The organism is Kouleothrix sp. 19917, assembly GCF_057073505.1.
In genome coordinates, this window is sequence record NZ_CP097099.1 from 5,362,207 (window position 1) to 5,419,877 (window position 57,671).

Genomic DNA, 57,671 nt, shown 5'->3' on the forward strand with positions numbered 1-57,671 from the left:
CCGGCCCAGGCCACGCGCCCGCCCGGCAGCGCCAGACGCAGCCGCCAGGCCCAGATCTCGGAGACGGTTTGCTGCTGTGGGTCGAGATCGACCAGCTTGGCGTCGACGCGGTTGCCGGCATTCAGCAGCCGCGCGCCGATGATCGGGTCGTCAGCGGCGTTGGTGGCATCGGTGCCGTCGCTATAGCAGGCGCGCCGCACGGTGCAATCGACAATGCGCCAGATCGCGGTGCCACGCGGGTTCCAGCCGCCCAGGCCGTCGCCATGTTCTTGCTGCTTCGGGGTGAAGTTGGCAGTGTCGAAGTTTTTGGGCGTGTTGTTCACGGTAGAAACCGTGGTTTGGAAGCGGCCAGCAAAATGCAGGCGCGGCCGATCAAGGTAGCTCATTGTCGCAGCACCTTTCTAGCTCTTGCGAACAGGGCAGCGCAGCCGTGCCACACCTAACGGCGGGCGGCCAGAGAAGCGATAAAGGCTTGACAATGCGAGTGTGGCTAGTATACCATACCAGTGAGCAATTCCCTCGCATCACCCCAAATGCTCGCTGCCTGTTCAGCTTTGCCAGCGCGCGCGCGATACGCTTGCGTCGCGCTGCGTGCGCCTGTTCGCGTCGCCGGATTTGTGGAGATGTTGAAAGGAGATCGGAATGACACAGCAGCCCGACATCGCCGCTCTGGAGCAGCGCATCCAGCAGCTCGAGGCGCAGCTGGCCGAACTGCGCGCGGCCCAGCAGCCGCCCACCATCAGCGCCGAAGATTTCCAAACCTACCTGCGGGTGCATCAGGCGCTAAACGCGCAGCAGCCCGGGCCAGTCTGGCCGTGCTCGACCAGCCAGGTCTGGCCGTGCGCGCAAGCCTTTGCCGCGCCACACCCGCCCGCACAGCCCGGCCCGGTGTGGCCGTGTGGCAATATGCTGTGGCGCTTCGCAATGCCCGCGCCAGTCTGGCCTTGCGCCCAGGTCTGGCCGTGTGGGGCAGCGCCGCAAGCGTCCCCGCATGTAGAAGCACAGCAGGCCGCCCCTGCGCCGGGGCCGGTCTGGCCCTGCACGGCAGTCTGGCCATGCGCGCCAGTCTGGCCCTGCGCCCAGGTCTGGCCGTGTGGTGCCGCGCCGCAAGCGTCCCCGCATGTAGAAGCACAGCAGGCCGCCCCTGCGCCGGGGCCGGTCTGGCCCTGCACGGCAGTCTGGCCATGTGCACAGGTGTGGCCCTGCGCCCAGGTCTGGCCGTGCAACGCGCCGCCTGCCACGCCAGAAGATGAGGCTGGCGAGCGTTTCGGCAAGCTCGGCTCGTAGGGCGTAGCGAAACAGGCCGATGCCACAGCTCCCACTCGATGCAGTTGCACAGCTGCGCGCCCGCCGCGTGCTGTTTCTGGGCCTGGAAGGGCCGGGCGCGCATGCCGCCGCCGAACTGGCGCGCTGCGGCGTGGGCACGCTTCATTTGGCCGATCCGTTTGCCTGCCAGCCGGGCGACCTGCCGCTGCTGCCGTTCGGCGGGCCGCACGCCGTGGGGCATCCGCGCCAGACCGTGGCACAAGCTGCGCTTGACCCGAGCGGCGTGGCGCTTGAGCCTGGGCCGGCCGAGCTGAACCGCACCGCCGTCGATGCGCTGCTGGCTGGCTGCGACCTCGCGATCTGCACCTTCGAGCGCGGCTTTGCGGCGGCGCAGCACTGGGCAAATCGCGCCAGCCACGCGCAGGGCGTCCCCGTGCTCTATGCCGAGTGCGGGGAAATGGGCGCGCTGCTTGGCCCGCTGGTGCTGCCGGGCGCGACCGCCTGCTTCATGTGCTACCGCATGCGCGCCGTGGCAAACGCGCCCGACGCCAGCGCGGCCCTGGCGCACGAAGAAGCGCTCGACCGCCAGCACTTTCCGGCGCTGCACCGCCGCGCAATCGCCCCGGCGCTGGTTGCCCAGGCCGGGCAGCTGCTTGCGCTCCAGGCGCTGAATTTCCTGCTCGGTCGCGAGAAGCCAGGGCTGGCCGGCGCGCTGCTGGCGATTGATGCCAATGGGCAGAGCAGCCGCCACGCCGTGCTCCGTATGCCCGCCTGCCCGGTCTGCGGCAGCACGCCCACGCGGCACCTGCCCACGCTGGCCGAACTGGGCGCACCCGCCGGGCCAGCGCCCGATCTGCTCAACCTAGCGCCGCAGCTGGTCAGCCCACTGACCGGCGTGATCCACAGCCTCCAGCTCACTTCGCCCGCGCAGCCCGCGCTCGCCAGCGCCGAGCTTGCGAACCACCGCTTCGCGAGCTTTGTGCCGCCCGGCCAGCACCTGTGCGGCGGCAAAGGGTTCGCGCCCGAAGAAGCCCTGCGCAGCGCCCTGGGCGAAGCCGCCGAGCGCTACTCGGCCAGCAGCTGGGATGCGCGCCAGATTCGCTACGCCCGCGCCGCCGACCTGCCCGGCCCCGCACTCGATCCACGCGCGCTGGTGCTGTTCGCGCCCGAGCAGTACGCCCACCTGCCTTTCGCGCCCTACACTGGCGCAAACGTGCTGGGCTGGGCGCGCTGGCGCGCATTGGCCGGTGGCGGCGAGCTGTTCGTGCCGGCGCTGGCAACCTTTCTGCCCTACCAGCCACGCGCGCCCGAGGAAAACCTGTTCCCAAACACCTCGAACGGGCTGGCAGCTGGCCCAACGCTGGCGGCAGCGGTGCTTGGCGCGGCCTGCGAGGTGCTGGAGCGCGACGCCTTCATGGCGATGTGGCTGCACCGGCTGCCCTGCCAGCGAACCGACCCGCAGAGCCACCCCGACGCGCAAGTGGCGGCCTTCTGTGCCGCAGAAAAGCGGCGCGGCGTCAATACATTCTTGTTCCGCCTGCCAACTGACCATCCCTGCCACGTTTTTCTTGCGCTTGGCCTGAGCGAAAGCCCCAACGAGCCAGCCGCCGCCGTGGGGCTGGGCGCAAGCCTGCACGCGGCCGAGGCGGCGCGCAAAGCCGTGCTGGAAGCAGCGCAGGTGCGGGTTTCGCTGCAGCAGGTTTTGCGAATGCCAGGGATGCAGGCGCGTGCCGCCGCGCTGGCCCGCACGCCGCAGCTTGTCGCAACGCTGGAAGATCATGCGCTGCTGTATGCGCGGCGCGAGGCGCTGGGCGCGCTCGATTTCCTGCTGGCGCGGCCACTCACGCCATATGCCTGGCCGCCCGCGCCCGCCGACGAGCTGGCGGCGCTGGTGGCGCACCTGCGCGCCAGCGGCGACGAGCTGCTGTTCCACAACCTGTCCCCGCCCGACCTGGCGGCGCTTGGCATCTACACGGCGCGCGCGATTATTCCCGGCTTCCAGCCGATCGATTTTGGCTGGGGCGGCACGCGCCTGGGTGGCACGCGCCTGTTCGAGCTGCCAAAACGGCTGGGACTAACCAGCGCGGGCCTTAACCTGTTTCCCCACCCGTTTGCGTAGGCAGGAAGCATGGCTACCCAAAAGGAAAGAGCCGACCCTCGGGTCGGCTCTTTCAGAGCGTGCCCGAAACGAGCTACGCTACCGTAAACGTATAATTCCCCGCGCCAACTTCATACACTGCCGCGCCATTTTCGTGCCGCAGGAAGCGCACGCCCTCGGCCTGATCGGCGGGGCCATCGCCCTCGCGTACTTCGACACCCGGGGCAGCGGGAACCGCAACCAGCGCGCTGGAGTTCGCCGGCACGGTGATGTTCCACTCGAAGCCGCCGTTCTGCTTCCACGCGCTGCGAATCGTGCCGTACGGCCCTTTCAGCTCCGCCGCGACATGCGAGAAATCGCCGCCCGGCTGCGGCCGCATGATGATGTGCTTGTAGCCTGGTTGCTCGTTGTCCACGTCGATGCCCGCAACCACGGCGTACATCCACGCGCCAATTGCGCCATAGGCGTAGTGGTTGAACGAGTTCATCGAGGCGTCCTGAAAGCCACGGTCGTGCGTCCAGCCATCCCAGCGCTCCCAGATCGTGGTCGCGCCCTGCGTGACCGAGTAGAGCCACGAAGGCCACGATTTCTGCTTCAGCAGCGCGTAGGCCACATCGGTTTTGCCGTTGTCGCTGAGCACGCGGCTGATGTAGGGTGTGGCGACAAAACCGGTGCTCAGGCGGTCGCCGCGCATTTTGATGTCGCGCACCAGCGCGTCGAGCGCGGCGGGGCGCGCTGCTTCGGGCAGCAGGTCGAAATACAGCCCCAGCACATAGCACGCCTGTGTGCCGCCAGCAACCAACCCGCCCGGTGTGACATACACGCGCTGGAAGGCGTCGCGCGCGGTGTCGGCGTAACCAGCGTAGCGGGCGGCATCTTCGTCGCGCCCCAGAATCGTCGCGATGCGGCTCAGCAGGCGCGAGCTGTAGCTGAAGAATGCTGTGCCGATTAGACCCTTGGGCGTAATGCCAAAGCGGTCGGTCGAGCCGTCGAGCGCCAGCCAGTCGCCAAAGCCCTGCCAGCCGTCGTAGCCGACGTAGTTGCGCTCGCCGTCGCGGCTGGTGGCGTTCAGGAAATCGACATAGCGGCACATCGAGGCGTAGCGGTCGATCAGAATCTGCTTGTCGCCATAGCACTGGTAGATCGTCCACGGGCAGATCACGCCCGCGTCGGCCCAGGCCGGCCCGCCATCCACGCCCGCCACGCCAGGATTGGGCGATACCATCGGGAATTCGCCCTTGTCCGTCTGCGAATCTTCGAGGTCGCGCGTCCACTTCGTGAAGAAGCCCGACACGTCGAAATTGTAGGCGGCGGTGCGCACAAACACCTGCGCGTCGCCCGTCCAGCCCAGGCGCTCGTCGCGCTGCGGGCAGTCGGTCGGCACATCCACGAAGTTGCCGCGCTGGCCCCATTCGATGTTGTGCTGAAGCTGGTTGATGAGCGGATCGGAGCACTCGAAGCTCATGGTCTGTGGCATGTCGGAATGCACCACAATGCCGGTGAGCGTTTCTTCGGTTGGCGTGCCTGCAAAGCCCGAAAGTTCGACGTAGCGAAAGCCGTGGAAGGTGAAGCGCGGCTCCCAGATTTCTTCGCCGTCGCCCTTGGCGGTGTAGTGGTCGGTCTGCTGGGCGCGGCGCAGGTTAGTGGTGTAAATTGTGCCGTCGGGGTTGAGCACTTCGGCGTGGCGCAGCGTGATGGTTGTGCCGGCGGGCGCGCTGATCTTCAGACGCAGCCAGCCGACCATGTTCTGGCCCATGTCAAAAATCCAGCGCGGGTGGTTGAACAGGCTGGCGTCTTGCGGCGAGGTGGTTGGCTTGAGTTCAACTGTGCGCCGCACCGTCGGGCCGACCATTGCCGAGAGGGTGATGGCGGGGTCGGGGAACAGCGCGACCGCGTGCCATTTGCCGTCGTCGAAGCCGGCCGTGTCCCAGCCGGGCATTTCGCGGCGGGCGTCGTAGTGCTCGCCCATCTGGATGTCCGACGCGGTGATCGGCCCGTAGGCGGTTTTCCAGCTGTCGCCAGTGGCAAACACGTCGGTGCTGCCGTCGTCGTAGGTGACGGCGAGGTGCGCCAGGAACTTGGGCGTGTCGCCGTAACGCTGGCGGGCCTGCCAGCCGACATAGCCAGCGTACCAGCCGTCGCCGAGGATCGCGCCGATGGCGTTCTCGCCCTGCCTGAGCATGCTAGCCACGTCGTAGACCTGGTACTGCACACGCTTGGCGTAGTCGGTCCATCCCGGCGTCAGCACGTCGTCGCCCACTTTTTCCCCATTGATGTGCGCTTCATACAAGCCCAGCGCAGTGGCATACAGCCGCGCCTGCGCCACTGGCTTTTCGAGTGTGAACTCGGCGCGGACGTAGGGCGCGGGGCTGGTTGTGAACGGCCCGCCCAGCTCAAGCGCGCCGATCCACTGACCCTGCCACTCGCCCCGGTCGAGCAGGCCCATTTCCCACCACGCGGGCGCGCTCGTTGCCTCGCCCCCTGCGTCGTCCCACACCGTGACCTGCCAGTACACGCGCTGCCCGCTCGCGAGCGCCGGGCCGGTGTAGGGCACCTGCACCGAATCGTCCGACTCGACTTTGCCGCTATCCCACAGTAAGCCAGCATCATCGCTCAGCGCGCCCTCGCTCGCGGCGGCGGCGATGCGGTAGGCGACCTGACGCGCGCCGCGCCGCTCGCTCACAAGCTGCCAGCTCAGGCGCGGCTGTGCCACGTCGATGCCCAGCGGGTTGTCGCGATATTCGCAGCGCGGCTGGGTGATTTCCAGACTGTCAGACATGATCCCTTCCTTATGCTAGATGCTTGTTTTTTCACCGGGTTGAAGGTTAGAAAGTTGAACGTTGGAACGTTATGTACCTGGTTCTATGGTTCTGCGGTTCTTTGAAGGTTTGAAGGTTTGAAGGTTGCAGGTTGTTGTCCCAATCCCAAAACCCCAGACCCAAAACCCTCATATAGTTCTCCGTTCTTTGGTCGTCGCCCTTCGATACGGCCTTCGGCCTACTCAGGACGAAGTCGTCAGTTGTCGTTCAGAAACGCCCGCACCACGTCCAGATACGCGCCAAGCTGGTCGCGGCGAATGCTGTGCCCCGCGTCGGCAATGTTCGCGAGCTGCGCCTGCGGCACATGCGCCTTGAATTGCTCCGCGCCCTCGGGCGTGACAATCGCGCCGCGTGAGTGGTCGGCGGTGATCAGGAGCGTGGGGCAGGAAATCTGCGCCAGCAAAGTCCAATCGAAGGGCTCGTCGTCGCTGCGATTGAGCACGTTGAAGCTCAGGCGCATCTTCGAATCGGCCCACGGCTCCAGCTCTTCGTCGCTCCAGCCGGGGTTGTTGAGCCGCTCGGCGGCGATCATTTCTTCGGGCGAGCGGCGCTTGACCTCGACGATCCAGCGGTGCGTGCGGGCCAGCCATTCTTTCCCGACGGTCTGGTCGGCGGGCGGGGGCATCCACCACGCCGGCGGGTCTTCCAGCAGGATTTTGCCCGGCACATTGGGGAACATGGACGCGAGAGCGATGGTGGTTGCTGCGCCCATGGAGTGGCCAAGGATCGCGGGCTTTTCCAGGCCGAGCGCGGCGATCACGCCCGCAAGGTCGCGCGCCATCGCAACCGAGCCATACTCCTGCTCGGGGTCGTCCGAGCGACCGTGGCCGCGCGCATCGACCATGATCACATCGTAGTCGGCTTCGAGCGCGCGGGCGATGGGCGACCAGCACAGTCCGTGGTCGGAAAAGCCGTGTGCCAGCACCAGCGGCGGCTGCGCGCCGCCCGTGCGCGTGTAGTGCAGACGCAGCCCGCCGACCTCCACAAAATCCGATTGCCAGGATGACATGGGTGTTCCTTCTTCCAATCAGCAATTGCGATATAGCTGAAATGCGTTTATGTTTTACCACCAAGGCACCAAGACACCAAGGCTTTAGAATGCCTTCTTGGTGTCTTGGTGGTTAACGTACCTAGGTATGTGATAATGCACGATGAAACCCTCAGCGTTGCTGCAAACCGACTAAAAGCGAATAATCACTGGCCCCAGCAGCCCGCTCGGCTCCTGCGGGCTGTAGCGCGAAAAGAAATCCGGCTGCGCGCGCGCCAGCGTGGTGGTGACCTCGACGCGCAGGGCGTTTGGGCCGGGCCGCAGCAGGTCACCAATGTCGAAGCGGTACGGCGGCGCGATCCGCACACCAGCATGCTCGCCATTCACCCAGACCTCGGCGGTTTCGTAGACTTCCCCGAGGTCGAGCGCGGCCGGGCCACTATGATGCCAGACAACCGCCGTTTCGTAGCAGAAGGTGCCGGAGAAATCGGGCAGCGCGTCGGCCGCGCCCATGTCGCGCAGGGCGGCGAGCGGCAGCTGCTGCGTGAAGTCGGGGTAGCTGAGCGGCTCGGCGGCTGCGAGCGTCCACGGCCCGTCGATTGGCTGCGTCCGCGCCAGTTCGGGCGGCGCATCGTCGGCGGGCAGGTCGCCCGCGCCGACGACGAGAATGCACGACTCGTAGGGGCTGAGGCGCAGCAGGATGCCATCCGGTGTGGTTTTCGCGGCGGCGAGCCGATTGGCGAACGGATCGTAGCGCAGCGCGCGGCCCGTCAGCGGCAGCGAAACAGACGTGTCGAGCGCGTCGTGCGGGTGCTCGTTGAAGAACATCCACACGTCGAGGCCGGCGTGCTGCGCGTGGTAGTAGCGCAAATACGGCTGCGCGCCCGCAACCGCGATCTCGAAGCAGCCATGCTCGCGCAGCGCGCCGGCAAGCCCAGCCAGCGGGACGATTTGCGCGGCTTCCCGCAACAATGCCAGAGTTTCAGCAGCGGGGTTTCCTTCGCTCGTGCGCTCGGGGAGCTGATCGACGAACACGAGCCACAAGCCTTCTTTTTCCAACGCAAGCAGGCGTTCCAAAAGCGCACGAGGCAATGCTTCGCTGGCAGGTACGATCAGGCCGCCGTAGGTTTCGTCGGCAATGGCGAGCCGCCCATCGCGCACGGTCGCGCCGTCGAGCAGCACGTCGGCGGGCAGCACGTCGCAGTCGATTTGATTTTGCAAAAGCACGCGCACCGGCTCGTGGAAGGGCATCCACGCGCCCGACCACTCGGCTTCGGCGTGGTAGAGCACGGCGGCCGGGGCGATGTGCCGCCCGCCCGACAGCAGGTGGCTGATGCGGTTGGTATAGTCGTTCAGGGCGCGGTAAAAGCGGTATTGCGGGTTGTGACCATGCGCGTACATGTGCGGCGGGCAGTCGCCGTCGGGAAAATCGGCCTGCGAGAAGGCGTGCGGCACGAAATGGTTGACGCCGCGCACCAGCAGGTGGTCGGTCATCCACTTCATCAGCTTCAGGCCCTCGCGCCAGCCGTACGCGCCAAACACCTCGCACATGGCGCGCCCGCGCTTCTTCGGGTCGATGTGCGCCAGCGACGAAGCCAGCTTGCCCAGGCCGTAGTGGAAAAACGCGCCGTCGATGTCGCCCGCGACATTCGCAAACGGCCCGCCGTCGAAGCCCGGCACAAGCTGCCACAACACCACGTCGATGCCAGCCATGTCCTGGCCCCACAGCGAGCGGAAGAAGTGGCCCGCGCCGCATCCCAATCGGGTATGAACGCCGTTGTCTTCCAGCACGTGGCCGATGTACTCGACGCCGTGGGCGCGGCACCAGTCGCCGATCTGGGTGGTGAAATTGTTGGCGTACAGGCGCGAAACGACCTGCATAAACGCGAAGCGCATCGCGTCGGTGCGCGGGCCGGCATGCCAGAGCAGCGGCAGGTGCGCGCGCCAGTCGGGGCCGAACTCGGCGGCCAGCCGCTCGGGCAGTTCGGCGCACCACGGCAGATCGACGCCCGGCTTGCCGGGTTTGGAGTGGTAGTCGAACACCTGCTTATCGTTGTAGAAGCCCGGCTCGTCGGAAAAGAAACCGGCGAAGGTTGTGCCGAAATCGGCGGCGTAGCGGGCGTAAAACGCCTCGTAGACGGTGTCGAGAAGCACACGCACGGATGGCGCGACGAGATAGTTGATGTAGCCCTTGTGATGCTCGCTGCCGCCGTCGGGCGACTCGAACAGGAGGAAAATGCGCCAGAAGCCGGGCGGCACATCCCAGCGCAGCACGCCATCCTGCACCTGTTCGGTCAGGTCGATCAGGTCGCCCAAAAGCGCGTCGCTCCCAGCGTCGCGGCGGGCGGCGACGGCGGCAACCAGCGTGGCGGTGTTTGTGCCGGCCCGCCAGGATTGGCTCTGCCAGGGCGCGATTGGCACCGCCGCGCCGGGCTGCGGGCCAAGCACGTCGAGGTGGCGTTCCTGCAAAAACACGCGCTGAAGCTCGGGCGGCGCGCTCGCCATGCGCCCCGCCGCATGCCCGGTCGGGAAGTGGTCGTCGTCGAAGACCCACACGCGCATCCCGCGCCCGCGCGCCTCGTCCATGATGATGTCGAAGTCGTGCCACCAGCGCGGGCCAATGAAATCGGGATGTGGCCGCGCCTCGACGCAGACCGCACGGATGCCCGATTCGGCCACGCGCGCGATCTCGGCGCGGATCACGTCTTCGCTTTCGCCGCGCTGCCACAGGAAGGGCAGAATGTAATTCGCTTCCTGCCCGCGCAGAACGTCGTCAAGCCGGCTTGTCATTGTGTGTTCCACAGGTCTTTAGGTTTATCCACAGATTACACAGATTTCGCAGATTTACTTATTTGCGCGATCTATATTATGAGTTGATTCAATAAATTTAGTTTACCCACAGATTACACAGATTTCGCAGATTTAGTTTCTCATCTGTGTAATCTGCGAAATCTGTGGATTATATATTTATGTTCCAGAGATTTAGTTTCTCATCTGTGTAATCTGCGAAATCTGTGGATTATATTTCGATTGTGTGCTGACCGGCGGGCAGGTGCTGCGAGTCTTGCCCGGGCAGATCGAGCACGACCGGGATTGGCGAGTCGATGCTGATGCGCTCGGGATTGATGTCGACTGAAACGAGACCATGCGGCGTTGGCACGTTTCCGCGCGCCCACGCCAGGCGACCCAGGCGCGGCGCGATGCGCGCAGCGGCGTAGCCCGGCTCGGCGGGCGTGACGCCCAGCGTGTAAAAGACCATGTCGCGAGTCGGCGTGCAGCTCCAGCCGTGGACGTGCGTGCCCCAGCCCCAGCACTCGCCGATGGTGTCGTAGCCACCTTGCAGGAACTCCAGCCAGCGCGGGTACAGGTCGGGCAAACGCTCGGCGCGACCCGCCAGCGCGACCGCGTCGTGCACGGTGTAGCTCATGAACGGCTCGGCAATCACGACTTCGCGCTTGGCGTCCCAGTCGGTTTCGTAGATGCCCCGGAACTGATTTTGCATCTTCTGGATCGAATATTCGCCCTCGCCGCCGCCCGTCCACGAGCGCACCACGAGACGCGCCGGGTCGGTGACGAGGTCAACGATACGCTTCCAGCGCGCTTCGGGCGCTAAGCCAGAGCAGATCGCCAGCGCACCGGCAAGCTGGCTCGTTTCGGGGCGCTGCTCGTCGCCAACGATGTGATCGACATAGGTGCCACGCGCTTCGTCCCAGAACATCTCGAAGCCGGAGCGGGCGCGTTCGTACAGCTCTTCGGCCCAGCGCTGGCTGCTTTTTTCCTCAAGCCAGCCCGCCATTTCGGCAAACTCGCGCAGGCCACGCGCCCACAGCGCGGTCAGGATCGAGCTGCGATCTTCCACCAGCACGCTCGACCAGTCGACCAGATTCCATTCGACCACGTCCTTCAGCACGCCGTCGCTGGCCTGGTAGGGCGTGTACCAGCGCAGCACGCGCTCGACCGTCGGCAGCAGCGACTTGACGAAGGCGCGGTCGCCGCCGAAGCGGTAGGCGTTGTGGACGCCATGCACCCAGTTCAGCGCCCAGTCGGGGATGGTGAACGCGCCACGCGCCTCGATGTCGCCAACTACGCTCATCGGGAGCATGCCGTCCGAGCGGGGCGAGTTGCCGAGGTTGAGGTAGTGCCACGCCAGCCGCCAGTCGGTGTTCGTGGCGAGGCTGACCATCTGGTGCACAACGCCGTCGCCAACCCAGGCGCGCTGCTCGCGGGTCGGGCAGTCGATAAAGGCGTCGTGGGCGTTGAGCTGCACGGTGCGCACGCCTGCCACATACAGCCGGTTCAGCTCCGCATCGCTGCACTCGAAGCTCGATCCAGGCTGCCAGGGATAAACGTGCTCGCGCACTGCGAACGCTTTCAGCGTGCACGAGCCTTTTGCGCCGTGGAAAAGAATGTAGGCGTAGCGAAAGCCATTCGAGTCGTACAGGGCGAAGCGGTCGTGCGCGCCGCGCGCGATGTAGCGCGTGCCAGCGTGATTGCCGCCAAAGCCGTGCACGCGCTTCAGCGGCTCTTCGGTATAGGAAAAATCGAGTACAGTCCCGGCAGGCGCGTCGATCTCGAACTCGACCATGCCCGACACAATCCGGCCCATGTCCAGGCACAGTCGTGTTAATGCACCGCGTTCGATCTCGACCGAAACAGGCAATGTTGCTGGTTTCGCGCTAATGGTCGCCATATCGAGCGTCGATTCGGCGCGTTTGATCGGGCTGCTGGTCGCGGTGTCGAGTTCGCCGCTCAGCACCACGACCTCGGCGCGGGCGGGAACGAGGCGCTCGCCGCCAAGCTGCGCAATCGGGCGCGGATGGAGCGGGCCATAGGGGTCGGTGGGTGGCTGGGTGCGCGCAAAGCCGCCGATGTGAATGGCTGGAACGAGCTGCGCCTGGCCCCATTCACTGTCGTCGAACGTGGCGCTCTGCCAATCGTACGGGAAGCGCCGGGCGTCGAAAATCTCGATCGGCACGCCGCCCGCAGCTGGGTCGGCGCTGTCGAGATCGCCCACGCTCGACCACGCATCGGCCTTGCGCGCTTTCCAGTTCGCGTCGCTGACCAACCAGCCCGCCGCGCCCAGGTTGGCCTCGAACACAACCACGCCGCTTTTGCCCAGGGTCATGTTGGGCGCGGCAGGCATCCAGAACGATTTGGGTGTGCCGTAATATTTCACGTAGATAGCCAGCACATTCTCGCCGGGCCGAAGGAACGGCGCGAGGTCGAACAGGTCGTAGTGCATGCGGCGCGGCTGGCTGCGAATCGGCCCGCGCGACACTTCCTGTCCGTTCGCAAACAGCGCGTAGCGCGAGTCGGCGGTGATGCGTGCGGGAACACGCGCCGGCACCGCGTCGAGCGCAATTTTCTTGCGGAACAAACCGTGCGCTTCGGGCGCGTTCGGGTCGATCCCGGCGTCCAGAAAACCACTTGGCGCGATTGGTTCTTCCGGCACCCACATCCAGTGGCCGCGCCAGCGAATCTCGGAAAAATCGTTTGGAGTAACCTGGCTCGTCATCGTGCGACGCTCCTGGGTTTATGAACTGCAAAGGGCGCAAAGAGCGCCACTATGCTACATTTCTGGATTGTGAACCGCAAAGAACGCAAAGCGCGCAAAGATTAGTAAGCGATTGAACCAAAAGCTCTTGGTGCCCGCCCTTCGATACGGCCTTCGGCCGGGGCACCCTATGGGTCCAGGACGTGGTTCTGTGGTTCTGCGGTTCTGGTGTCTCGTGTCTCGTGTCTCGGCTCTGCGGTTCCAAAAAAACCTTCGTGCCTTGGTGTCTTGGTGGTAAAATTTGCGTTCCTACTCCTCAGCCGCAAGCACGTGCGGCGCGGTCAGCACGCCCATCGGCTTGAGCTGGTATTCGTAGCTCCACAGGTCGCCGGTGGTGCGCCACGCCGCCGGGCCAAACCAGAACTCGCGCGCGTTGGCGTTATGCACACAGCCAAAGGCGTTGGCACGGTTACCGTAGGCGGTGATGTCGAGCGCATGCTGGCCTTCCGAAAGCGCGCCAAGCTCGATCTCGAACGGCGCCCACGCGACCGGACCGACCCGTTCGCCATCCAGCGCAACTGCCAGCAGCGGCGCTCGGAAGTGCGGCGCGTGGAGCGCGAGGCGCGTGCCGGTGCCGTCGATCTGGCAGTGGTACGTGACGTTGCCGGCGTAGAACGGCAAACCCTGCGGTACGCAATCGCCCCAGGCCAGCTCGCGCACCGGCGCGGTGATACGGGCACGACGGCCTTGCAGCACCACGCCAAAATCGCCCAGCAGGTAGCACCATTCCGGCGTCGTCGTTTGCCCAAACGGCAGCGAAACGACCAGCGCGTGCGTGCCGACCGCAAGTTTGGGCAGCGCCACAGTTTTGATTGCGCGGTCCACAAACCAGCCGCCAATCTCATTCGCGACAGGCTGCCCGTCGAGGCTAATCTGCGCCGTTTCGGCGTCTTCCAGCGCCAGCAGCGGCGCGTCCACCGCCACGTCGACATGGAGCGTAAAGCGCAAGTGCAGCGTGTCGGTCGGCGCGGGCGCGGCGGCAGTGACCCACGGCTGCGCGGCGCGGCCAGTGCGGGCGGGCCAGCCAAGCTCGGCGCGCAGGCTCTGGTCGAGTCGCAGAATCTCGTCGGCAGCGCGCCACTCGCCGTCGTTCAGGCGATACTCGGCCTGGTCGAGCAGCAGCACGTTCGGCTCGGAGAGCGTGACCGGGACGGGATCGCGCAGTTCGGCGACCGTGCGCCACTTCGTGCGCGGCAGCGGCGCAACCTCGGTAGGAGGGCCGGGATCGAGTTGCAGCAGCAGCGTGTCGTGCGGCGCAAAGTCCCACGCGATCACGGTTGCGCCGTCGCGCTGCTCGACGGGAATGGGCGTGCTTGTGCCGGAAAATGTGTCGAGTACGGTGGCGCGCCACTCGCCGCGCACGCTGATCTCGGTGGCCGGGCGCGGGTCGAGTCGGTCGGTGTTGCAGAAGAAGATGAAACGCCGCTCGCCGTCGTCGCGAATCTGGTGTAGCAGCGAGTCGGCCGGGCGGCCATTCGACAAGCGCGCGCCAATTTCGCGGAACGGCGCAAGTGCGGCCAGCAATCGCCCTTCCGAAAAGGCAACCTGTGTGGCGCGGGCGGCCAGCTTCGCGGCGCGGTCGGACGGCACGGCATCGACCAATGTCGGCACCTCGCCCGCGAAAATCACCGTGCCACCCGCGTCGACAAAGCGCTCCAGGCGGTCGAGTGTGCTCGCACGGATTGTGCGCAATCCCGGCACGACAACCGCGTCGTAGCGCATCGCACCGACGTGGAAGCCCTCACCCCCCGACCCCCTCTCCCATCGCGATGGGAGAGGGGGCTGGGGGGTGAGGGTCTGTTGCTCTTCCAGCAACGACTCGGCAATGTAGTCGAAATCGATCAGGCCGTGGAGCAGCCAGCGCGTTACGTCGGCGAAGTTGCGCTCGCGCTCGGCGCGCTCAATGCCGGTTTGCTCTTGCGGACCACAGGCCAGCCAGTAGGACTCAATCGGGTGAATCACGCCGACGCGCACGCGCGGAGTGCCGCGCGTCAGCACGGTGTTCAGGCGCGAGAAGTGATCTTCGAGCTGGGCATATTCCTGCCACCACGGCGAATGGTCGCCAATCGAGGCGGGGTAGTCGCGCTTGGCGTCACCACCCATCGAGAGCCAGGTCAGGTGGTGCACGCGTACCGTCACGCCAAGCGCGGCCTGCCAGTCGCCCTGCGCGCGGTGGCCGACGAAATCGTAATCCCAGTTCGTCACGCCGTAGAGTTCGCTCAGCACGCCTGGCCGCGCACCCTGGTGCGCCACGCTCTGCGCCTGCTTGGCGGTGGTGTATTCCATCCGGTCGCACAGCATGTCGATGCCGGGCAGACCGAAATGCCACAGCGAGCGCATCGCCTCGCCAATCGTGCTGGTCTGCGATTCGAGCGTCGGCTCTTCCATCATGTGGCCGGTCAGCAGAATGCCGTGCGCCTCACACCATTCGCCAAGCACGCCCGCGTAGGCCTTTGCAAAGCGTTCGGTCAGGTGATCGTGGTAGCGATAGCGCGCGGCAGACGCTGCGCCATCGGGCAGTTCCCAGAACAGCTCCGGCAGGCGATCTTCCAGCGCTTCGCCATAGGCGGTGCGGTAGGTTTCGAAGAAGTCGGGCGTCCACGGGATCACGACCTCGCTGCGGTCGGCGGCGTGGCGCAGGCTGTGTTTGCGCGGGTATTGGGGCTCGTCGGTGAAGATCGCGGGAACGACGCCGCCGAAGTCCGCGCCGACCGCCGCCGCGTACGGCTCGTGCGTGATCTCGATGAAGCGGCGGGTCGCGGCGGCGTTCAGCGTGTCGACGTAGCTCTGGTTGTTGAACCAGGGCGTTGGCAGTGAGCTTTCGAGGTAGGCGTACCAGACCGCGCCACCATCGGGGTTTGGCTCGTCGGGGTCGAGGCGGCGCGACCCCGCCAGGCACCCGTCGCGCAGGGTGATGTGGAAGCGCGCCAGCAGCGTGCCATTGCCCGCGCGAGTCGCGGCGGCGGCGCGGGTGTTCGGGCCGGGCGCGGCGGGCGGCGCTGGCTCACCGTAGGGCACGCAGGTGAACAGCAGATGCCGCGCGCGAAAATCGGGGTCGCTGGTGACCATGCCGCCGCCAAAGCCGGACGGCCAGCGGTCTTCGTCGTACAGCCACGCCAGCATATCCGTGCGGCGCGCTTCTTCCACGCATTCACGCACCAGCGCCAGGTATTCTTCGCCCATGTATGGCGTGGCGAGGCCCGTGCGCGAGTGCATATGGAAGCCGCCCATGCCCATCTGCTTGAGCATGGCAATCTGGCGCATCAGGTCGCTGCGTTCGAGCTTGCAGTTCCACGACCAGAACGGCGTCCCGCGATACTCGGCGCTTGGGTTCTGGAACAAGCCCATATCCAGCGCGGGCGTGGCATTCTTGGGATACAGTATCATCGCTCACCACCAGAAAGATACGTTTACCACCAAGACACCAAGACACCAAGAAATATTTGCAAAACTTGGTGCCTTGGTGTCTTGGTGGTTCTTTCCTAACTGCTCACCGGCTGAAGCGGGATGGCATCGGCGGCGCGTGGCGAACCGGCGTACTGCGGGTCGTAGAGGTGGCACTTGACCATGCGCCCCTCGGCCTGCACGTCGCGCGGCACCACGGTTTTGCACACGTCCATCACCTGCGGGCAGCGCCCGGCGAACTTGCAGCCCTCGCGCATGTATTCTTCGGTTTCGGGTCGCGCCAGAGCGATTGAGTCTTTCCACTTTAGCGTTGGGTCGGGCTCGGGGATGGAGCTTTTCAGGATTTGCGTGTACGGGTGCGCCGGGCGACCAAGCACCTCGTCGACCGTGCCAAGCTCGACCACCCAGCCGCGCAACATGACGGCGATGCGGTCGGCAGCATAGTAGGCCGTGGCGAGGTCGTGCGTGATGTAGATCACGCTGACGCCTTCCTGCTCTTTCAGGTTGCGGAAGGCGTTCACGATCGACATGCGCAGCGAGGCGTCGAGCATCGAAACCGGCTCGTCGGCGACGAGCAGCGCCGGGTTGGTGATCAGCGCGCGGGCGATTGCGGTGCGCTGCATCTGCCCGCCGGAAAGCTCGTTCGGGTAGCGACCCTTGATTTCGCGCAACGACAGCCCAACCACCTGCAAGGCGTGATCGACGTGCTGATCGACCGTGGCGCGCGTGGCGGTGCCGAAGTTGAAGGCCGTGTCGTACAGGTAACTTTCGACCTTTTTCAGCGGGCTGAATGCTGCAAACGGGTCCTGAAAGATCGGCTGCACTTCCTTCATGAACCAGTTCCGCCGCTCGCGGGCCGACAGGCGCGAGACGTCGCGGTTCTTGAACAGGAGCGTGCCCGACGACGGCGCAGTCAGGCCCAGCATCATGCGGGCGAGCGTGGATTTGCCGCTGCCGCTTTCGCCCGCCACCGCCAGAATCTCGGGCTTCGCCGCCTGAAGCGACATATTGACGCTATCGACTGCGACGAAATTCGTGGTCGCAAGCCCGCGCCGGATGTGAAAAATGCGGCTCAGGTTGTCGATTTGGAGGAGTGTGTCGCCGGGAGTGTTTTCCATAGAATTGCCTTATCGTAGAACCGAGAACCGAGAGCCAACCAGTAGGCAGTAGGCAGTAGGCAGTAAGCTAGGCTTTGCGACCCGAACGCCAGCAACAGAACCGAGACACGAACGCTGAGAACAAAGAACCCACGATCAGGAAAACGCTGCACAACTGCCAATTGCCTACTGCAGACTGCACCTTTTCACCCTTTCGCCCTGCCTCCGTGTCTCCCCATCTCCGTGTCTCCGTGCCTCTGTGGTGATCTTAACTCGCCGCCACAGCGTCCTTCTGCCGCACGCCGATCTTGTTTTCCGACACGAGGAAGCACGCGACGCGGTGGTTCGGGCCGACCTGCTCCAGCGCGGGCGTTTCGGCTTTGCAGATGTCCATCGCATATGGGCAGCGCGGGTGGAAGCGGCAGCCGCTCGGCGGGTTGTCGAGCGCGGGCGGGCGGCCGGGCAAGCTTTCGCGCGCGGTGCGGTCGTCGATCTTTGGCAGCGAGCGAATCAGGTGCTGCGTGTACGGATGTAGCGGCTCGGCGAACAGCGTCGGCGTGTCGGCCTCTTCCATTAGCTGCCCGGCGTACAGCACCGCCACGCGGTCGGTCAGGTTGGCATGCACGCCCATGTCGTGCGTCACGACGACCATCGTATTGCGCGTTTTGTCGCGGATGGCTTCCAGCAGCTGAATCACGCCGCGCTGCACCACCACATCCAGCGCGGTGGTCGGCTCGTCGGCGACGATCAGTCGCGGGGAGAGGATCGTTGCGAGGGCGATAGTGACGCGCTGGCGCATGCCGCCGGAAAGCTGGTGCGGGTAGGAATTGAGCACCTTGTCGGGCAAGCCGAGGTCGGCCAGGTAGCTGCGCACCATCGCGTCGGTTTCGCGCGGCGAGGTGCTCACGTGCGCGCCAATGAAGTCGCGGAAGGTGTGGCGGATGCGGCGCACCGGGTTCAGCACGTGCATCGAGCCCTGCGGAATGTATGAGACATCGCGCCAGCGCATTGCGCGGGTTTCGGCGGGCGTGAGCTTCAGCACATCGATCGGCCCGTCGCCGAAATTGTAGTTCACCCCGCCTTCCACCACCGTCAGCGGCGGCGTAATCATGCCCAGCAGAACTTTCAGCAGGGTCGATTTGCCGCAGCCTGATTCGCCGGCAATGCCATAAATTTCGTTCTCACGAATTGCGATGCTGATGCCATCCACCGCCTTCACGGTACGGTTCACACCATACGCCTCGGTGATGTAGTAGGCGCGCAGTTTGTCGAGTTCGGCGACTGTGGTCATCAGGCACCTGCCGCTTTCGCTACGAGGTTCTTCAGGCGCGTGCGCGGGTCGAGGTAGGTGCCCAGGCTGGTCGAAAGCAGGTAGCACGCGACCACAATCACCACCGTCGTCAGGATGGGCGTGGCGAGCCACCACCAGCGCCGCGCCAGCAGCGACTGGTAGTAATTGGCCCAGTAGATCATCGTGCCGATGGTGGGGATTTGCAGGTCGCTCAGGCCCAGGATCGCCATCGTGATTTCCATGCCGATTGCGAACAAAAAGCCGCTGACGGCGTCGGCCAGCGCGAAGGGGATGAGGAAGGGCAGGTGCTCGCGCAAAATGATTTTGAGCGTGCTCATGCCCGAAAACACCGCCGTCTGCGTAAACTCTTCTTCGCGCATGCTCAGGATCTGTGCGCGGTAGCGCTTGGATGGCCAGGCCCAGTCGAGCAGGCCGAGCAAGATCGCCAGCGACAGAAAGCTCAGGTGGCCTTTCAGAATGAACGAGACCAGAATCAGCAGGGGCAGGCGCGGAATCACAATAAATGTGTCCGACAGCGCGGAGATCACGCGGTCGGGGATGCCGCCGAGGTAGCCGGCCAGCGAGCCAAGCAGGATCGCGATTGTGCGGCCGATCAGCACCGCCAGCCCGGCCACGATCAGCGTGTTGCGCACGGCAAAGGTCGTGAGCCAGAACACACTTTGGCCGAGCGAGGTTGTGCCGAGCGGGTATTTCAGCGAGGGCGGGCGGTTGTTCGGCACGACGCGCCGGTCGAGCGGGCCGTAGGGCGAAAAGAACGACAGCACGACCATTGCCAGCACAATCAGCAGAAAGAAGATGCCCCAGCGAAAGGTTTTGCTAAAGCGAAATAAGTCTCTCAGAACGGTCATAGCGTTGGCTCCGAATGCCAGGTTTCAAGTTAGAAAGTTTGAAGGTTTGAAAGTTCCAGGTTGTTCAGGGCGACAACGCCAACCTGCAACCTGCAAACCTGTAACGTGTAACAGGTTATCTGTAGCGCACCCTCGGGTCGATCAGCGGGTAGAGCAGATCGACCAGCAGCACGGCGGTGGCAATGCCGACAATCGAGAAGATCGTCACACCCATGATCAGGTTGAAATCCGACTGCAAGATCGCGGTGTAAAGCTGAAAACCTATGCCGGGGTAGGAAAACACGACTTCGGTGATCAGCGCGCCCTCGAACAGCGCGCCCAGCGACAGCGCCAGGTCGGTCACTTGCGGCAGCAGGCTGTTGCGCATCACATAGCCGAAAATGATTTTCCGGCGCGGCAACCCGGCCAGCTCGGCATAGTTCACATAGTCGCTCGACACCAGCGTGGACGAGAGCGCCTTGGCGATCAGGTAGCGAAATGCTGTGCCGCCCAGCACCAGCGAGAGCGCGGGCAGGAAGCTGTGGCTCAGGATGCTGCGAATGTAGGGCCACGTAAAGCCCGGCCGCCCCGAAGCGCCGCCAACCATTGGGAAGACCGGCAGGTAGTAGGTGAAGATGATCACCAGCGTCAGCGCGAGAATGAAGTAGGGAATTGGGTAGACCGTGATCAGCACTTTGTCGAGAATTTGCGACCAGAGCTTATTTGGGAAATAGCCCGCCAGCGTGCCGAGGATCATGCCAATGATCCACGAGATGATAATCGAGCTGACCAGCAGGCCAACCGTCCACGGCAGGCCATTGGCGATGATCTCGGTGACGGGGGTGGGAAACGCGCCCAGCGACGGCCCAAAATCGCCCTGGAACAGCCGGCCCCAGAAGCGAAAGTACTGCTCGACCGGCGTGCCCTGCAGGCCATACATGTCGGAAATCGCGTTCTTGAAGCTTTCGATTGCGCGCGGGTCGGTGGTGGTGTTGGCGGTGATGCGGCGCAGCGTCTGCTCGACCGGGTCGCCGGGAAGCAGGCGCGGGATGATAAAGGTGAGCGTGATGCCCAGCACCACGACGACGAGCCATTGCAGCAGGCGCGGCGCAACATACGATTTCAGAAAGGTCATAATTCACCTGGGTGAGAATAGTGCGTAGTGCGTAGTGCGATGAGGACTACGCACTACGCACTACGGCACTAACCCCTTACTTCGGCTCGACCTCGGCAAAGGTGAAGCGCCCGCCGATGAACCAGTACAGCGGCTGGCGAGTCGGATTCTCGCTGTTCGGCCAGCCCTTCCAGTAGGTGTCGTCGAACGAGGTGAACTTCTTGAAGCTGATCGTGTTGGTCGTCAGTGCGTTCTCGACCCACACCTTCAGCGCCTGCTGGCCCAGCTCCTGCACCTTGGGATCGTCGGGGTTGAGCTTGTTCAGGTCGTCCGCGATGCTATCCAGCTCGGGCTGCTTGAAGCGCAGAATGTTGCTGCTGCCCGAGCCCGCCGTCGATTTGCCGACCGGCGTGAAGAAGCGCGAATGCACCGAGTTCAGCGCCTGCCACAGGTCGGGGTTGGCGTTGATCGCCAGCAAGCCCCACGAGCTGGTCGCTTCGAAGTCGCCGGTCTGCTGGCGCTCGGTGTAGGGGTTGCGCTCCAGCGATTCGATCTCGACGTCGATGCCAAAGGCTTTCAGCTGATCCTGGAAGCCGGTGGCCAGGCGGTACACATCGTTCTCGTCCGGTGCGGCGATCATCTTGATCGTGAACGGCGTGCCGTCGGGCTTGAGCCACTTGCCGTCGCCGCCCTTGGTGAAGCCGTTCTTGGTCAGCAGCTTCTCGGCCACGTCGGGCGCGTGTTTCCACCAGCCCATGCCAAAGCGGTCGCGCAGGCCGTCGGCATCGCTATCTTCGGGCACGGTATAGCCCTGCTCGCGCGCCCACGCGGCGATCTTCTTGGGCACGTCGGGGTCGTAGGGCTGGAACTTCTCGCCATTGCCAACATCGATGGTCAGCTCTTTCAGCCAGGGCTCCAGCGGCACGGCGTACAGCTTCATGAGCAGGCTGGTTGCCGGCATGGGCAGCGGCGTCACGCGCGTCACACCGCCGATGTAGTTGGTTTGCAGGTCGACGATGTCGAGCGCGAGCGTGACAGCCCAGCGCACTTCTTTGTTGTCGAACGGCGCAGCGGCCTGGTTGAAGCCAAAGTAGCGGAAGTCAAGCTCGTTCGGGTAGGCCCACGGGAAGTCCTTGAACCACGACTGCATGGTGGGCGTGCTGCCCTGGATGGCCTGGAAGGCTTCGATGTCGGCATCAAACAGCACATCGAGGTTGTGGCGCGAGGCCGCAATCGCCTTCTTGGCGCTGTCGCCATAGAACACGCTCAGGATGTAGGGCGGGCCGGGCTTGTTGACGACCGTGCCAACCGTTGTTTTCTGCCAGTCGTCGCGGCGCTTGTAGAGCATCCAGAAGCCGTTCGGGTCGGTCTGGTCGACGGTGTACGCGCCGAGCGAGACCGGCGGGTTGTTCTTGAAGGTCTTGGGGTCGCCGCCCTTCTCCCACACATGCTTGGCCATCATATAGACGGCGTTGTAGCGCGCGGTGAAGTAGGTGTGGAAGCGGATGTTCGGCTCGGTCAGCGTGAACACCACCGTGTTCGGGTCGGTCGCCTTGATGTCTTTGACATACAGTTTCATTTCGGCCGACCAGCTCATGCCGGGGTTGTCCTTGAGCGTATTGACGGTGTAGACCAGGTCGTCGGCGGTGAACTCGACGCCATCGCTCCACATGATGCCCTTGCGCAGCTTCACCGTCATCTCGGTGGCGTCGGCATTGTACTGCGGCTTGTCTTCGGCCAGCGAGTTAATCCACTCGCCGGTTTCCTGGTCGAGATACCAGAGCGTGTCGTAGAGCAGGCCCTGCTGCGTGGGCGAGGCCGGGCCGGGCACGAAGAAGTTGAAGTTGTCGGCCACGCTGTAGCGGAAAATCTGATCGACCACGAGGACATCTTTACGCGGGACATTCACGGGCAGGTCGGAGTCGGCTGGCGGCGCAACGGGCTCGGCCGGGGCGGCGGCAGCGGTGGGCTGCTCGGCGGCTGGCGCAGCAGTGGGCGCATCAGCAGCGGCGGCGGTGGGTGCATCAGCGGCGGGCGCTGCCGTCGCCTGTGCGGCGGCTGGCGCGGCGGTGGGCGCTTCGGCGGCGGGCGTTTGCGGGGCGGTGCCGCCGCAGGCCGCGAGAAACAGCCCGACCACAAACATCAGGATGAATGTGGCGCGAACCTGGCGCATGCTGTACCTCCTTGTAAACACTTCTACAGGCCGGAGCTTCCCGGCAGAACCAACAAACGATGGGCGACGGCGTGGCAAGGCCAGGCACGCAGGCAGCCGGGCAGCAGCCGCCAATCGCGCGTGGCATGGGCAGGAGTGTTCTGTGCAGTTGAGATCAGTGTGCGCCTAGTATACAAACACGAACGAAACAAAGCGAGTGACTCTTTTGCTTTTTTTGGTCGATTCTTTTGACTTGCTTTTGTTTCACTTTCGGCAAAAGCGCAACCTTTTTCGAAATGCTTCCGACTTCATGATTGACGGGCGGCGATTTCTGCGGCATACTAGCAGGCACTTCCTGTTCCAATGATGTTTTGTCAACGAATGCGGTTAGAACCACTTCTCCTGCAGGAGGTTTGGAGGGCGTCAGCCCTCCAAGATAATCTCTTTTTGGCGGCTCTCCGCCACGTTTGTGGCGGAGAGCCGCCAAAAAATAGTTTTCTCGGGGGCGGCAAGCCGCCCCCGAACCCCCACCACACCATCCTGTTCATACAGGAGGAAGATCGTGCTCCAACGGCCGTGGAACACATGGAGTATTCAGGCCAAGCTGCTGCTCAGCATTCTGGTGGTGATGAGCATCACCGTGGTGGTGAGCGGCGTGCTGTTCTACCTCAACAGCGCGCGCACGATCGAGCGGCAAACCCTCTCGCTCACCAGCAGCACCGTCGAGCAGATGACCAAAAACGTTGATCTGTTTGTGACGCAGATCGACCGGCTTTCGCTGACTATGTATGGCGACGCCAGCGTCCAGCGCGTGCTGCGCGCATCGGCTGCGAACGCCCGCGCCCCACGCCAGCAGCAGGATGTCGACGACATTACCTACCGCATGCTGTCGCTGGCCGCCTCCTGGCAGTCGATTCGCGGCATGTATCTGTTTGCCGAAGATGGCACGCTTTTCTACTTTGCGCGTGGCGACCTGCCGCAGGCGCGCTATGGCGTTGCCAGCGAGCCGTGGTACGCGCGCATGGCGCAGCAGGCCGCCCCGGCCGTGATGCTCTGGCCGACCGGCCCGGAAACCACCGTGGAGCAAGGCGCCGCGCCCGTGTTTTCGCACCTGCGCCTGATCAAAAATATCGACACTGGCAAAAAGCTTGGCTACCTCAAAATCGACATTTCTGCCGACGTCATGCGCGACCTGCTGGCCTTTTCGGGCAATGCCAGCCGCAGCGCGCAGGTGCTGCTGCTCACCGACGAAGGCCAGGTGATCTATTCCAGCGGCGACCTGACCGGTCAGCGCATTAGCGACATGCAGCTCGCCACCACGCCCGCGCAAGGCCAGCTCAGCTGGCGCGGCACCGATTACCTGTACGCCACGCAGCGCTCGGAATTCACGCACTGGACCACGGTTGCGCTTATTCCGGTCGCCTCGCTCACCATCGAAACACAGCACACTGGCGCGCTGGTGCTGCTGCTGTGCGTCGCGGCTGTGCTGGTGCTTGGCCTGCTGCTGTATATGGTCACGCAACGGGTGACGCAGCCGCTGCGCCTGATGGCGCGAACAATGACGCGCGTGGAGCGCGGCGACCTGGCCGTGCGATTGCCGGCCAACGCAGCGCCCGATGAGCTTGGGAGCCTGAGCCGCGTGTTCAACACCATGCTCGACAGCATCGAGCGGCTGATTACGCAGGTGTACGAGGCGCGCCTGCGCGAGAAGGACGCCCAGCTGCTGGCGCTGCAAACCCAGATCAACCCGCACTTTCTGTTCAACACGCTCAACAGCATGCGCGCGCTGAGCCGGCGCAACCAGGCCGACACCGTCGCCGCCATGGCCGAGTCGCTGGCCGAGCTGTTCCGCTACAGCATGAGCAACTGGAACGAGCTGGTGCCGCTCCATGAAGAGTTGGCGCATGTGGCCAACTATGTTACGATCCAGCAGGCGCGTTTTGGCGAGCGCCTGCAGTTCGCCGACGAAGTGCCGCCCGGCCTGCTCGAAGCCCCACTTGTCAAGCTCTCGCTCCAGCCGCTGGTGGAAAACGCGATTGCCCACGGCCTCGACCAGCGCCGCGCCGGGATACGCATTCTGGTGCGCGCCGACTTACAGGGCGAAGTGCTGGTGGTACAGGTGATCGACAATGGGCGCGGAATCGACGCCGCCACGCGCGAGCGGCTCAACCAGCAGCTCGAGCAGGCCAGCGAGTCGGCGCAGCTGCCCACCGCCGATGTTGGCATTGGCATGGTGAATATTGCGCGCCGCATCAAGCTGATGTTTGGCGACCAGTACGGCGTTTCTGTTGGCAATGCGCCGGCCGGCGGCACGATTGTGTCGCTGCACCTGCCCTATGAGTATGCGGCCCTGGCGGCCGCGCGGGAAGCACAGATCGATGAATATTCTGGTGGTCGAAGATGAACACCTGGCGCTCGACGACCTGCTGGCGATGCTGCAGCCGTTTGCAAGCGCCCACCGCGTGATCGGCTGCGCCAGCCCCGACGAGGCGCTGGCCTGTGCGGCTGCCACGCCGCCCGACCTGCTGATTACCGACATTCGCATGCCCGAGATCGACGGGCTGGAGCTGGTGCGCCGCCTGAAAGCGAGCGCGCCGCACCTGGCCGCGATTGTGCTGAGCGGCTACAGCGAGTTCGAGTATGCGCGCGAAGGGCTGCGCCTGGGCATTGCCGACTACCTGCTCAAACCGGTGCGCACCGCCACCCTGCATGCCACCGTCACCCGCGCGCTCGGCACGCTGGCCGATGCCCAGGCCCAGGCCGGCCACCTGCGCGAGGCCCAGCTTGCGCGCGTTCTGCGCGCCGGGCGCCGCACCGCCAGCCCCGAGCCCGACCTGCTGGCCGGCGAGTGGGGCATGATTGTGCTGGTGTGCGAAAACTGGGAAGGCCCGGTGGTGTGGCGCGACACGCCGATCGACCGCGCGTTTATTCGCTCGGTGCTGGCCGGGCACCCGTGCGATATTGTGGATTTCGATGCGCGCTGCCGGGTTGCCCTGCTGCCACTGGCCGGCTTGCAGCTCCAATTGCTCGACACGCTGGCGAACCGGCTGCACCAGGCCATCGCCGGGGCGGGCGTGCTGGCGCACAGCACCTACACCTACAAAGGCACAAACGACCGCCCCGAGCGCGTTCTGGCCGAAGGCATGCACCGGCTGGAACAGGCGCTGCGCCTGGGCATGCCCACCTTCGCGCGCCCCAGCGCCACGCCCGAGCCGCCCGTGAGCGACATGGTACGCACCCACATCCCGCTGATCGCGCGCGCCCTGGCCGAAGGCAAACCCGCCGCCGCCGTGGCCGATATTCACGCCGCATTGGCGCAGCTTCAGCGCGAGCAGGCGCCCGCGCACGCGGTGGGGCACGCGCTCGACACCTTGTTTGCCCAGCTTGCGCAGCACATCCGCGCCACGCCGGGCGCGCATGCCCCCGAGCACGCCGCGATCGTGGCGGCCGTGCGCAGCAGCCGCAGCCACGCCGACCTGCTGGAATGGGTAGATGAGCAGCTTCAGCCGCTGCTTCAGGCCGAGCGCGGGGCGATCACGCCGCGCCAGCTGGTGCGCACCTTGGTGGCGCATGTGCGCAATTCCTACACCAGCGACATTTCCCTGCAAGCCTTTGTGGCCGAACATGGCGTCAGCCTGGCCTACTTCTCGCGCCTGTTCAAAACCGAAATCGGCATGACCTTCTCGGATTATCTGACGCAGGTGCGCATCGAAAAGGCCAAGGAGCTGCTGGCCCAGAACGACCTGCGGCTGGGGGATGTTGGCGCGCTGGTGGGCTACGACGACCCCAAATACTTCAGCCAGATCTTCCGCAAAATCGCCGGCATGTCGCCCAGCGACTACCAGCGCAGCAGCCAGCGCGAGCGCCAGCGCAGCGGGTGAGCGGCAGGCAGCGGCGACGCCGTACACGAAACAGGTTTTGACATCCCCCGGCCCTGCTGCTAGAATAGCCATAACCCCAAGCAGAACAATCGACGAAGAACAGCACCTACATCACAGCCGATGCTGGGTTCGAGGGTTAGGGGCAGCCAACGCCGCCCATGCCGCAAGCTACTCCCTCGCATGATCGGGAATGATCCCCGTTTGTAGCCATATATTCGTCCCATCAGCATGCCGCGGCGGCAGCGCTTTGCGCTACGCGGCAGATGGCCGGCACCGCGACAAGGCCCGCAGCCTTTGCCGCGAATGCCCGTATTGCGCGAATTCCGCCTGTATAGTCGCGCCGCCCGTATGGCGGCAAAGAAAGAGGTACCCAGAGCGAACTGCCTGTCTCAGCGGCGTTGGGCCGTTGGGAATTCGCTCACACATAGATGGAGGAGATCGTGTTGAACCCTCGCCGTTTTCCCTGGCTGGCCGGGCTGCTGTTTGCTGCCCTGCTGATGGCTGCCTGCAGCAGCGGCACCACCGCCACCACACCGCCCACTGCCGCGCCGGCCGCTGAAGCCCCCACAGATGCCCCCGCCATCGGCGCGCCGGTTGGCGGCGCAACTGCCGAGGCGCAGGCTGCCACTGCTGCGCCCGCGCCAACTGCTGCCCCTGCGGCTGGCCCCACTGCTGCCAGCGCGCCCGCACCCGCGCCGACTGCTGGCGCGACCCTTCAAACGATCAAATCGCGTGGCAACCTGATCTGCGGCTCGAACGACCAGGTGCCAGGATTTGGCTCGGTCGATTCATCGGGCCAGACGGTTGGCTTCGATATCGACTTCTGCAAGGCGCTCGCTGCCGCGATCTTTGGCGATGCCAGCAAGGTCACCTTCCGCCCGCTCACCGCGCAGGAGCGTTTCACCGCAGTGCAGAGCGGCGAAGTGGATGTGCTCATTCGCAACACCACCTGGACGCTCACCCGCGACACGGTGAATGGCCTCGACTTCGCGCCCACCAACTTCTACGATGGCCAGGGCATTATGGTGCGCAAAAGCGAGAATATCAGCAAGATCGAAGATCTGGAAGGCGCGACGATCTGCGTGCAGAGCGGCACCACCACCGAGCTGAACCTGGCCGACGCCTTCCGCGCGCGCAACCTCAACTTCACGCCAACAGTCTTTGAAGACGCGAACGGCACCATGGGCGCCTACGACGCCGGCCAGTGCGACGCCGTCACCACCGACAAGTCGGGCCTGGCTTCGCGCCGCCTTTCGCTCCAGAAGCCCGACGACCACATCATCCTCGACGTGACGCTTTCCAAGGAGCCGCTGGCCCCGAGCGTGCTGCAAGGCGACCCGCAGTGGCACGATATTGTGACATGGGTGGTGTATGGCCTGATGAACGCCGAGGAATATGGTGTCACGCAGGCGAATGTGCAGGAGAAGCTGAGCAGCACCGACCCGAATGTGCGCCGCCTGCTGGGCGCTGAGGGCGAGCTGGGCAAGGGCCTGGGCCTCGACAACGACTTCATGGTCAAGGTGCTGACGGCGGTTGGCAACTACGGCGAAATCTACAACCGCAACCTCGGCCCCGACACGCCAATCAACATCCCGCGTGGCCCGAATGCCCTGTACACCGAAGGCGGGCTGATCTACGGCATCCCGTTCCGCTAGGCCGTGTGGCGGCGCTCAGCACATTGCTGAGCGCCGCGCCGTTTCTACAGTGCAAGGCGAGCCTATGACACAGCCCGAAATGCGCGCACCCGCGCACCAATCGATCCCGCTCTACCGCAATATCAAGACGCTGGGCATCCTTGCCCAGATTGCATTTGTGCTGCTGGTAGGGCTGCTGTTCTGGTGGCTCGGCAGCAACATGCTCGACAGCCTGCGGCGCAGCAGCATCCCGCTGAGCTTCGATTTCCTGCCGCAGACCGCCGGCTTTGCAATCTCCGAATCGAGCATCGCCTACCAGCCGACCGATACCTACGCCCGCGCCTTTCTGGTGGGCATTACCAACACACTGCGCGTTGCCTTCCTGGGCATCATTCTGGCGACGCTGCTGGGCATGCTGATTGGCATTGGCCGGCTTTCGAGCAACTGGCTGCTGCGCAACCTGGCGGCTGGCTATGTCGAAGTTATTCGCAACACGCCGCTGGCCGTGCAGCTGATCTTCTGGTTTGTGGCGGTTATTTTGAAGCTGCCGCGCGTGCGCAATGCGGTTGGGGTCGATGGTGTGTTTTTGCTGAGCAACCGCGGGCTGGCGGTGGCATGGCCCCAGGCAGCTGCCAGCTTCGGCGCATGGGCACCCTGGCTGTGGGGCGGGCTGCTGGTAGGCATTGTGGCCTATGCCCTGCGCCGCCGGGCCTTGCAGCGCGCCGAGCGCCCGAATGGCGCGTGGCCGGTGGGCTGGCTGGCGGCCGGGCTGACGGTGCTGGTGGGCGCGATTGTTACCGCCGCCACCACTGGCACAAGCCCGCTGGTGATCGACCAGCCGGTGCTACAGGGCTTTAACTTCAGCGGCGGCACAAATATCAGCGCGGCGTTTTTTGCCCTGCTGCTCGGGCTTACGATCTACACGGCGGCGTTTATTGCCGAAGTTGTGCGCGCCGGCATCCAGGCGGTCTCGAAGGGTCAGCGCGAAGCCGCCCAGGCGCTCGGGCTTTCGCCCGCGCAGAGCATGCGGCTGGTCATCCTGCCCCAGGCGCTGCGCGTGATCATCCCGCCGATGACAAACCAGTACCTGAACCTGACCAAGAATTCCAGCCTGGGCATTGTGGTGGCATTCCCCGACCTGTTTTTTGTCACGACGACGATCAACAACCAGAGCGGGCGCGCCGTTCAGGTGATTGCGATCATGATGGCTTGCTACCTGTTCATCAGCCTGCTGACATCGCTGTTCGCAAATATCTACAACCGGCGCATTCGCCTCGTCGAGCGGTGAGAGGGGAAGGGGTGACCAACGATCACCTACTACTGGCCCTTCTTGGCTCTGCGGTTTGGGCGTATGCAATACGCCCTTCTCGGCTCTGCGGTTCGGGCGTATTGCATACGCCCTTCTCGGCTCTGCGAAAGGCCTGCCATGTCCGTTACGGCACCAAGCATCAAGCAGGCGCGCAGCGATGTGCGGCCCACACCGGTCGCCTGGCTGCGCGCGAACCTGTTCAATAGCCCGCTCAACAGCGCGATCACAGTGGCGCTGCTGGTCGTTCTGCCCTGGCTGCTGTTTCTGCTGCTGCGCTGGGTATTTCTCGAGGCGACATGGGCGCCAGTGGTGGCGAACCTGCGCCTGCTGATGACCGGGCGCTACCCGCCCGAATACGTCTGGCGCGTGCAGGCCGGCGTGTCGCTGATCTACCTGCTGTTTGGCCTGAGCGCCGGCATCTGGGGCGGCCTGCCCCGAGCCATCACTGCCGGGCTGGCGATCCTGGGCGTGTTCCTGGCGCTGCTGCCGTTTGGGCTGGAAACGCGCATCTGGCTAGTCGGCAGCGCGGCGCTTGCGGGCGGCGGCTTGCTGCTGGGGCGCTGGCTGGGCGCGCGGCTGCGCTGGCCCACGATCATCGGCTGGCTTGCATCGCCAATTGTGCTGTTGCTGCTGGTGCGCGGCATCGAGGGCGTGCTGCCGGTGGTGCCAACCGGCCTGTGGGGTGGGCTGATGCTCACGATCCTGCTGGCCGTGGTTGGCATTGTGGCCTCGTTCCCGCTGGGCGTGCTGCTGGCGCTCGGCCGGCGCAGCACCCTGCCGGTGGTGCGCTGGTTCTGCACAATCTATATTGAGGTTGTGCGTGGCGTGCCGCTGATCAGCGTCCTGTTTATGTCGGTGCTGATGCTGCCGCTGTTCCTGCCCGCCAACATCCGCATCGACAACCTCGTGCGCGTGCTGGTGGCGATCACCGGATTTAGCGCGGCCTACCTGGCCGAAAATGTGCGCGGCGGCCTGCAATCCATCCCGAAAGGCCAGAGCGAAGCGGCGCGCGCGCTGGGGCTCAATATCGTACAGACCACTGTGCTGATCGTGCTTCCGCAGGCACTGCGCGCGGTTATTCCCGCCATCGTCGGCCAGTTCATCAGCCTGTTCAAAGATACATCGCTGGTGTCGATCGTTGGGCTGGCCGAGCTGCTGGGCATCGCGGGCATTGTGATCAACCAGCCCGAATGGCTGTCGGTGGCGGGCGGCGTCGAGCGCGAGGTGCTTTTGTTCGCCGCGCTGCTCTACTGGATCTTCTGCTTCAGCCTGTCGATGATCAGCCGCCGGCTCGAGCGGCAGCTTGGCGTGGGCACGCGATAGCGCGGGGTCTAGGGATTGGGGTTTAGGGTATAGGGAAACATATTTCGATAGCTTAACCCAATGACTCTATTGATGGCAGTGCACGCTGAACACTCTGCCAAAAACAAATCCCCAAACCCAAGACCCTATACCCATGAGCATTTTCAGGAGAACACTATGGCCGTGGAACAGGAAAACGAAGAAATCATCATCTGCCGCGATGTGCATAAATGGTATGGCGACTTTCATGTGCTGAATGATGTGAGCGCCAGCGTGCGGCGCGGCGAGGTGGTGGTGATCTTCGGGCCGTCGGGCTCGGGGAAATCGACATTCATTCGCACGATCAACCGGCTGGAAACGCACCAGGAAGGCACGATCATCGTCGATGGGATCGAGATGACCGACGACCTGCGCAACATCGAGGCCATCCGCCGCGAGACGGGCATGGTCTTTCAGCAGTTCAACCTGTTTCCACATTTGACGGTGCTGCAAAATATCACGCTGGCGCCGATGTGGGTGCGCAAGCGCAAGCGCGGCGAAGCCGAGGCGCAGGCCTACGAGCTGCTGGAGCGCGTGGGCATCCGCGAGCAGGCGCTGAAATACCCCGGCCAGCTTTCGGGCGGCCAGCAGCAGCGCGTGGCGATTGCGCGGGCGCTGGCCATGCAGCCGCGCATCCTCTTGTTCGACGAGCCAACCTCCGCGCTCGACCCTGAGATGATCAAGGAGGTGCTGGAGGTGATGCAGGAGCTGGCGCACACCGGCATCACCATGCTGGTTGTGACGCACGAAATGGGCTTCGCGCGCGAAGTAGCCGACCGCATGCTGTTCTTCGACAAGGGGCAGATCGTCGAGGAAGGCACGCCCGAGCAGATCTTCACCGCGCCACGCGAAGATCGCACGCGCCTGTTTCTCAGCCAGATCCTGTAGCTACTGGGCCAGCTCCTGCGCCACCCGCCGCAGCTGCGCGCCCGCGTCGGCATCAACAACGCCGCCGTGGTAGCAGATGATCGCCTGCGGGCCAAGCGCGGCCAGCTTCTGCACCGACTGGCTGGCCTGCGCCATGTCGAGCGTCGCGCCGGCATTGGGGCCATGGAGCTGGCCATCCTGCGCGGTCAGCGCATCGCCCGCGATCAGGGTGCGGCTGGGCTCGTGGAACAGGCAGATATGCCCGGGCGTGTGGCCGGGCGAGAAGACCACGCGCACGCCGCCGGCCAGATCGATCAGCGCGCCATCGTCCAGCGCTTCATCGACATGGGTGGCCTGGAACATGCTCGCGACCGGGCGCAGCTGCGGGTGCTTCTCCAGCGCCTCGGGCGTCATAAAGCGCGCGGGCTGTGTGCCGTCGATATATTGCACCTCGTCGGCGCCGGCCAGCACGCGCGCGCCGCTTGCTTCGGCCAGGCCGTGCAGCGAACCAATATGATCGATGTCCTGATGCGTCAGAATAATGCGCGTGAGATCGGCCACGCCCACGCCCGCCCCAGCCAGCGCCGTGGCGACCACTTCGTGCTGGCCGGGTAGGCCCGTGTCGATCAGCGCCGGGCCATTGGCCGCGTCGAGGATCAGGCTGGCGTGGAAGAACTGCGTCTGGCCATCGCGCTGGGTTGCCAGCGCCAGCACAACCACGCTTTCATTGAGCTTCATTTCAAACTCCCCTCACCATCATGAATTACGCGTTCGCCTCATCGGCGGGAGGTGTGGAGGGCTACGCCCCCGAACCCCCACCGCGAAGTGGTGTCACCATAGCAAACATCCCGTTGCTGCGAATGGCACAGTATAGCCGATCGGCATGGCTTGTGCCGAAACGGCGCTTGCGCCGCTGCGTATATTGTCATAGGATGATAGTGCTGCATTCAAACGATCGAGTTGTGCCATGCGCTGTCCAAGCTGTTCGCAACTGCTCCCGCCCGACGCGCAGTTTTGCATTGCGTGCGGTACGGCGCTGGGCATCCACGCGCCGCGCGCCACCTCTGGGCGGCAGCCAGCCGTTGGGCGAACGATTCGCCTACGCGGCGTGCCTGTGCAGGCATCGGCGCTGCAACTTCTGGTGGCGAGCGTATTCACGCTGGCAGTGGTGTTTGGGGTGGCGCTGGTGATGGCGCACATGCCCGACCTTGCGGCGGGGGCAGGCGCGCTGGCGGCCCTGATCTTTGCGGCGCTGTGCGCGCAGTGGCTGTGGATGGATGGGCGCCGCGCGGCTGGCGCAATTGCCATGCTCTTATGGGTGCTGGCGGTGGGCTGGGCGCTGGCGTAAGCACAAAACAGAACGGCAACCACGAAGACACGAAGGCGCGAAGATCTTCAAGATGCGATAAAATCTTTGAGTCTTCGTGGCTATTTCTAAAGATATTCGGCCAAACAATCTTCCAAAAAGAAAAGAGCAGCGCGCGAGCGCCGCTCCTTTTTTGCGGGCGAAGAGAGAAATTAGGCGTCGCCGCGCCGCATGTGCAGCTCGCCGTCGAGCAGGCCGCCTTCGCGCACCACCAGTGAGGCCGTTTCGATTGACCCCTGCACCTTGCCGCTTTCGAGAATTTCCAGCCGGCCGTGGCAGATGATCTTGCCCGAGAACGAGCCAGCCACCACAATTTCCTCGGCGGCAATATCGGCATCCACCTGCGCGCTCGCCTCGATCAGAATGTACTGGCGCGACTCAATCGAGCCGCGGGCATTGCCCTGCACACGCACGCCGCGCTCGGAGCGGTAGTGCCCATCGAAAAAGTCGTCCGGGCCAATTAAGCTCTCGGCAGCGGCGCGGGCCGGCAGCGGCGCAGGCTCGGCTGGCGCAGGCGCTTCTTCAATCACAAATGCCTCCATCGCGGGCGCGGCCCACTGCTCTTCGTGCATCCCCAGCTCGGAGCTTAGCGTCGGCAGAGTCTCGGGCTCGGCATAGGCCGGCGCGTCCGGGGCCACCACACTCGTTTCAGAGAAAAAAGCCGCAACCTCGGGGCTGGCTTGTTCCCATACATTTTCATACGGCGGCTTGGGCAGCGGGTCGAGCTCAACGGCCGAGAGTTGCTGAGTGACCGCGCCCTGCGATTTTTCAGTGTCGGCGGCCTCGGCGTCGCGCAGCTGCTGCCGAACTGACGGGCCAAGTGCAGCTTCTTTTTCTGTAGCTTCGGGCGCGGGCGCATCGGGCTTGGCGGCGGGCCTGATATCGGGCAGATGATCGAGGATACTCAAATCCAAATCACTTTTTGGCGCACTTGGCTGTGGGCCAGGCTGCCGGTCGGGATTGCGGCGTCCAAACATAGATACTCTCCTGGGCCGTGCGGCCATTGCTAAATAGTGCAATACGCTGCCGTGATCGTATGCCGTGGCGCCTGCCCGGTCAATTCCATGAGTTTACAATTTGATGTCATCCACATAAGCATGGCCTCATCCGCCGCCATCGACAATTGTTGCACAGATTTCACCAAAATCGTTGCAAAGTATTTTCAAAATATATTGACATACCTGTGCAATTCCTTTATAATCCCTGCATAGTCATGAATTGACCAGAAAGGCGCGGCGATGAGTGCACAGGCTCAAGCTTCAGTTCCCAGCCCTGCGGCCAGCGGTGCCGATCTCTCGGCGCGCATTGCCAACCACGACGACCTTGCACTCATCGCCGCCATCGCGCAGGGCAGCAGCGAGGCGCTCGAAGCGCTCTACGACCGCTATGCCGCCGTTGTCTACCGCATGGCGCTGCGTATTTTGAAGAACCCGGAGCTGGCTGAGGAAATGGTGCAAGAGGCGTTCTGGCGGGTGTGGCGGCGCAGCGCCAGCTTTGCAAATGAGCGCGGCCGGGTGGCCCAGTGGCTGTTTGGTATTGTGCACAATCTGTGCATCGACGAGCTGCGCCGCCAGCGCGCCCGCCCCGCACCAGTGTACGAGGATGCCGACCATCCGTTTATTCAGCATATCGTCGACGAGCAGGCCGACGTGCCGGCGGGCGCATGGGCCTCCGAGCAGCGCCGCCTGATTGCGGAGGCGCTGCTCGAACTCCCCCAGGCACAGCGCCAGGCAATTGAGCTGGCCTACTTCCGCGGGCTTTCGCACCAGGAAATCGCCACGCACCTGAACCGCCCGCTTGGCACCGTGAAAACGCGGGTGCGGCTTGGCTTGCAGAAGCTCGGCAGCCTGCTGGCCGCGCGTGGTTTGCAGCCCAGTGCTTTGATCGACGCCTAGATTTCTACTGCGCCTTGCGCGCCAGCAGTGCCCGCAGATCATCGTCGGCCGGCGGGCGGGCACCATAGTGCGCCACCACCCAGCTTCCAATATCGTTTGCGAAGCGTGCCGCCGCCCCCAGGTCGCCATCCCGCAGGTAGCTCGCCAGAAACGCGCCATCGAAGGCATCGCCCGCGCCCGTTGCGTCGATCACCGGGCCATCGCCAGTGGGGTAGTGCTGCGCGTGGTCGCGTGATTTCACATAGCAGCCATCTTTGTCGAGCTTCAGCACAATCACCGCGCCGTTGTAGCGCTCGTGCAGCTCGTCGGCCACGTCTTCGGGGCGGCGCTCACCCGTCAGCGCCTCGCCTTCGTCGCGGTTAGGGAAGAGAATGTCGACCGGCAGCGATGATGTGATGCGCGAAAATTTGTCGTGCCCCATCTCGCGAATCATCTGGTATGATGCCGGGTCGAACGAGACGGTTGCGCCGGCCGCCTTAGCAACCTGGGCGGCGCGCAAGGCTGCGGCACGCGGCGGCTCGGTGAACAGCGACCAGGCAGTGATGTGGACGTGCCCGGCGCTTTGCAATGCTTCTTCTGGCAGGTCTTCCGGCAGCAGGTTGAAGTCGGCCGCCTGATTCGTCACCATGCTGCGCTGGCCGGCCCGGTCGATCAGCACCAGAATCACCCCGGTGTCCTGCTCGCTGGTGCGGCTAACGTGCGCGGCCACGCCTTCATTCTCCAGATCGCGCACCACAAGGTCGCCAAACACATCGGCACCAACCTTGCCCACAAACCCTGCCGGCATGCCAGCGCGCGCGATCCAGGCCGCTACATTCGCCGCCGATCCGCCCGGCGCAAGCGCAATACGGCCGGTGGTGTCGCCGCCCGGCAGCAGAATGCCATTGGGCTTCACCAGCACATCCCACACAAGGTCGCCAACCGCAATGATCGGGCGCTGGTTTGCGTTTGTCACAACACACCTCGTTTGATAGAAGCCAAGAACCGAGAACCATGAGGGTTTAGGGTCTGGGGTTTTGGGTCTGGGCCAATAACCTGCAACCTTCAAAGAACCGAGAACCAAAGAACCGGCAGTTGGCAGTTGGCAGTTTGCAGCGAACAGTACTTTGCAAACCTGCGAACGTGCAACCTGCAACTTTAGAACCGGCAGTTGGCAGTTTGCAGCGAACAGTGCTTTGCAAACGTGCGAACGTGCAACCTGCAACTTTAGAACCGGCAGTCGGCAGTTGGCAGTTTGCAGCGAGCAGTACTTTGCAAACCTGCGAACGTGCAACCTGCAACTTTAGAACCGGCAGTTGGCAGTTGGCAGTTTGCAGCGAACAGTACTTTGCAAACGTGCGAACGTGCAACCTGCAACTTTAGAACCGGCAGTTGGCAGTCGGCAGTTTGCAGCGAGTAGTGCTTTGCAAACGTGCGAACGTGCAACCTGCAACTTTAGAACCGGCAGTTGGCAGTTGGCAGTTTGCAGCGAGCAGTACTTTGCAAACCTGCAACCTTCAAACCTGCAACTTTAGAACCGGCAGTTGGCAGTTGGCAGTTTGCAGCGAACAGTACTTTGCAAACCTGCAACCTTCAAACCTGCAACCTTCAAACCTGCAAACCTGCAACGTTCAACGAACTGCAGCACCACCTACGACGCCGCTGCCGGGCGCGGCATGCGCAGCCGCTGCGCGCCAATCACTACAAGCGGCACCAGCGCCAGCGCCGCGCCAAGCAGGCCCAGCGTTGTGTAGCCAAATGCGCCAAAGATCACGCCGCTGAGCAAATTGCAGCTGGCCGAGGTCACATTCACAATCAGCTCGATGCTGCCCTGGATGCCGCCGCGCTCGCCGGGCGCAAGAATGTCGGACAGCAGCGTCGAGCCGCCGACATAGCACAGGTTCCAGCCCAGGCCCACCAGAAACAGCGCCAGCGCCAGCCAGGGCGTTTGCAGCGAGGTGGGCGCAATCAGGCTGCCGCCCACCAGCAGCGCCACGCCGCTCAGGATCGCATTGCGCCGCCCAACCCGGTCGATCACGCGGCCAGTGACAATCGAAAGGCCAAACATACCGATGGTGTGAGCCATAAAGACCAGTGAAATCTCGTCGCCGCCGTGGTGGCTGTGATCCATATGCAGCGATGTAACCGACATCACCAGCACCATCGTGGCCTGGCCAATCACCATGGCGGCGAGCGCCAGCTGCGCGGCCGGCAGGCGCAGCACCGCGCCAAGCGTGCGCCCTGCAAGCGGCTGCCCAGGCTCGCGTGGCTCGTCGAAGGCACGCCCCAGCTCCTGCGGGTCGGGGCGCAGCAGCGTGAAGACGAGCACGCCCGCCAGCGCAAACAGCAGCGCGCCAGCCCACATCGTGCCCGACTGTGGCACATTTGTCAGGCCGCCAAGCAGGTTTCCGCGCGTGCTGGCGAGCCAGGGGCCAGCGATTGCACCCACGGTGCTGGCGAACACAATCATGCTAATCGCCCAGCCGCGCCGGTCGGGGGGTTGAGTGTCGGCGGCGGCATAGCGGCTCTGGTCGGCCGCGCCGCGCGCCGCGCCCACCACCGTCACGCCCAGCAGAAACAGCGCAAAGCTGCCCTGCAGCACACCCAGGCCACTGAGCAGCATGCCGCACGCGCCCACCACAAAGCCGAGCCCCAGGCCCAGCCGGCGGCCATAGCGCTGCATAAAGCGCCCCGACACATGCGCCGAGACGGCCGCGCCCAGCAGGAGCAAGGTACCAGCCACGCCCGCCAATGCCGGGCTGCCGCCCAGCTTCGCGCCAATGATCGGGTTCATTTGAATATTGGCGATCAGCGCGGCTGAGCTAAGGCATTGGGCGATAAAGAGCACAGCCACCAGGCGGCGGGCGGCGCGTTGTGTCGGCATCGACATAAACAATCTCCCCATGGTCACAGACGGGCAGGCGCTGTATTATAACGGAAGACGCTCAGCGCGGCGATGAACCTCATCGCCGCGCTGAGCGTTCTACATTTCCTAAACCCCGCGCTGAAAGCGCATTAATCGGGCTGCGTGCGCAGATCTTCGCCAGCCACCCAGCCTTCGCCATGCGAGGTGCGAACGTGCCACCAGCCGTGGCCATCGGCCTGCTGCGGGCCATCGAGCAGCGTCATTTCGGTGCCGGGCGCGAGCCGGGCGAGGATCTCGCCGCTCAGGTTCGGGGCCGAGCGCAGGCGCAGCGGCAAGCCACCCGCCCGCGTCACCCACGCCTGCGCGCCGGCCGTCAGGCCGCCGGTGGCGGGGGCGCTGGCCGGGGCGGCCGGCGCTTCACGCGTGTTTTCAGCAGGGGCAGCCGAACCCGCCTTGCTGATGCTGTCGAGCACTTTGGAAGCCGGCGCAGGCGCTTCGGCCTGGGCCTTCATGTCGGAGATCTGCTGGCGCAGCACCGCGATCTCGGACTGTGCGTCTTCGAGGGCAACCGCGCTACCCGTGGCCTGAGAAGCCTGCGTGCGCAAGCCATCGGCCTCGGCGGTTTTGGCGGCCAGCTTCTTCTGCAGATCAGCAATCTGCTCGCTGAGGTTCTGCAGGTTCTCGCCAACTTTTTTCATTTCGTCGTCGTTGTTGTTGCCGAACAGACCCATTATGAGCCTCCTTACACTATCCTTCTTCAAAACCCCACCGGCGGCGCACAATGAAACACAGAGCCGGTAACCTTCAGATAAGACGGGGCGCAGGCGGAAAAGTCACATGCGTCAGGACGCTGCCACCGGCTCCAGCCAGCTGGTGCCGTCCTTGGCGCGCTGCGCGCTCCAGCCGGTGCCGGCATCGCCTTCCAGCTTCCACCAGGTAAAGCCATCGGCCTCGACCGGCCCTTCCAGCACGCGCACTTTGTCGCCCTGTTTGAACGAGGCGGTGGCCTGCGCCTTCAGGCTCGGCTCCTTGCGCCCGCGCAGCACGCTGCCCTGGATATTCACAACCTGAGCGTTTCCACCTGCCTGCAGCACAAGCTGCGTTGGTGTTGGCGGCACAGTGGGCGTTGCAAACACTGGCCTGCGCGACGGCGTTGGCTGGGCATCGAGCGTTTGCGCCTGCGGGCTGGAGCTGCCAGCAACTGCCGGCGCATTCTCGTGCGTGCGCATATACCAGTAGCCACCCAGCGCTGCGAGCAGAATCGCAAGAACTATGCCGCCTTGTACCAGCCGGCGCCGGCGCTGATCGTAGTAGCCGCCCGGCAAACCCTTGCTGCGGCGCGCGTTATCGTATGCGCGGCGATACTGGTAATAGTGCTGATAATAGAAAGGGTGCGGTTCGCCATGTTCTGCGTCGGCAACACCGCGCCGATACATCTCCTCCGTGTCCATACGGTCTCTGCTCCGCTGAAACATCGTTGCTGGGTGGGTCGCCATAGTGCCAAGACAATGCCAGCCACTGCACCGGCCGGCCGCCTTAGCTCCAGCGGTAGTACGACCCTACCAAGCAAGTTTTGTTCCGAAAATTAGCTGATCACGAGGTCGTCGCGCCCCATTTCGCGCAGCAAGCGCGGGTACATTTCGTACATGGGCTCGACGCTGGGCAGCAGCTTGAGGATTTTGGGGATCGGACCCTTGGCGACGATCTGGCGGCGTGCCAGCGCGGCCATCAGGTTGACTTTGCCATGCCAGAACTGGTGCGCAACATCCGATTTCATGCTCATCTCGATGTCGGGCTTCAGGCCGGTGTCGTCGCCCCACAGCACATCGAAGATTGCGCCGGGCTGGGTGGGCGGCCTGGCGGCATTGATCGTTACAACCGCGTGGGGGTCGTCGTAGCGGAACTGGATGACAAGGTTGGAAGCTTTAATTTTCGGGGCGATGCGGGCGTCCGACTTGGCTTCGTCGTACAGCCGGCCCATGTAGGTATGGAGCTCTTCGTAGGTTTTGAAGACCGCCATCGTCGCGTCCTTTCTGCACCTGCGCGGATTCGCACGATTATACGGGCGATGCCGCAGGAGCGTCAACCGCGGGCCACAGGCCGGCCAGCACAGGCGGGTCGATATTGCCGCCGCTGATGATGACGCCAACGCGGCGCAGCCCGGCCGGCATGCGCCCGGCCAGCACAGCGGCTAGCGGCACTGCGCCCGAAGGCTCGATCACCAGCTTCAGGCGCAGCAGCGCAAAGCGCATGGCCTCGGCGATCTCGTCTTCCGTGACGGTCAGGATGCTGGCCACGTGGCGCTGCACCACCGGGAAGGTAAGCGCGCCGGGCTGCACCACGCGCAGGCCATCGGCAATCGTGGCGGGGGGCGCAATTGTCACGCGCGCGCCCGCACGCAGCGATTGCTGGGTGTCGTTGCCATCCGCCGGCTCGACGCCGATCACCTGCGCCTGCGGGCGCGCGCCGTGCATCGCCACTGCGCTGCCCGCGATCAGCCCGCCGCCGCCAATCGGCACCAGCAGCGCGTCGAGGTCGGGCACCGCTTCGGCCAGCTCCAGCGCGGCCGTGCCCGCCCCCGCCATGATGCGCGGGTCGTCGTAGGGCGGCACCAGCGCCAGGCCGCGCTCGGCGGCGATGCCACGCGCCACGGCCTCGCGGTCGTCGCGCTGGCGGTCGTAGAAGATGATCTCAGCGCCATAGCCGCGCGTGGCCGCAACCTTGACGGCGGGGGCGTCGCTGGGCATGCAGATCACGGCGGGCGCGCCCAGCATTTGCGCGGCCAGCGCCACGCCCTGCGCGTGGTTGCCCGAGGAAAAGGCCAGCACGCCACGCGCGCGCTCTTCGGCGGTGAGCTGGCTGATGGTGTTGTACGCGCCGCGAAACTTGAACGCGCCGCCGCGCTGGAGGTTTTCGCACTTCAGAAAGACCGCGCAGCCGGCCTGCTCGTCGAGCGTGCGCGAGGTGGCCACGGGCGTGTGGTGCGCCACGCTGCGCAGACGGCCCGCGGCTGCCTGCACATCGGCAAAGGTAATGCCTGGCGTATCACTCATGGGTGCTGCTCCTGCGCTATAGGGGCGAGTTACACGAATCCACAGATGACACAGATTTCGCCGATTATTCCTGAAGTATTCCGGCGCAGTGCCAAACGAATGATCATAATCTGGTGGCCACACTCGACAATGCGCGTATCGAAGATCGTATCTGTGTAATCTGCGAAATCTGTGGATTTTCTTCTGACAAAACTAGCCGCGCATCGCCGCCAGGTTACCCGCGATCTGCGCGCTGTGAATGCGGTCGTGGTCGGCGAGGGCGGCAACAGCCTGCGCAACGGAAAGCGGGCCGCGCGTGGGGTGAACGCCGGTGCGCTCAAGCTGGGCCGGGCGCAGCTGGCGCATGAAATCCACAAACTCTTCGCGGCCCTCGGCCAGCGTTTGCAGCAAAAAGGCCGGCTGCTTGTTGTGGTAGTCGCGCTGCTGCACCCACGCCGGGTCGACGGCGGCAAGCTGCGGGTTCTCGCTGGCCAGCATGTGGCGGATGCGGCTGGGCCAGAGCGTGCTGACGTCGATCATATGGCCGATGATTTCGAGAATGGACCACTCGCCGGGCGCGGGCCGAAAGTGCAGCGCCGTGTCGTCGAGGCCCTGAATCTGCGCGCGCAACTGCGCCGGGAAGGCTGCCAGCGCCGCAAGCTGGTCGTTCATATCATCTTGCTCCTTGTGTAGCGAATGGCCGCATTGTAGCAGATTGGCCCGGGCCGCCCACGCTGGCGAGCTTCCAACATTCTTGGAAGCGATTTTCTGGCTCCGAAAAATCACCCGGGCACCTGCGGCAGCGCGAAATGCAGGAAAGCGCTTCCTGATGGCAAAACAGCAGATACAACGAGCCTTCTTTCTTCCAAAATCTTCGCTTGACATGTGGCAAACGAGCCTGTATATTACAAATATCTTGGAATGAACCAGGAAGTTCGTTCAGTCTCTCGCTCCGATACGGCAGGAAAGCGAGCGCGCCATGCAAAACCCCGAACCGCGAAATCGCACTCTGGTGCTGGGCGACGCCACCGACAGCGCGCAGCTTGAGCGCGTATTCAAGGCGCTCGACTCGCTGAACCGCGTGCGCATTCTGCGTTTTCTGGCCGGCCGGCTCGCCAGCGTGAACGATATTGCCACCGCGCTCGACCTGCCCGCCTCCACTGCCGCGCTCCACATCGAAACGCTGGAAGAAGCCGGCCTGATCCGCACCGAGTTCGAGCCGGCCAGCCGCGGGCTGCGCAAAGTCGCCGCGCGCAAGTACGACACGATTGTGATCGAGCTGCCCATGGCCGAATCGCCGCGCGAGCACGCCGTGGAGCAGGCCATGCCGATTGGCGCGTTTGTGGATTGCCAGATCGCGCCGACCTGCGGGCTGCTGAATGATGCGGGCATTATTGGCCTGCTCGACGACCCGGCCTCGTTCTACGAGCCGGCGCGCGCCGAGGCGCAGCTGCTGTGGTTCCGCCACGGCTATGTCGAATACCGCTTCCCGAACCGCCTGCCGACCCTGGCCCAGCCCACCTCGCTGCAGCTCAGCATGGAAGTGTGCTCGGAAGCGCCGCACCATAATGCCGACTGGCCTTCGGATATTACGACCTGGATCAATGGCGTGGAGATTGGCACGTGGACCTCGCCGGGCGATTTTGGCGGCGAGCGCGGGCGGCTGACGCCGGAGTGGTGGGGGCCGCGCAACACGCAATATGGCCTGCTGAAGGTCTGGCACGTGCACGAGCAGTTCACCGAGGTGGATGGCATGCGCCTTTCGGGCGTGCGGCTGGACGACCTGGGCGTGCAGGAGCGCCCGTTCGTGGCGGTGCGCATCGGGGTGAAGCCCGACGCCGCGCACCTGGGCGGCCTGAACCTGTTTGGCGAACGCTTTGGCAACTACCCGCAGGCGCTGACTCTGCGGATCGGCTACCGCCCGGTGACGCTGCCGAGCGAGGGGTAGGCAGTGTGACCATTGCTGGGGTGTATACTGTGCAGCATTAGCCAGCCAGCCCGAAACGACGCAGCGCAACCGCACCCCGACCGTGCGGTTCCGTTGTGTGGTGCGCGGCTCTAGCGTGCTTCCGCACAGCAAGGAAAGCGAATGTTCAACCTGAGCAACCACCCACATCGGCGCTACAACCCGCTCAGCCGCGAGTGGGTGCTGGTGTCGCCGCACCGCACCCAGCGCCCCTGGCAGGGTCAGGTCGAAACGACCGCGCCCGACCAGCGCCCGCACTACGACCCGACATGCTACCTGTGCCCGGGCAATGCGCGCGCGGGCGGCGAAACCAACCCGAACTACGAGCAGACCTTTGTCTTCACCAACGACTACGCCGCGCTGCTGCCCGACACGCCCGATGGCTCGCTCGATCGCGGCGGCCTGCTGCGCGCCGAAAGCGACCGCGGCACCTGCCGGGTGGTGTGCTTCTCGCCGCGCCACGACCTGACGCTGGCCGAGATGGACGTGCCCGCGCTGACGCAGGTGGTGGATGTGTGGGTTGAACAGTACAACGACCTGGCCGCCCAGCCGCTGGTCAACTACGTGCAGATTTTCGAGAATCGCGGCGCGATGATGGGCGCGAGCAACCCGCACCCGCACGGCCAGATCTGGGCCACCGAGCTGCTGCCGCTGAACGTCGCGCGCGAGCAGGACGCGCAGGCCGAGTACTTCGCCGCCAACGGGCGCACGCTGCTGGCCGATTACCTGGCGATTGAAGAAGCCGAGGGCGAGCGGATTGTGTGCGCCAACGAGCATTTTGTGGCGCTGGTGCCGTTCTGGGCGGTCTGGCCCTTTGAAACCATGGTGATCAGCCGCCGCCCGGCCGGTGCGCTGCCCGACCTGAGCGCCGACGAGCGCGCTGGCCTGGCCGACGTGCTGAAGCGGCTGACGACGCGCTATGACAACCTGTTTCAGGTTTCGTTCCCATACTCGATGGGTCTGCACCAGCGCCCAACCAACGGGCAGGAGCACCCCGAGTGGCACATGCACGCGCACTTCTACCCGCCGCTGCTGCGCTCGGCCACGGTGCGCAAGTTCATGGTTGGCTTTGAGCTGCTGGGCGAGCCGCAGCGCGACATCACCGCCGAAAGCGCGGCTGCGCGGCTGCGCGAACTGCCCGAAACGCACTACCGACTGAAATAAGTGCTGAGTGTTGAATGCTACATGTTGAATTCCCAATTGTCAGGTGGCATTTTCAGTGTAAGGCTTGAATACAGCAATGGACCAATTCAAACCTCAACATGTAGCATTCAACAGTTCCTTCGCATGGGCTGGCGGCATCGAAGACACCTTCATCCCGCAGGAGCGCCCCGGTCTGCGCGCGCTCGACGAATATGAGCTGACGCAACACTACGAGCAGTGGCGCGAAGACCTGGAACGGGCGGCGTCGCTTGGCATTCGTATGCTGCGCTGGGGCGTGCCGTGGTACCGCGCCGAGCCGCGGCCCGGCGAGTTCGATTGGGGCTGGACCGACGAAGTGCTGCCGTATATGGTGCGCGAGCTGGGCATCCAGCCGATCATCGACCTGATGCACTATGGCACGCCATCCTGGCTGTGCGGCAGCTTCGCCGGCCCGAGCTATGCCGAAAGCGTGGCCACGTACGCGGCGGCGTTTGCGCGGCGCTATGCCGGGCTGGTGCGCTTCTACACGCCACTGAACGAGCCAACCGTCAACGCAGAATTTTGCGGGCGGCGCGGCGAGTGGCCGCCCTACCTGCGCGGCGATACGGGCTATGTGCGCGTGCTGCTGCAAATCGCGCGCGGCATCCAGCACACTGCGCGGGCGATTCGCGCCGCCGACCCGGCCGCCGTGCTGGTGGCGGTGGAAGCGATGCGCTGGCACGCGCCCGCCACACCTGCGGCACGGGATGCGGTCGCCACGCGCGAGGCCCACGACTTCCTGGCCTGGGATCTGGTGCGCGGCTCGGTGGGCGCGGCGCACCCGCTGCACGACTACCTGACGCAGAATGGCGCAAGCGAAGACGACCTGGCGGTGCTGCGGGCCGGCGCCGTCGAGCACGATATTTTTGGCGTGAATTTCTACCCGTGGTCCGCCAGCACGGTGGCAGTTGACGCCAGCGGCGCGGAAACAAGCGCGCCGGTGCCGAGCGATGGCCGGCTGCTGGAAGCGGTGCTGCGCCGCAGCTACGAGCACACCGGCAAGCCGCTGTTTGTGACGGAAACCAGCGCGCGGGCCGATATTGCCGGGCGGGCGGCCTGGATGGACGAAACCATCGCGGCGGTGCGCGCGGCGCAGGCGGATGGCATCCCGGTGCTTGGCTACACCTGGTTCCCAATTATCACCATGATTGATTGGGCCTACCGCACTGGCGACGCGCCGCTGCACGACTACCTGCTGCACCTGGGCCTGTGGGATTCGGAGTTTGACGCGGCGGGCGTGCTGGTGCGCCACGCGACGGCGCTGGTTGAGCGCTATCGCGCCTATGTGCAAGGCAATGCGACCAGCGAGCTACGCTAAAAATAATGCCTTTCAAACAAGGCAACTGGGAACGATTGCCACGAAGGCACGAAGACACGAAAGGCTTCAGAGCGCTATAAAATCTTGGCATCGTTGAGCCTTTGCGGCTATTTGAAAGATATTGGGGTTAAAACCACCACCCGCGCTCGTTGCGCTTCCTGCCTGCGCCGCTGGCGCGGGGTTCATTTTCTGTCGCCTTTTTTTGCGCATATCAACAAGGAGTATGGTTATGTCTACCCCTCGACCAGAATATCCTCGCCCGCAGTTTGCCCGCGCCGACTGGCTGTGCCTGAATGGCGAGTGGCAGTTCGAGATCGATGGCGGCGACAGCGGCCTGGAGCGCGGCCTGACCGGGCGCGAGCTGAACGGCACGATCACCGTGCCATTCTGCCCGGAGTCGGAGCTTTCGGGCATTGGCAACCCCGACTTCATGCCAGCGGTGTGGTATCGCCGTGAAGTGACGATCCCGGCAGACTGGGCCGGCAAGCGCGTGCTGCTGCACTTCCAGGCGGTCGACTACGACACAACCGTGTGGATCGACGGCGCGGAAGTGGCCCGCCATCGCGGCGGCTTCACGCCCTTCAGCGTTGAGGTGCCGAACGCGAGCGCAGGCGATGCCGTCACAATTGTGGTGCGCGCGCGCGACACGCACGGCATCCCGCAGCCGCGTGGCAAGCAGGCGCACCAGTTCGCCGGACATGGCGCGCTGTACGGCCGCACCACCGGCATCTGGCAGACGGTGTGGCTGGAACCGGTGCCGGTGGCGTTCTTGCAGCGCGCCCGCATTACGCCCGACGTGGCGAACGGCGTGTTTCGCATCACCCAGCCGATCAGCGGCGCGCGCCCACATGGCGCGATCCTGCGCGCCACCCTGCGCGACGAGCACGGCGCGGTCTGCTCAATCAGCTGCGCCGCCGACGCCGACTTCGCCCCGCAGCTCGACCTGCCCATCCCCGCCGAGCGCCGCCGCCTGTGGTCGATCGACGACCCCTTCCTGTACGATCTCGACATCGAGCTGCTGCACGGCGACGAAGTGATCGACCATGTGCAGAGCTACGCCGGCCTGCGCAGCGTAACCATCGACGGCAAGGCGATCAAGATCAATGGCGCGGCGGTGTTCCAGCGGCTGGTGCTCGACCAGGGCTACTACCCCGACGGCATCCTGACCGCGCCGAGCGACGAGGCGCTGGTGCGCGATATTCAGCTGAGCATGGACGCCGGCTTCAACGGCGCGCGCCTGCACCAGAAGGTCTTCGAGGAGCGTTTCCTCTACCACGCCGACCGCATGGGCTACATCGTCTGGGGCGAGTTCCCCGACTGGGGTTGCAGCCACTTTGGCCCCGAGAACGACCACCAGCGCCCCGGCCCGAGCTATATCACCGAGTGGCTGGAGGCGATTGAGCGCGACTACTCGCACCCAAGCATTGTTGGCTGGTGCCCGCTGAACGAAACCTGGCAGCAGCTCACCGACCGCACCAGCGTGCTGGATGACGTGACGCGCGGCATGTTCCTGGCCACCAAGGCGATGGACAACACCCGCCCGGTGCTCGACACCTCGGGCTATGCCCACCGCGTGCCCGAGGCCGATGTGTACGACAGCCACGACTACGACCAGAACCCGGCCACCTTCAAGGTGCGCCACGCCGGTCTGGCCGATGGCACGCCCTACCTGAACCCGGCGCATGGCTCGAATCGCGATCAGTCGATCCCCTATCGCGGCCAGCCCTATTTCGTCAGCGAGTTTGGCGGCATCTGGTGGAGCCCGGCCGCGAAAGAGGGCGAAGACTCGTGGGGCTATGGCGAGCGTGTGCGGTCGCTCGACGAGTTCTACACGCGCTTCGAGGGCCTGTTCGACGCGCTGCTGGGCGACCCGCTGATGTTTGGCTACTGCTACACCCAGCTCACCGACGTGTATCAGGAGCAGAACGGCATCTATACCTTCGACCGTGGCACCAAGTTCGACATGGAGCGCATTCGCGCCGTACAGCAGCGCCCCGCCGCCATCGAAGAAGCCAGCCGCTAGGCGACGAACCAAGAACCGAGAACCGCAGAACCGCAGAACCGCGGAACCAAACAGTCAGCAGTTGGCAGTTGGCAGGGAGCGTGATATGCAACCTGCAACCTGTAAACCTGCAACTTCCAAACCCGCAACCGTACAAGGAGCCAAACCCGATGTCCCGCACGCAGTTGGCAAGGAGCGTGATATGCAACCTGCAACCTGCAACCTGTAAACCTGCTAACTTCCAAACCCGCAACCGTACAAGGAGCCAAACCCGATGTCCCGCACGCAGTTGGCAGGGAACGTGATATGCAACCTGCCAACCTGCAACCTGCCAACCGTTCAACTCAACATTCAACATTCAACACTCAACACTCGCAACAAGGAGCCAAACCCGATGTCCCGCACCCGGATCACACTTGATGGCACCTGGGAGTTCTTCCCCGACCCACAGGGCCAGCTGGGCCACGACGCCCTGGCCGCCACGCCGCGCGCGATCCGCGTGCCGGGCCCATGGCAAGCGCAGTTCGACGACATGCGCGACTACAGCGGCGTGGCGTGGTATCGCCACACCTTTCCAATGACGAAGGACGAAGGACAAAAGACGAACACTGGGCCTGATCAATCGGTGGTCGGTCGTCCTTCGTCCTTCGTCTATGTTCTGCACTTCGGCGCGGTCGACTACCACACGACGGTGTGGCTGAACGGCCAACTGCTGGGCGCGCACGAGGGCGGCTACCTGCCCTTCGAGCTGGATGCCAGCGCCGCGCTGCGCCCTGATGGCGCGAACGAGCTGGTGGTGAAGGTCGTGGATGCGAGCACCGACACGGCGCGCTTCCCCGACTACCCCTTCTCGGAAGTGCCGCACGGCAAGCAAAGCTGGTATGGCCCGCTTGGCGGCATCTGGCAGAGCGTCTACCTCGAAACGCGCGCGGCCACGCACATTGCCGCCATTCGCGTCACGCCCGATGTGCCGGGCGCGCAGGCGCGGGTGGAAGTGCAGCTCAGCCAGCCCGCCGCGCAGGATGCCGTCGTGACCCTCGCGCTGACCAACCCGCGTGGCAGCACAAGCACATCCGAGCACATCATCCCGGCTGGCACAGCCACGATCGCTGTGGCGCTGCCGATCTTCGACGCGCTGCTGTGGGATATTGGGCAGCCCAACCTTTATCAGGTCGCCGCAACCCTGGGCAGCGACAGCCTGAGCGCCACGTTTGGCATGCGCACTATCGCCACCTCGCCCGATGGCAACATCCTGCTGAATGGCCGGGTCATCTATCTGCGGGGCGCGCTCGACCAGGACTACTACCCCGACCTGATCTACACGCCTTTCAGCGACGAAGCGATTGCCGACCAGTTCGCCAAAGCCCAGCACATGGGCCTGAACTGCCTGCGCACACACATCAAAATCACCGACCCGCGCTACTACGACGCCGCCGACCGCGCTGGCCTGCTGATCTGGACGGAACTGCCCAACTGGCAGAACCTGACCGCCGCCGCCAAGCGCCGTGCCCGCGCCACGCTCGAAGGCATGGTCGCGCGCGACTGGAACCACCCTTCGATCATCATCTGGACAATCATCAACGAAAACTGGGGCACCGACCTGGGCGCGAACGCCGATCACCGCGCCTGGCTGGCCGATACCTACGACTTCATGAAGCAGCTCGACCCGCACCGCCTGATCGTGGGCAATTCGGCCTGCTATGGCAACTTCCACGTCGTCACCGACCTGCTCGACTTCCACAACTACTACGCCATGCCCGACCACGCGGCGCAGTGGGATGAGTGGGTGGCAACCTTTGCAGCGCGGCCCGACTGGGCCTTTGCGCACAGCTATGCCAACTTCGACGACTGGCGCGCGCTGCGTGGCAACTTCTGGCAGCGCGGGCCGCGCACGCACACCGCCGAGGTGCGCACCACCGGCCACGAGCCGCTGCTGGTGTCGGAATTCGGCAACTGGGGCCTGCCGAATGTCGAACTGCTGCGCGAAGGCTATGGTGGGCGCGACCCCTGGTGGTTCGAGACCGGGATGGAATGGGGCGATGGCGTGGTCTACCCGCACGGCGTCGACGAGCGTTTTGCGCGCTTCCACCTCGACAAAGTCTTCCCCACGCTGGGCGACCTGAGCGCCGCCAGCCAGCGCTCGGAGTTCAACGCGCTGAAGTACGAGATCGAGCGCATGCGCCTGTACCCCAGCATCGTCGGCTATGTCATTACCGAGTTCACCGACGTGCACTGGGAGTGCAACGGCCTGCTCGACATGTGCCGCAACCCCAAGGCGTTTTACGACGATCTGGCGGCGATCAATGCCGACGACATGCTGGTGCCAACCACCGCGCACGCGGTGCTCTGGGCGGGCGACCGCTGCGAAGTGAGCGTGTCGCTCTCGCACTTCTCGACAGCCAACCTGAGCGGCGCAACGCTGGAATGGCGGCTGGCTGGCTGGCCGGCGATCAGCGGCGAGATCAAGAACGTGGATTGCGCACAAGGGCAGGCGCGCCTGCTTGGCACGGTCGCCTTCGACACGCCCGAGCTGGCCGAAAGCACGCGCCTGCGCCTGGATCTGCGCCTGGTTGGTGCGGATGGCGCGGTGCTGGCCAGCAACCACCAGGAGATCGACGTGCTGGCGCGCGCATGGGCCGCACCCGCGCCAGCGCGCATCTACGCGCCCGAGCTGGCCGAAACCCTGCGCGGCCTGGGCTTCACCGTGGCTGGCACGCTGGCCGAGGCCGATGTCGCACTGGCAACGACCCTGACCGACGAGATGCGCGCGCATGTCGAAACCGGCGGGCGCGTGCTGTGGCTGGCCGAAGGCCCCGACTCGCAGCACGCCTACCTCAACCGCTTTGGCGTCGCGCCGCGCGCCGGCCGTGGCTGGCAGGGCGACTGGGCCAGCAGCTTTAGCTGGCTGCGGCAGGATCGCATCTTCACCGGCCTCCCCAGCGCCGGCCTGGTCGATTTCGCCTTCAAGGGCCTCACGCCCGACAATGTGATCGTTGGCTGCGCGCCGGCCGAGTTCGCGGGCGACGTCCACGCCGGTCTGTTCGTCGGCTGGCTGCACGACACGGTCGCGCTAGTAGCCGAACGGCGCTACGGCGCGGGCCGCCTGCTTGTTTCCACCTTTCAGCTCAGCACGCACCTTGCCAGCCACCCGGTGGCGCTGACGATGCTGAACGACATGCTGCGCTACGTCACGCGCCCTGCATAGAACAGCGCACCACAGCGGCACAGAGGGCACTGAGTACGAAACAAAACTCGGTGCCTTCTGTGCCTTTGCAATTTGTTTACATCGCGTCAACCTTTTGGCCGATGCCAAAAAACCCCGCTGCGGCTATAGTCATACCTTCGAACATATGTGCACGATAGCAAGGGCGAACCGCCACCGAAGTGGCGCGCCGCTGTGGGCCAAACACTATGAATCAGGCGCTGAAACAATATCGCGCGCTGCTGAGCACCTACCTCCAGCGCCAGCGCGGGCGCGTGCTTATGCTGGCTGTGCTGCTGCTGGGCAGCATCGCGCTGCAAATCGCCAACCCGCAAATCCTGCGCTATTTCATCGACAGCGCGCAGGGCGGCGGCGCAACCAGCCAGCTAATCAACGCAGCCATCCTGTTCATCGTTGTGGCGATTGCCACGCAGGTGCTAAACGTCGCCGCCACCTACATCGCCGAAAATGTTGGCTGGACGGCGACCAATCAGATGCGCGCCGACCTTGCGCTCCACACACTCAAGCTCGACATGAGCTTCCACAAGGCGCGCACGCCCGGCGAGCTGATCGAGCGCATCGACGGCGATGTGACGGCGCTGGCGAATTTCTTCTCGCAGTTCGTGATCCGCGTGTTCGGCAGCCTCTTGCTGGTGGTGGGCATCCTGGTCGCGCTGACGCTTGCCAACTGGCAGATCGGCCTGATGCTGACGGGCTTCGCCGTTGCGGTGGTCACAATCATCACATGGGTGCAGCGCATTGCCGTGCCCTACTGGAAACTTGCGCGCCAGACCAGCGCCGAGCTGTTCGGCTTTGTCGAAGAGCGCCTGTCGGGCACCGAAGATATTCGCTCCAGCGGCGCGGTGGCCTACACGCTTGGCCGGCTTGCCGAGCGCAGCCGCGCCCGCATGCGCAGCGAGCGCCGCGCCGCGCTGATCGGCTCGGGCACATGGTTCGCGCCGATTCTGCTCTTTGCAATCGGCACGGCGTCGGGCTACCTGCTGGCGAAATCGCTGTTCGACAGCGGGCAGATCACGCTTGGCACCGCTTACCTGGTGTTTTTCTATACCCAGCTCATGTACCAGCCCATCCACGAGCTTACCCGCGAGATCGAAGATCTCCAGCGCGCCACCGCCGGCATTGCGCGTATTCAGGAGCTGTACGCGACCCAAAGCTCGTTTGTGGATGGCGACACAGCCCTGCCCGCTGGCGCGCTCGGCGTCGAGTTCGACCGGGTGACGTTTGCCTACGACGACGCGGCTGGCGGCATGGGCAGCGCGGCAGAAGAAACGGCGCAGCAGGAAGAGGCAGAAGCGCCCGCCGACATTGTGCTGGACGACATTTCGCTTGCGATCAAACCCGGCCGCACGCTGGGCGTGCTTGGCCGCACCGGCAGCGGAAAAACCACGCTCACGCGCCTGCTGTTCCGCCTGTACGACCCGACTGGCGGCGCGGTGCGAGTGGGCGGCATCGACCTGCGCGACGCCGCGCGCAGCGAATTGCGCCAGCGCATTGGCATGGTCACGCAGGATGTCCAGCTTTTCCACGCCAGCGTGCGCGACAACCTGACCTTTTTCGACCCGACTATTCCCGACGCGACGATTGAGCGCGTGCTGGGCGACCTGGGGCTGCTGCCGTGGCTCCACTCTCTGCCCGATGGCCTGGGCACTGTGCTAGCGCCGGGCGGCGGGCTCTCGGCTGGCGAGGCGCAAATTCTCGCCTTCACGCGCGTCTTTCTGCGCGCGCCCGGCCTGGTCATCCTCGATGAAGCGTCGTCGCGGCTCGACCCGGCCAGCGAGGCGATGATCGAGCACGCCGTCGACCGGCTGCTGCGCGAGCGCACCGGCATCATTATCGCGCACCGGCTCGCCACCGTGCTGCGCGCCGACGACATTCTGATCCTCGAAGACGGCCACATCCGCGAGTATGGCCCGCGCGCCGCGCTGATGGACGACCCCGACTCGCGCTTTTCCGAGCTGCTGCGCGTGGGAATGGACGAAGTGCTGGCGTAGGGAAAAGTGTTGAGTGTTGAATGCTGAATGTTGAGTTGGCAGGTTGCACGTTTGCAGGTTGCAGGTTCGATAAATCTAGGCTTACGCAGTTGGTCTGCTGAGCCTTTGGCAGTTTTGTGTGCAATTTTTCTGCGCTACGCGCGGAAAAATTGCACACAAAAAGAATCGTTTCTACCTTGCTGCCGCAGGCGAAAAGCAGAGGGCTGATATGCCAAAGAACGCAACTGCGTAAACCACAAAATCGTAAACTCAACACTCAAAATTCAAAACTCCAAAAGGAACGCAATGCAAGCCACAACCGCCCAACCGAAGATGCGCCCGGCGTGGTGGTACTACTGGCGGCTCATCCGCTTTGCGCCGGCCGCGTATGTCGCAAACCTCTCGGCCATCGCCGCTGTGCTGCTGCTCGACCTGGTGCCGGGCCTGATCGCGCGCGAGTTCTTCAACACGCTCAGCGGGCAAGAGCCGTCGCAGCTTGGCATTGGGACGCTGGCGGCCCTGCTGGCAATGAACGGGCTGGCGCAGGTGGTTGTGCTGCTGGTGCTGCCCGCCACGAACACCACGTTTGTGTATACCACGGGCGCGCTGCTGCGCAAAAACCTGCTGGCGCGCGTGCTTGAGCGCCCGGGCGCGCGGGCTCTGCCGGCCTCATCCGGCGAGGCAGTCAGCCGTTTCCGCGAAGATATCGACGAAACGCTGTGGAGCATGTTCCACTTCAACGACCTGATCGCCATGTTCGGCTTTGCGGCGGCGGGCCTGTCGATTATGTTCAGCATCAACGCTTTTATTACGCTCACGGTGTTTCTGCCGCTGGTGCTGGTGCTTGTTGTGACGAACATGGCGCGCAAGCGGATCGAGAACTACCGGCGGGCCAGCCGCGCCACCACTGGCGATGTCACCGGCTTTGTGGGCGAGCTGTTTGGCGCGGTGCAGGCAGTGCAGGTGGCCGGCGCGGAAGAGCGCGCGGTGGCACATTTCCGCACGCTGAACGATGCCCGCCGCGTGTCGGGCCTGCGCGACCGCCTGTTCACTGAAGTGCTGAATGCGGTGTTCGAGAATGCCGCCAGCCTCGGCACCGGCGCGATTCTGCTGCTCACCGCCTCGGCCATTCAGCGCGGCACCTTCACCATTGGCGACTTCGCGCTGTTCGTTTATTACCTGGGGTTGCTGGCCCATTTTACCGGCCACTTCGGCAAAATTCTGGCGAAGTACCGCCAGGCCGGCATTTCCTTCGAGCGCATGGTCACGCTGCTGCAAGGCGCGCCTTCGGAAACACTGGTGCGCCACAGCCCGGTGTGGAACCAGCCGCCCGCCGAAGATGCCTTCCGCGATGCGCCCGCCTTTGAGGCGCTAGAGGTGCGCGGCCTGAGCTTCCACTTCCCCGACTCGGGGCGCGGGATTGCGGATGTCAGCTTCCAGGTGCCGCGCGGCTCGTTCACCGTGATCACCGGGCGCGTGGGCTCGGGCAAGACGACGCTGCTGCGCACGCTGCTTGGGCTGCTACCCGCCGAATCTGGCGCGGTGCTGTGGAATGGCGCGGAAGTGGCCCAGCCCGGCTCGTTCTTTGTGCCGCCGCGCGCCGCCTACACTGCCCAGGCCCCGCGCCTGTTCAGCGACACTTTGCGCGAAAACTTGCTGCTGGGCCAGCCCGAAGCCCAGGCCAACCTGCCGGGCGCGCTGCGGCTGGCGGTGTTCGAGCACGACCTCGCGCAAATGCCGGATGGGCTGGAGACGGCGGTTGGCGCGAAGGGCATGCGCCTTTCGGGCGGGCAGGTGCAGCGCGCCGCCGCTGCGCGCATGTTTGTGCGCCAGCCCGCGCTGCTGGTATTCGACGACCTGTCGAGCGCGCTGGATGTCGAGACGGAACGAACGCTGTGGGAACGGTTGAGCAGTCGGCAGTCGGCAGTCAGCAGTCAGCAGCCAGCAGTCGGCCCACTGCCACCTGCCGACCGCCAGCTGCCAACTATTCTTGCCGTCTCGCACCGCCGTGCCGCGCTGCGCCGCGCCGACCAGATCGTTGTGCTGAAAGACGGCATGATCGAAGCGCGCGGCACGCTCGACGAGCTGCTGGCCACCAGCGACGAGCTGCGGCGGCTGTGGGCCGGCGAGCACGAGCCAGTTGCGGCAATGGCACACTAATCGTCCACTATTTTTATAGATACGCGACCACCAAGACACCAAGACACCAAGGTTTATTAAAAACAGTCCTTGGTGTCTTGGTGTCTTGGTGGTAAACAAAAAAGATTTTCCGCTAACAAGACAAAGGAGGCAGCCATGCGGGTCGCGGTGATTTCCGACATTCACGGCAACGACGTGGCATTTGCCGCCGCGCTGGCCGACATCGAGGCCGCGCGAGTTGACCGAATCGTCTGCCTGGGCGACGCCATTCAGGGCGGCCCGCAACCTGCGCAGGTCGTGGCGCGTCTGCGCGCGGCTGGCATCCCCACCGTCATGGGCAACGCCGACGACTGGCTGCTGACTGGCGCAGACAGTGGCGCGGAGCAGATCGAACCCGAGCGCCGCCGCCGCATGGACGATGTGCGCGAGTGGTCGCTGGCGCAACTTGCGCCCGCCGACCGGGAGTTCATCGCCGCGTTTCAGCCCACCATCACGCTCGAGCTTGGTACGGGTCAGCAACTGCTCTGCTTCCACGGCTCGCCAGCTTCGTATGACGATGTGCTGCTGCCCAGCACGCCCGACGACGAGGCCGAGGCGCTATTAGGCGGCGGCGCGGCGCAGCTGCTCACCGGCGGCCACACCCACCTCCAGCAGATCCGCCGCCTGGGCGCGCGCCGCTTCTTCAACCCCGGCAGCATCGGCTTCGCGTACAGCCACCAGCAGGACGAAGCGGGCTTTCGCGCCGACCCGTGGGCCGAGTATGCCATCGTCACCGCCGACGGCGCGCATTTTGGGCTGGAGTTCCGCCGCGTCCCATTCGACGTGGATGCGCTCATCGCCACCTACCGCGACGGCGGGCGCCCCCACGCCGATGCCGCAATCGAGCAGTATCGCGGCGCGTCTTCATAATTCGGGCGAAACCGTGCAACAAAGCCCGCAGCACCGCCGTCTCATTGGCAGGAACGAAACGACCCGGCCACAAGCCGTAGATACTCAAGGAGACGACGATGTACAACCCGACACAGCGGCTGATGCGCAGCCGCACCGATAAAGTTATTGCGGGCGTGGCTGGCGGCATTGGCCAGTACCTGGCGATCGACCCGGTGATTGTGCGCCTGGCCTTTGTGGCGCTGGCCCTCAGCGGCGTAGGCATTCTGCTCTACCCGGTGCTGTGGCTGATTATGCCGGCCGAGGGCGGGCAGCGCGCCGCGCCGGGCGAGGTGTTTGACGAAATGCGCCAGCAGGCCCAGCGCGTTGGCGACGAAGTGCGCGAGGTGTTTGTGTCCACGCGGCGCGTGCGCTACGACCCGATGACTGGCCAGCCGATCGACCCGGAGACGGAGATCCCGATCAACAATGTTGGCGGCACGCCGGCCAGCAGTGCCGCGCCGGAAGATCGCCGCAACCGCCTGCTGGGCATTATTCTGCTGGGCGTCGGCGCGTTCATTCTGCTGGGCATGATCCCGGGCTTTGGCCGCATGCTGCTGCCAGTTATCCTGATTGGCGCGGGCATCCTGGTGCTGCGCCGCAATAAGTAAGTCCGCTTCTTTCACACAAACAGGCTCGGGGGTGGTGCGCCGCCCCCGGGCTTTTTTGCGCCCTGTTCGCGCAGCCCAACGGATGACAAAAAAGTGAGATGTACGTAATCCCTGCGTAATCTGGCTGGCTTCTCAATGCGGCGCGCAGGCGCTATGCTATAACTCGAACCGAAGAGGAGCAGCGTCGTTGTTCAATCCACATTGCCGCCACGCATCGCACCTTCACGAAATTGCTTCTTCGTAGCCATTGCCCTGGTCCACACTACGACCAAGCCACGCCGGGGCATGTTCCTCTTCATTCCGCCCGCAAAACGCTCTGCTCCAACATCGTTGCCAACACAAAACGGCCGTGCAATGCACGGCCGTTTTGTTCTCTGTCAGTGTATCGTTCTGACTCCTGAATCCTGACTTCTGACTCCTGCGGTCACTTCCCCTTGCCCAGCTCGGCCGAGCGCCGGTAGGCCGCCCAGATCGCGTCGGTGAGCACGGTGCGCAACCCGCCGCGCTCAAGCTCGTACAGCGCGGCAGCGGTGGTGCCGCCCGGCGAGGTCACGCCATTCTTCAGCTCGGCCAGGTGCTTGCCGCTTTTCTGGGCATACAGCACCGAGCCCTGCATGGTTTCCAGCACCAGCTTTTGCGCCATGTAGCGCGGGAAACCCAGATGCACGCCCGCATCGACCATCGCCTCCATCAGCAGGAAGAAATAGGCCGGCCCGGTGCCCGAAAGCGCCGTCGCCATGTCGAGGTAGTTCTCGTCGTCGACGTACTGCTCCTGCCCGAAAGACTCGAGGATGGTGCGCGCCCAGCCGCGCTGCTCCTCGGTCACGGCGTCGGCCGCCGTCCACACCGTCATGCCCTCGCCGATCTGCGCGGGCGTGTTGGGCATCGAGCGCACCACCTGCGGGTGCTGAAGCAGCTCGGCGAAGTGGCGAATCGGCGCGCCCGCGACAATCGAAATCACCAGCTCACCGTCGTTGAGCGTGCCGCGCAGATCGGGCAGCAGCTTGGGCAGCGTCTGCGGCTTGACGGCGAACACCGCCACCTGCCCCCAGTGCACCGCCACCACATTGTCGTCGGTCACCTGCACGCCATAGCGCGCCGCAATCTCGTCGCGGCGGTCGGCGCGCAGCTCGGTCGCCATGATCTGCTCGGGCGGCACCAGCTCGTGGCGCAGCATGCCGCTGATCATCGCCTCGCCCATAATGCCCGCGCCGATCACCGCAATGCGAAGGTCTCGGATCATCATACCCTCCCAGTATTCAGGAGTCAGGTTTCAGGAGTCAGAAGCGATTGCCGTGCGCACAATTGCTCCCGAAGACCTGTTCACGATTCGGACTGTATTGGACGCGGACACACGCAGAAACGCGGATCATGGTTCATATCGCTTCGTATCCGCGTTCGTCTGCGTTTATCTGCGTCCCATTTCGCGAAATTTGAACACTGCGTCGCATTCACGAGTCAGAATACAGCATTCAGCAGCAAATTTCCTGCTGGATGTGGCACGGTTCCTGATTTCTGATTTCTGACACCT

Annotated in this window: 40 protein-coding genes (1 of these 40 running past the window's edge); 19 read left to right on the plus strand and 21 right to left on the minus strand. The window is 64.5% G+C overall.

Going from position 1 to position 57,671, the window contains the following annotated elements:
* Positions 1-386, minus strand: the start of a protein-coding gene (locus M1P90_RS21690) for a hypothetical protein (RefSeq protein ID WP_483697461.1). Its footprint begins 1,300 nt before the window's first position; only the first 386 of its 1,686 coding nucleotides appear in the window; its start codon is at positions 384-386; its stop codon lies beyond the left edge, outside the window.
* 256 nt (positions 387-642) lie between these two features.
* Here M1P90_RS21690 and M1P90_RS21695 point away from each other — a divergent pair, with 256 nt between their 5' ends.
* Together M1P90_RS21695 and M1P90_RS21700 are read left to right on the plus strand one after the other, a co-directional pair.
* The gene (locus tag M1P90_RS21695) at positions 643-1,287 is read left to right on the plus strand and encodes a hypothetical protein (RefSeq protein ID WP_483697462.1); all 645 of its coding nucleotides are present in this window, start codon (positions 643-645) and stop codon (positions 1,285-1,287) included.
* Positions 1,288-1,306: 19 nt separating this feature from the next.
* On the plus strand, positions 1,307-3,385 hold the full coding sequence (locus M1P90_RS21700) for a TOMM precursor leader peptide-binding protein (RefSeq protein ID WP_483697464.1): 2,079 nt from the start codon (positions 1,307-1,309) through the stop codon (positions 3,383-3,385).
* Positions 3,386-3,458: 73 nt separating this feature from the next.
* Here M1P90_RS21700 and M1P90_RS21705 read toward each other — a convergent pair whose 3' ends face one another.
* The 10 genes from M1P90_RS21705 to M1P90_RS21750 all read right to left on the minus strand — a co-directional run bounded on the left by M1P90_RS21705 (position 3,459) and on the right by M1P90_RS21750 (position 22,653).
* Positions 3,459-6,143 carry a family 78 glycoside hydrolase catalytic domain gene (locus M1P90_RS21705; protein ID WP_483697465.1) on the minus strand — a complete coding sequence of 895 codons (2,685 nt, stop codon included), beginning with the start codon at positions 6,141-6,143 and terminating at the stop codon, positions 3,459-3,461.
* Positions 6,144-6,379: 236 nt separating this feature from the next.
* Positions 6,380-7,192, minus strand: coding sequence for an alpha/beta fold hydrolase (locus M1P90_RS21710; protein ID WP_483697466.1), 813 nt, complete (start codon positions 7,190-7,192; stop codon positions 6,380-6,382).
* A 171-nt stretch (positions 7,193-7,363) separates the two neighbouring features.
* Positions 7,364-9,961 (minus strand): glycosylhydrolase-like jelly roll fold domain-containing protein, encoded by a 2,598-nt coding sequence (locus M1P90_RS21715; protein WP_483697468.1) that lies wholly within the window; start codon positions 9,959-9,961, stop codon positions 7,364-7,366.
* A 229-nt stretch (positions 9,962-10,190) separates the two neighbouring features.
* Positions 10,191-12,686, minus strand: coding sequence for an alpha-L-rhamnosidase-related protein (locus tag M1P90_RS21720; protein ID WP_483697470.1), 2,496 nt, complete (start codon positions 12,684-12,686; stop codon positions 10,191-10,193).
* A gap of 288 nt (positions 12,687-12,974) precedes the next feature.
* The gene (locus tag M1P90_RS21725) at positions 12,975-16,112 is read right to left on the minus strand and encodes a hypothetical protein (RefSeq protein ID WP_483697471.1); all 3,138 of its coding nucleotides are present in this window, start codon (positions 16,110-16,112) and stop codon (positions 12,975-12,977) included.
* 95 nt (positions 16,113-16,207) lie between these two features.
* A complete protein-coding gene (locus M1P90_RS21730) occupies positions 16,208-17,248 on the minus strand; it encodes an ABC transporter ATP-binding protein (RefSeq protein ID WP_483697473.1) in 1,041 nt (346 codons plus the stop codon).
* Between the two features lie 247 nt (positions 17,249-17,495).
* Positions 17,496-18,518, minus strand: coding sequence for an ABC transporter ATP-binding protein (locus tag M1P90_RS21735; RefSeq protein ID WP_483697475.1), 1,023 nt, complete (start codon positions 18,516-18,518; stop codon positions 17,496-17,498).
* Positions 18,518-19,387 (minus strand): ABC transporter permease, encoded by an 870-nt coding sequence (locus tag M1P90_RS21740; protein WP_483697476.1) that lies wholly within the window; start codon positions 19,385-19,387, stop codon positions 18,518-18,520. The genes M1P90_RS21735 and M1P90_RS21740 overlap by 1 nt, the downstream gene beginning before the upstream one ends.
* 115 nt (positions 19,388-19,502) lie before the next feature.
* Positions 19,503-20,501: an ABC transporter permease gene (locus tag M1P90_RS21745; RefSeq protein ID WP_483697478.1), complete on the minus strand. Its 999-nt coding sequence runs from the start codon at positions 20,499-20,501 to the stop codon at positions 19,503-19,505.
* Between the two features lie 76 nt (positions 20,502-20,577).
* Positions 20,578-22,653 (minus strand): ABC transporter substrate-binding protein, encoded by a 2,076-nt coding sequence (locus M1P90_RS21750; protein WP_483697479.1) that lies wholly within the window; start codon positions 22,651-22,653, stop codon positions 20,578-20,580.
* A gap of 541 nt (positions 22,654-23,194) precedes the next feature.
* Here M1P90_RS21750 and M1P90_RS21755 point away from each other — a divergent pair.
* The 6 genes from M1P90_RS21755 (at position 23,195) to M1P90_RS21780 (ending at position 31,685) form a co-directional block, all read left to right on the plus strand.
* A complete protein-coding gene (locus tag M1P90_RS21755; protein WP_483697480.1) occupies positions 23,195-25,036 on the plus strand; it encodes a cache domain-containing sensor histidine kinase in 1,842 nt (613 codons plus the stop codon).
* Complete coding sequence (locus M1P90_RS21760; protein ID WP_483697482.1) at positions 25,011-26,513, plus strand: response regulator; 1,503 nt, start codon at positions 25,011-25,013, stop codon at positions 26,511-26,513. Before M1P90_RS21755 ends, M1P90_RS21760 begins: the two co-directional genes overlap by 26 nt.
* A gap of 440 nt (positions 26,514-26,953) precedes the next feature.
* A complete protein-coding gene (locus M1P90_RS21765; RefSeq protein ID WP_483697484.1) occupies positions 26,954-28,168 on the plus strand; it encodes an amino acid ABC transporter substrate-binding protein in 1,215 nt (404 codons plus the stop codon).
* A gap of 64 nt (positions 28,169-28,232) precedes the next feature.
* Entirely contained in the window at positions 28,233-29,435 is a 1,203-nt protein-coding gene (locus tag M1P90_RS21770) for an amino acid ABC transporter permease (protein WP_483697486.1), read from the plus strand.
* Positions 29,436-29,573: 138 nt separating this feature from the next.
* Positions 29,574-30,779 (plus strand): amino acid ABC transporter permease, encoded by a 1,206-nt coding sequence (locus tag M1P90_RS21775; protein WP_483697488.1) that lies wholly within the window; start codon positions 29,574-29,576, stop codon positions 30,777-30,779.
* 156 nt (positions 30,780-30,935) lie between these two features.
* Complete coding sequence (locus M1P90_RS21780) at positions 30,936-31,685, plus strand: amino acid ABC transporter ATP-binding protein (protein ID WP_483697490.1); 750 nt, start codon at positions 30,936-30,938, stop codon at positions 31,683-31,685.
* Here M1P90_RS21780 and M1P90_RS21785 read toward each other — a convergent pair whose 3' ends face one another.
* A complete protein-coding gene (locus M1P90_RS21785; protein ID WP_483697491.1) occupies positions 31,686-32,402 on the minus strand; it encodes an MBL fold metallo-hydrolase in 717 nt (238 codons plus the stop codon).
* Positions 32,403-32,631: 229 nt separating this feature from the next.
* Here M1P90_RS21785 and M1P90_RS21790 point away from each other — a divergent pair, with 229 nt between their 5' ends.
* A complete protein-coding gene (locus M1P90_RS21790; RefSeq protein ID WP_483697492.1) occupies positions 32,632-33,012 on the plus strand; it encodes a zinc-ribbon domain-containing protein in 381 nt (126 codons plus the stop codon).
* Between the two features lie 170 nt (positions 33,013-33,182).
* Here M1P90_RS21790 and M1P90_RS21795 read toward each other — a convergent pair whose 3' ends face one another.
* Positions 33,183-34,007: a bactofilin family protein gene (locus tag M1P90_RS21795; RefSeq protein ID WP_483697493.1), complete on the minus strand. Its 825-nt coding sequence runs from the start codon at positions 34,005-34,007 to the stop codon at positions 33,183-33,185.
* A gap of 261 nt (positions 34,008-34,268) precedes the next feature.
* On the opposite strand from M1P90_RS21795, the gene M1P90_RS21800 reads away from it, so the two are divergent.
* Complete coding sequence (locus tag M1P90_RS21800; RefSeq protein WP_483697494.1) at positions 34,269-34,925, plus strand: RNA polymerase sigma factor; 657 nt, start codon at positions 34,269-34,271, stop codon at positions 34,923-34,925.
* 4 nt (positions 34,926-34,929) lie between these two features.
* On the opposite strand, the gene M1P90_RS21805 is transcribed toward M1P90_RS21800, so the two are convergent.
* The 7 genes from M1P90_RS21805 to M1P90_RS21835 all read right to left on the minus strand — a co-directional run bounded on the left by M1P90_RS21805 (position 34,930) and on the right by M1P90_RS21835 (position 41,474).
* Positions 34,930-35,880, minus strand: coding sequence for a carbohydrate kinase family protein (locus M1P90_RS21805; protein WP_483697495.1), 951 nt, complete (start codon positions 35,878-35,880; stop codon positions 34,930-34,932).
* 675 nt (positions 35,881-36,555) lie between these two features.
* Positions 36,556-37,794, minus strand: coding sequence for an MFS transporter (locus M1P90_RS21810; protein WP_483697496.1), 1,239 nt, complete (start codon positions 37,792-37,794; stop codon positions 36,556-36,558).
* A 125-nt stretch (positions 37,795-37,919) separates the two neighbouring features.
* Positions 37,920-38,501: an SH3 domain-containing protein gene (locus M1P90_RS21815; RefSeq protein WP_483697497.1), complete on the minus strand. Its 582-nt coding sequence runs from the start codon at positions 38,499-38,501 to the stop codon at positions 37,920-37,922.
* A 111-nt stretch (positions 38,502-38,612) separates the two neighbouring features.
* The gene (locus M1P90_RS21820; protein WP_483697498.1) at positions 38,613-39,221 is read right to left on the minus strand and encodes a hypothetical protein; all 609 of its coding nucleotides are present in this window, start codon (positions 39,219-39,221) and stop codon (positions 38,613-38,615) included.
* A 134-nt stretch (positions 39,222-39,355) separates the two neighbouring features.
* Positions 39,356-39,790, minus strand: a complete 435-nt coding sequence (locus tag M1P90_RS21825; protein ID WP_483697500.1) for a hypothetical protein — start codon at positions 39,788-39,790, stop codon at positions 39,356-39,358.
* 37 nt (positions 39,791-39,827) lie between these two features.
* Positions 39,828-40,823: a pyridoxal-phosphate dependent enzyme gene (locus M1P90_RS21830; RefSeq protein WP_483697501.1), complete on the minus strand. Its 996-nt coding sequence runs from the start codon at positions 40,821-40,823 to the stop codon at positions 39,828-39,830.
* A gap of 192 nt (positions 40,824-41,015) precedes the next feature.
* Complete coding sequence (locus tag M1P90_RS21835) at positions 41,016-41,474, minus strand: DinB family protein (protein ID WP_483697502.1); 459 nt, start codon at positions 41,472-41,474, stop codon at positions 41,016-41,018.
* A 307-nt stretch (positions 41,475-41,781) separates the two neighbouring features.
* Between M1P90_RS21835 and M1P90_RS21840 the strand changes: the two genes are divergently transcribed.
* The 9 genes from M1P90_RS21840 (at position 41,782) to M1P90_RS21880 (ending at position 56,140) form a co-directional block, all read left to right on the plus strand.
* Entirely contained in the window at positions 41,782-42,750 is a 969-nt protein-coding gene (locus tag M1P90_RS21840; protein ID WP_483697503.1) for an ArsR/SmtB family transcription factor, read from the plus strand.
* A gap of 141 nt (positions 42,751-42,891) precedes the next feature.
* Complete coding sequence (locus M1P90_RS21845; protein ID WP_483697504.1) at positions 42,892-43,932, plus strand: UDP-glucose--hexose-1-phosphate uridylyltransferase; 1,041 nt, start codon at positions 42,892-42,894, stop codon at positions 43,930-43,932.
* 76 nt (positions 43,933-44,008) lie between these two features.
* Positions 44,009-45,268 carry a family 1 glycosylhydrolase gene (locus M1P90_RS21850; protein WP_483697505.1) on the plus strand — a complete coding sequence of 420 codons (1,260 nt, stop codon included), beginning with the start codon at positions 44,009-44,011 and terminating at the stop codon, positions 45,266-45,268.
* 229 nt (positions 45,269-45,497) lie between these two features.
* Entirely contained in the window at positions 45,498-47,291 is a 1,794-nt protein-coding gene (locus M1P90_RS21855; RefSeq protein WP_483697506.1) for a glycoside hydrolase family 2 protein, read from the plus strand.
* Between the two features lie 373 nt (positions 47,292-47,664).
* Positions 47,665-50,475, plus strand: a complete 2,811-nt coding sequence (locus M1P90_RS21860) for a glycoside hydrolase family 2 protein (protein ID WP_483697507.1) — start codon at positions 47,665-47,667, stop codon at positions 50,473-50,475.
* 206 nt (positions 50,476-50,681) lie between these two features.
* Positions 50,682-52,484, plus strand: coding sequence for an ABC transporter ATP-binding protein (locus tag M1P90_RS21865; RefSeq protein ID WP_483697508.1), 1,803 nt, complete (start codon positions 50,682-50,684; stop codon positions 52,482-52,484).
* A 285-nt stretch (positions 52,485-52,769) separates the two neighbouring features.
* The gene (locus M1P90_RS21870) at positions 52,770-54,623 is read left to right on the plus strand and encodes an ATP-binding cassette domain-containing protein (protein ID WP_483697509.1); all 1,854 of its coding nucleotides are present in this window, start codon (positions 52,770-52,772) and stop codon (positions 54,621-54,623) included.
* 135 nt (positions 54,624-54,758) lie between these two features.
* Positions 54,759-55,511, plus strand: coding sequence for a metallophosphoesterase family protein (locus tag M1P90_RS21875; protein WP_483697510.1), 753 nt, complete (start codon positions 54,759-54,761; stop codon positions 55,509-55,511).
* Between the two features lie 98 nt (positions 55,512-55,609).
* Positions 55,610-56,140, plus strand: coding sequence for a PspC domain-containing protein (locus M1P90_RS21880; protein ID WP_483697511.1), 531 nt, complete (start codon positions 55,610-55,612; stop codon positions 56,138-56,140).
* A gap of 424 nt (positions 56,141-56,564) precedes the next feature.
* On the opposite strand, the gene proC is transcribed toward M1P90_RS21880, so the two are convergent.
* On the minus strand, positions 56,565-57,383 hold the full coding sequence (gene proC / locus M1P90_RS21885) for a pyrroline-5-carboxylate reductase (protein WP_483697513.1): 819 nt from the start codon (positions 57,381-57,383) through the stop codon (positions 56,565-56,567).
* Positions 57,384-57,671 lie beyond the last annotated feature (288 nt).

Bases quoted from the DNA above. Each gene is read 5' to 3' on its own strand.
- M1P90_RS21710 (WP_483697466.1), bottom strand. From the start codon at position 7,192: ATGTCATCCTGGCAATCGGATTTTGTGGAGGTCGGCGGGCTGCGTCTG.
- M1P90_RS21810 (WP_483697496.1), bottom strand. From the start codon at position 37,794: ATGTCGATGCCGACACAACGCGCCGCCCGCCGCCTGGTGGCTGTGCTC.
- M1P90_RS21725 (WP_483697471.1), bottom strand. From the start codon at position 16,112: ATGATACTGTATCCCAAGAATGCCACGCCCGCGCTGGATATGGGCTTG.
- M1P90_RS21815 (WP_483697497.1), bottom strand. From the start codon at position 38,501: ATGGGTCTGTTCGGCAACAACAACGACGACGAAATGAAAAAAGTTGGC.
- M1P90_RS21760 (WP_483697482.1), top strand. From the start codon at position 25,011: ATGAATATTCTGGTGGTCGAAGATGAACACCTGGCGCTCGACGACCTG.
- M1P90_RS21700 (WP_483697464.1), top strand. From the start codon at position 1,307: ATGCCACAGCTCCCACTCGATGCAGTTGCACAGCTGCGCGCCCGCCGC.
- M1P90_RS21790 (WP_483697492.1), top strand. From the start codon at position 32,632: ATGCGCTGTCCAAGCTGTTCGCAACTGCTCCCGCCCGACGCGCAGTTT.
- M1P90_RS21730 (WP_483697473.1), bottom strand. From the start codon at position 17,248: ATGGAAAACACTCCCGGCGACACACTCCTCCAAATCGACAACCTGAGC.
- M1P90_RS21800 (WP_483697494.1), top strand. From the start codon at position 34,269: ATGAGTGCACAGGCTCAAGCTTCAGTTCCCAGCCCTGCGGCCAGCGGT.
- M1P90_RS21850 (WP_483697505.1), top strand. From the start codon at position 44,009: ATGGACCAATTCAAACCTCAACATGTAGCATTCAACAGTTCCTTCGCA.
- M1P90_RS21780 (WP_483697490.1), top strand. From the start codon at position 30,936: ATGGCCGTGGAACAGGAAAACGAAGAAATCATCATCTGCCGCGATGTG.
- M1P90_RS21740 (WP_483697476.1), bottom strand. From the start codon at position 19,387: ATGACCGTTCTGAGAGACTTATTTCGCTTTAGCAAAACCTTTCGCTGG.
- proC (WP_483697513.1), bottom strand. From the start codon at position 57,383: ATGATCCGAGACCTTCGCATTGCGGTGATCGGCGCGGGCATTATGGGC.
- M1P90_RS21840 (WP_483697503.1), top strand. From the start codon at position 41,782: ATGCAAAACCCCGAACCGCGAAATCGCACTCTGGTGCTGGGCGACGCC.
- M1P90_RS21750 (WP_483697479.1), bottom strand. From the start codon at position 22,653: ATGCGCCAGGTTCGCGCCACATTCATCCTGATGTTTGTGGTCGGGCTG.
- M1P90_RS21795 (WP_483697493.1), bottom strand. From the start codon at position 34,007: ATGTTTGGACGCCGCAATCCCGACCGGCAGCCTGGCCCACAGCCAAGT.
- M1P90_RS21835 (WP_483697502.1), bottom strand. From the start codon at position 41,474: ATGAACGACCAGCTTGCGGCGCTGGCAGCCTTCCCGGCGCAGTTGCGC.
- M1P90_RS21720 (WP_483697470.1), bottom strand. From the start codon at position 12,686: ATGACGAGCCAGGTTACTCCAAACGATTTTTCCGAGATTCGCTGGCGC.
- M1P90_RS21775 (WP_483697488.1), top strand. From the start codon at position 29,574: ATGTCCGTTACGGCACCAAGCATCAAGCAGGCGCGCAGCGATGTGCGG.
- M1P90_RS21875 (WP_483697510.1), top strand. From the start codon at position 54,759: ATGCGGGTCGCGGTGATTTCCGACATTCACGGCAACGACGTGGCATTT.
- M1P90_RS21735 (WP_483697475.1), bottom strand. From the start codon at position 18,518: ATGACCACAGTCGCCGAACTCGACAAACTGCGCGCCTACTACATCACC.
- M1P90_RS21870 (WP_483697509.1), top strand. From the start codon at position 52,770: ATGCAAGCCACAACCGCCCAACCGAAGATGCGCCCGGCGTGGTGGTAC.
- M1P90_RS21770 (WP_483697486.1), top strand. From the start codon at position 28,233: ATGACACAGCCCGAAATGCGCGCACCCGCGCACCAATCGATCCCGCTC.
- M1P90_RS21865 (WP_483697508.1), top strand. From the start codon at position 50,682: ATGAATCAGGCGCTGAAACAATATCGCGCGCTGCTGAGCACCTACCTC.
- M1P90_RS21785 (WP_483697491.1), bottom strand. From the start codon at position 32,402: ATGAAGCTCAATGAAAGCGTGGTTGTGCTGGCGCTGGCAACCCAGCGC.
- M1P90_RS21860 (WP_483697507.1), top strand. From the start codon at position 47,665: ATGTCCCGCACCCGGATCACACTTGATGGCACCTGGGAGTTCTTCCCC.
- M1P90_RS21745 (WP_483697478.1), bottom strand. From the start codon at position 20,501: ATGACCTTTCTGAAATCGTATGTTGCGCCGCGCCTGCTGCAATGGCTC.
- M1P90_RS21820 (WP_483697498.1), bottom strand. From the start codon at position 39,221: ATGGACACGGAGGAGATGTATCGGCGCGGTGTTGCCGACGCAGAACAT.
- M1P90_RS21830 (WP_483697501.1), bottom strand. From the start codon at position 40,823: ATGAGTGATACGCCAGGCATTACCTTTGCCGATGTGCAGGCAGCCGCG.
- M1P90_RS21695 (WP_483697462.1), top strand. From the start codon at position 643: ATGACACAGCAGCCCGACATCGCCGCTCTGGAGCAGCGCATCCAGCAG.
- M1P90_RS21715 (WP_483697468.1), bottom strand. From the start codon at position 9,961: ATGACAAGCCGGCTTGACGACGTTCTGCGCGGGCAGGAAGCGAATTAC.
- M1P90_RS21855 (WP_483697506.1), top strand. From the start codon at position 45,498: ATGTCTACCCCTCGACCAGAATATCCTCGCCCGCAGTTTGCCCGCGCC.
- M1P90_RS21880 (WP_483697511.1), top strand. From the start codon at position 55,610: ATGTACAACCCGACACAGCGGCTGATGCGCAGCCGCACCGATAAAGTT.
- M1P90_RS21705 (WP_483697465.1), bottom strand. From the start codon at position 6,143: ATGTCTGACAGTCTGGAAATCACCCAGCCGCGCTGCGAATATCGCGAC.
- M1P90_RS21845 (WP_483697504.1), top strand. From the start codon at position 42,892: ATGTTCAACCTGAGCAACCACCCACATCGGCGCTACAACCCGCTCAGC.
- M1P90_RS21825 (WP_483697500.1), bottom strand. From the start codon at position 39,790: ATGGCGGTCTTCAAAACCTACGAAGAGCTCCATACCTACATGGGCCGG.